Raw genomic sequence first — 57671 nt, 5'->3', positions numbered from 1 at the left:
CATGGCGCACCAGTAATAGCCTTCGGTGTCGACGGTCGCCCCGTCGACGCGCCCGACCATATCGTCGGTGCGAAAGAAGTCCCGGCGGTTCTCCGCCGCGCCAGTCTCGATGTCGTAATCATAGGCATAAACCACCAGAGACCGCGTGTCGGCGAAATACATGGTCTTGTTGTCGGGCGACCAGGCAAGCCCGTTCGACACGCTGATGCCCGAATCGATGCGATGCACCGACCAGTCCGCATCCAGCCGCCACAGCACACCGGCGCCGGCGCGGAACTCGCGATGCATGGTGCCGACGAAGTAGCGCCCGCGGCGGTCGCATTTGCCGTCATTGAAGATGATGCCCTGCTCGGGTTGCGGATTGACCACCGGCTCGACCCGCACCGGATCGAGAGAGACCCGGCAGAAGCCCGATTCCAGCCCGGCGACGATGCCGCCCTTATTGTCGAACACCAGCGAGCCGATCACTTCGGGCATTTCCCAGGACTCGACTTTCCCGGACTGTGGATCGAGACAGCGAATATGCGGGCCGAACGCGTCGACCCAGTAGAGTTTCTGCTGGGCGACGTTCCATATCACCCCTTCTCCCAGCACATCGCCGGTCTGCGCGGCACATTCGATCTTCATCGCCTTCTCCGTAAGCTTCAGGTCCTGGACTGCAGCCCCCGGCCGATCAGGATCACGGCCAGAGACGAAACAACGAGCGCGAGGCCGGGGAAAATCGCCGTCCAGCTCGCGTAAAGCACGTAATCCTTGCTCTCCTGCAGGCTCGCGCCCCAATCTGGCGTGGGCGGCTGCACGCCGAGGCCCAGGAAGCCGAGCGCCGCCTGGATCTGCAGGGCGAGCGGGAACAGGATGATATATTGCGTCAGCACCGCCGGCAGCACGTTTGGCAACAGATGCCGGAACAGGATCCGCCCCTCGCCGGCGCCAAGAACCTGCGCGGCCTCGACATAGGGCCTGGCGCTTTCCACCATCGCCGCCGAGCGGGCGGCGCGGAAAAACAGCGGCAGATAGACGATCGACAGCGCCAACATGAGATTGGCGACGTTGGAGCCGATGATGCCGGTGATCATCACGCCCAGGAAGATCGGCGGAAAGCTCAGGATCACCTCCACGAGCTGCCCCGAAAAGAGATCGCTCCAGCCGCGCAGATAGCCGGCGATCGTTCCCGCCACCCCTCCGAACAGGGCCGAGAGCGCCAGCGAGCCGGCAACGATGCCGAGCGTGACACGTGCACCGTGGACGACGCGGGCGTAAACGTCCCGGCCGACATGGTCGGTGCCGAACCAATGCTCGGCAGAGGGCGGCAGCAGGGCGCGGCCGACATCGATGGCGTTGGGCGGCTGCGGCGCGAACAGGCCAGGCAGCAGCGCCACCACCGCGATCGCCAACGCGAGCGCCATTCCCATGGTCAAGGCCGGACGCCGGGCAATCATCGAGGCGAATTGAGCGGTCATGAGCGCAGCCTCGGATCGATGGCGCGGTAGAGGATGTCGACGAGCAGGTTGATCGCGATGGCCGAGATCAGGACCATCACAAGCGCCCCCTGCACCACCGGGAAGTCGCGCGCGTAAAGCGCGTTGACCAGCAGCCGTCCGAGCCCCGGCAGCCCGAACAGCGATTCGATGACCACCACGCCGCCCAGGATCTGGATGAAGATCAGCCCCATGAAGGTGATGAGCGGGACCAGGATATTGCGCAGGACATGTTTGCCCAGAATGGTGCGGGCCGGCACACCGCGCGCCTTGAGCGCGCGCACGTAATCCTGCTGCAGCGCCTCGACGACGTGCTGGCGCACGAACTGCGCGTAGGCGGCGATCTGCAGAAAGGCGAGGCTGGCCATCGGCATGGCCAGAATGATCAGATTGTCGGTCAACGAACGCAGCGGCGAGACATAGATGGTGGGCGGCGACCAGTAGAAGAAGGTGGACACGCCAAACAACAACATCAATGCCAGCCAGAAGACCGGCGTGGCCAAGAAGAGCACATTGAAGGCCTGAATGATGGTGTCGACCGCGCTGCCGGCCCGATAGCCGGCGAGCAGGCCCAGCGGAACGCCAATCAAGGACGAAACGATCAATACCAGCAACGCCAGTTCGAACGACACCGTGAAGGCGTTGAACACCAACTCGGTGACCGGACTGCCCTGCCGCCAGGAGGAGCCGAAATCACCGGTGACGACCCGGCCGAGCCAGTCGAGATACTGGACGTAAACGGGCTGGTCGAGGCCGAAGAAGCGCCGCAGCGCCGCCTCGCCCTCGCTGCTGCCCATCTGCCCCATCATCATTTCGATGATGTCGCCGGGCGCCGCCCTGACCATGGCGAACACGACCATGCTCGCCAGCCATACGGTCAGGATCGCCGCCAGGCACCGAAAGACGATGAAACGCGTCATGGCCGCCTACTTGTCGACCCAGGTCTTGACCAAGCCGAAATGCCAGCCGATCGGGTGCATGGCGTGGTTCTTGACCGTGTCCGACACGACCACGATGTGGTCGGCGCCGAACATCATCACCGTCGGCACGCTTTCGGCGAGCAGTTTCTGGAACCGGTCGTAGATCGCCTTGCGATCCTCGTAGGCCAGGGCCTGCCGGCCCTCGTCGAGCAGCGTGCTCGCCTCGTCATTGGCCCAGTTGCGGAAATCGGCGCCCTCCGGCTTCTTGTGGAAATGCCGGTAGTAGAGAATGTTGGGGTCGGGCGGCGTACCCCAATCGTTGAGCGTGAAGCCCATCTGGCGCGCCCGGAAGTTCTGCAGCCACGTACCGAGATCGAGCCGCTGAATGGCCACGCGCACACCGCCCTTGGCGAGCTGTTCGACCAGCGTGAGGGCGGCCGGTTCCATCCAATCATAGCCGATGATGGTGCGCAGCTCGATGTCGATGCCGTCCGGATGTCCGGCCTCGGCCAGCAAGGCCTTGGCGCGGTCCACGTCGACCGTTTGGTTGGGCAATTCGCCAAGCGGCACGCCCCAGCGTTCCTGCAGACCCGGGACGGTGGTTCCCAGAACCTGGCCGTAGCCCGAGATCGCAGCCTGCATGACCGCTTGCTTGTCGATCAGAAGCGCGATCGCTTGGCGGACGCGCTCGTCCTTGAGCGGCCCGTATTCGCTGTCCAGATCGAGGCTCTTCTGGTTGAGAGAGCGCGACCGCTGCACGGTCAGGCCGCCAACGCCTTCGAGCTGTTCGGCGTCCTGCGGCCGCACGAGGACCGCCATGTCGACGCGCCCGTTGCGCACCGCGACCAGCATGCCGGCGCTGTTGGGGATGAAATTGACGACGATCTCGTCGAGATAGGGCAGGCCCGGCTGCCAGTAGTCCTGATTGCGCTCGAGCCGCATATAGCTGTTTTGCACGAATTCGACGAGGCGGAACGGGCCGGTGCCGACACTGGTGCTGTTGAGCTTGGCGCGCGCGTTCTCTCCTGCATACCAGTCGCGCGGAATGATCGAGCCGTTGCGGTGGGTGAGCGTGATCAGAAAGGCCGAGTTCGGCTGTTTGAGGGTCACTCTCACCGTCAGCGGATCGACCGCCTCGACCGTGTCGATATCGGCGAAATCGAGTGCTCCGATGGTGCCGTTTTCGGGATTGCGCATGTAGTCGAGGCTATACTTGACGTCCGCCGCCTCGAACGGCTGGCCGGTGTGGAACGTCACGCCCGAACGCAGCGTGAACGTGTAGACGCTGGCATCCTCGTTGATCTCCCAGCTTTCGGCCAGGAGCGGATGCGGATTGCCGTCGTGGTCGGCATAGACCAGCGTCTGATACATCAGCGGCGCGACGAAGTTTACCGCCTCGCCGGCCTGGTGGTAGATGTCGAAGGATGGCGGCTCGATCAGCGAACCCACGGTCAGCGAGCCGCCCTGCTTGGCCGCGGGGTCGGATGCCCCATAGACGAGATCGACGGCGGCGGCCCGAGCCGAAACGCCCGTCAGCGACATCCCCAACAGCGACAGGAGCGGGATTGCGGCCACCGATTTCAGCAGCCTGCGGCGGTTGGTATCGAAGGTCTCAGCCATAACATTCCTCCCTATTTCTGGCATGTTCGATGCAGCGGCGAATTGTTTCGTCCGCCCCGTATCGGGCCCGGAAGCCGATATCGGCGGCGATGCGTTCGGCCGCTACGAGTGGAAAGACGACCGGTGGCGCTTCGTCGCGTACCGTCAGGTCCAGTTCGGGCCGGGCCGCGCGGGCAAGGGCGGCGATGGCGCCGATGTCGGTCGTTCCGCCGTTGACGTGGTAGAGCGGCCGCAGCCCGGGCGGCGCGGCGGCGAGCGCCACGCAGGCCTCGGCAACGTCGCCGACGTGAACGATATCGAAGCGATGGCGTCCCCAGCCGATCGTCAGTGTCGCCGGCGCGGCCGGGCGGCAAGCCTCGAACAGCGCCTTCAGCGGATCGAGCAAGCCACCATAGGAATGGCCCGGCCCCAGCACGAGGGTCGGCCGGACGGCCACGACCTCCAGCCCCCAATGACGGTGCGCGAAGGTGCCGATCTCCTCGGCAAGGCTTTTTGTCAGCCCGTAGATCCCTGCCGGAAAACGGGGCGCCGCCTCGTCGACGAGGCCTGAGGCGTGGTCCGCCTGCTGGCCCAGCACGGTCGTCGAGCTCGCCCAGACCAGCCGGGAGACGCCGTGGGCCCGGCATGTTGCAACGAGGCTGCGAAACCCCTCGACGTTGACGGCGAAGGCGGCGTCGATGTCGCGCTCGGCCGACAGGCCGGGGCCGCTGCCCGCGCCGGCATGAGCGGCAAGCGAGATCACCCGCTCAGGCCGGACCGCCGCGAAGACGCGTTCCAGGGACGCCGGGTCGGCCAGCGATCCGGCATGAAAACCGGCAAGCGCGCTTTGACGCGACGGGGCCGCGCGGTCGAAACCGTGAACTTCCATACCGCCGCGCGCCGCGGCGATTATCACATGACGGCCAATGAACCCGTTGCAACCGATGACAAGCAGGCGCCGGGCGGTCATGTCCGGTCCTCCCTTTGTGCGTCGAAAGCCGGCAGATCGTCGCGGATACAGGCCGTCACCTGTCCAGGCGCGACCTCGCGGTGGCTCATGTCGGCGCTGCGGCAGGCCTCGATAGCGAACGGGCAGCGCGGATGAAACACGCAGCCCGACGGCGGCGACACCGGGTTCGGCAGCTCGCCCTTGAGCAATTGCCGCTTTCCGTGTGCCGCGCCGACATGTTTGGGCACGGCCTGCAGAAGCGCCCGCGTATAGGGGTGCGCGGGATCGCGGAACACCTGCCCGGTCGGGCCGGATTCCACGATCCGACCGAGATACAGCACCATCACCCGGTCCGAAATATCGCCGACAACACGCAGGTCGTGGCTGATGAACAGCATCGACAGCGCCTGCCGGGACTGCAGCGCCTTCAACAGATCGATGATCTCGGCCTGCACCGAAACGTCGAGGGCGGAGGTCGGCTCGTCGGCGACGATCACGGTCGGCTCGACCGCCAGGGCCCGGGCGATCGCCACGCGCTGGCGCTGACCGCCTGAGAGCGCGGCGGGAAAGCGGTCGGCGATTTCCGGGCGCAGACCGACCTGCTCGAGCGCCTGCGCGACGCGGTCACGCAGCGTGCGCGCCGAAGCGAGGCCGTGCAGGCGCATGCCCTCGGCGACAGCCGCGCCGATCCGGATGCGGGGATTGAGGCTGCCATAGGGGTCCTGGAAGACCATCTGCATCTTGCGCCTGAGCGGCCGCAACTGCCTGCGGTCGAGGTCGGTGATGCGCTCGCCTTCGAGCCAGATGTCGCCGGCGGTCGGCTCCACGACCCTGATCGCGGTGCGGCCGAGTGTCGACTTGCCCGAACCCGATTCCCCGACCAGGGCCAGAACCTCGCCGCCGGCAAGCGTGAAGCTGGCATCGGTGACGGCCCGCAAGCCGGCCGTGCGGCTGAACCCGCGGCGCTGCGCAAACACCTTGCTGACGCCTTCCAGGCGCAGCAACTCCCGCCCGTTCGCGCCGCTCATGACGCCTCCTCCCAGAAGAAGCAGCGCGACTGCCAGCCGGGCGCGGTTTCAACCAGCGGCACCTCGCGCTCGCACTCCGCCCGCGCGAGCGGACAACGGCTGCGGAAGCGGCAGCCGGAAAAACCTTCACCGATCCTTGGAACGACGCCGGGCTTGGCGCGTCTGAACGGGCTTTCGACCTCGCCGTCGCCGGCGAGCTGAGGCAGGCAGGCCAAAAGCGCGGCCGTGTAGGGATGGCGCGGCGCCCCCAGCACGTCGCGCGCCGCGCCGCTCTCCACGATCTGGCCCGCATACATGACCACCACCCGGTCGGCGATTTCGCCGACCACGCCGAGATCGTGCGTGACGATGACGATCGACAGGCCCTGCTGGCGCTGGATATCCTCCAAAAGCTGCAGGATCTGCGCCTCGATGGTGACGTCCAGCGCCGTCGTCGGCTCGTCGGCGATCAGCAGGCGCGGACGGCCCGCCAGGGCGATCGCGATCATCACCCGCTGGCGCATGCCGCCCGAAAGCTGGTGCGGATAGCTGTGGGCGCGGCTTTCCGGTGCCGCGATGCCGACCTGGGTCAGAAGCTCGACCGCGCGCGCCCAAGCCTGCGCCCGACCCGCATCCTCGTGCAGCCGCACCGTCTCGGCGATCTGGTCTCCGACCGTCAGCAAAGGGTTGAGGCTGGCGCTGGCATCCTGGAAGATCATGGCGATTTCGCTGCCGCGCAGCGCGTTCAAGCCGCGCTCGTCCAGGCCGCGCAGATCGCGGCTGGCACCATCGGCGCCCGTCCACAGCACCGCGCCCGAGGTCTTGATGTCGCGCCCGTCGAGCAGGCGCATCACAGACAACATGGTAACGGACTTGCCCGAGCCGGATTCACCGACGACGGCAAGTGTCTCGCCCTGGGCAACCTTGAAGGACACGCCGTCGACAGCCCGCGTCACTCCGCCGGCCTGACCGAAATCGACCCGCAGATCGACCACCTCGAGCATGGTGACCGGCGCGCCGCCCTCCGCTACATCTTCTTCCATCCGCCGAATGGCTGGCAATATGAGAGCCCCACACGAGATGCCGCGTTGATCGGACGCCTCCGGCACGCCATTGTCGCGCGAAGGGCCAGCTTGCTCCGAAGTCCGGCACCGCGGCAGCACCGACTTCCTGGCCGACCCTACAACAGCCATCCGGTGACCTCAAGCATATTTTCAACATACGGCATCTTGTTCCACATCTTGAAAATATACGCCAAGTCTGATTGTTTGACCGCGTATGGCGACCGGCATCACGCCCGCCTTGACGGAGGAACCATGGAACCTTCCATTCCCGACTTCCGGATCGCATCCGTCGAGGCCGTCGTCCTGCGCGCGCCGATTCCGGTCCCGGTCAGGACCTCGTTCGGAACGATGCGCGACCGGCCCGCCGTCTTCCTGCGCGTTCGCGATGACCACGGCCGCCGCGGCTATGGCGAGATATGGTGCAACTTCCCCACGGTGGCGGCCGAGCACCGCAAGCGCCTCGTCGAGGAAATTGTCGGGCCGGCTCTCATCGAGATGGGGCCGGACGGAAAGACCGCGCCGTTCGACAGGCTGATGGACAGGCTGCACGTGCTTGCCCTGCAAAGCGGCGAATGGGGTCCGCTGCGCCAGGTCGCGGCCGGACTCGACGCGGCGATCTATGACCTGGCGGCGCGGCGCGCCGGCCTGCCCCTGTTCCGCTACCTCAACCCCGCCGCGTCCGGCGATATCGCGGCCTATGCCAGCGGGATCGGGCCCGAGACGCCGGGCGCCACCGCGGAACACGCCCGCGAAGGCGGACACGCGGCCTTCAAGGTCAAGGTCGGCTTCGACCGCGACACCGATTTGACGTCGCTCACCGCGATCCGCGAGGCGATCGGCCCGCAGTCGAGGCTGATGGCCGACGCCAACCAGGGATGGACGCTCGAAGAGGCCGTCGCCAGGGTCGCGGACTATGCCGGCTTCGACTTGACATGGATCGAGGAGCCCCTGCGGGCCGACCGGCCGCTTCGGGAATGGTCCGACCTGGCCGCCCGCTCGCCGATTCCGATCGCGGCGGGAGAAAACCTCAACGCCCGCGCCGAATTCGACGCGATGATGCACGGCGGCGTGTTGGCGTTCATACAGCCCGACGTCGCCAAATGGGGCGGCGTGTCGGGGTGCTATGAGGTCGCGGCTGCGGCGACCGGCACTGGGACGGTCTACTGTCCGCATTTCCTGGGCGGCGGCATCGGCCTGGCCGCCTCCGCCCACCTGCTCGCCGCCCAGGGCGGCGACGGCATGCTGGAGATCGACGTGAACCCCAATCCCCTGCGCGACGAGCTGGCCGGCGCCGTGTTGCGCCCGCATGACGGGCGTCTGCGGCTATCCGACCTGCCGGGGATCGGGATTGCGCCCGACGCGCTGTTTTCCTAACCCTCCGGGCCGCCGATCCAGATCGTCTTGGTTTGCTGATATTGCGCGATCGCCTCGGTACCGTTGTCGCGCGCCAGCGAGCCGGACCGCTTGTAGCCACCGAAAGGCGTCTTGATGTCGCCTTCCGAGAACCGGTTGATCGACACGGTTCCGCACGGCAGCCGCCGGGCGAAATGCAGGGCGCGGTCGATGTCGCGCGTGAACACGGTGGCGTGCAGACCGTAGACGGAATCGGAAGCCATGCGCAGCGCCTCCTCCGGCTCCGAAAACGCGATCACGCCCAGCACCGGGCCAAAAATCTCCTCGGTGGCTATCGTCATGCCGTGGACGACGTCGTCGAACACGGTCGGCTTGACGAAATAACCGTCATGGCCCTCGAGCGCGCCACCACCGGCAACGACACGCGCGCCCTCGCCGATGCCCGCCTCGATGTAGCCCAGCACGCGACGCTGATGGTCCGCGCTCACCATCGCGCCCATCTCGGTCGCGGGGTCGAGCGGGTCGCCGACCGTGAGGGCCGCGACCCTGGCCAGCACCTTGTCGAGGAACTCGTCCTTGCGCGCGCGCGGCACGAACTGGCGCATATTGGCCGAGCAGTTCTGGCCGCCGTTCCATAGCGCCGCCGATACCGCGTTGGACACCAGCGCGTCGTCGATCGGGGCATCATCGAGCACGATGAAAGGACTTTTGCCGCCCATTTCCAGGCCGACCGGCTTGAGGTTGCTTTCGCTGGCATATTTCAGGAACAGGGCGCCGACCTCGGTCGAGCCGGTAAACGACACCACGTCGATATCCCGGTGCCGGCCGATGGCCTGGCCTGCGGTCTCGCCGAAACCCGGCACAACGTTGAGCACGCCGTCCGGCAGGCCGGCTTGCGCGGCAAGCTCGGCCAGGCGCAACACGGTCAGCGGCGTCTGCTCGGCCGGCTTGACGACGACGCTGCAGCCCGCGGCAAGTGCCGGCGCTAGTTTCCAGGCCGCCATCAAGAGCGGGAAATTCCACGGCAGGACCAGACCCGCGACGCCGACCGGCTCGTGCACGATCAGCGCCAGCGCGCTCTCGTCCGTCGGCGCAACCTTGCCGAAACTCTTGTCGATCAACTCGCCGTACCACTGAAAGAAATTCGGCACTTCGTGCCCGACCTCGTTGAGGCAGTCGGTGATGGTCTTGCCCGAATCGAGGCTTTCCATCACCGCGAGTTCCACGGCGTGTTCGCGCAAAAGCGCGGCCAGCCGCAAAAGCACGTCCTTGCGCGCCTCGGGCGCGGCGCGAGACCAGGCGCCGGCATCAAAGGCACGGCGCGCGGCGGCAACGGCGGCATCGACATCGTCTTCGTCGCAGGCCGCGACCTCGCCCAGGATGGCGGCCGTCGCCGGGTTGAGATTGGTAAACCGCGCGCCCGAGCGGGCCGCGACGAAGCGGCCGTTGATGAAGGCTTCTGACGGGAAGGCGAGACCGGCGGCGATGGCGCGGTAGTCGTTCGGCGTGGCGATATCCATTACAGGATGCTCCGTTGCTGCGCAGGGCCAGGGCAGCGCCTTTTCAAAAAGCACCGTCGCGACCCAGCCGTGGTCGAGCACGACCCTTGCCGGAAACCGGTCCGTTCCGGGATCATGCTCACAGGGAGGACGACCGGAATCAGTCGCCCGGTTCCGCCCCCGGCAAGGCGAAGGGGACGGGCGCGAGAAATCGCGTCAGGACGTTTCGGGTGATCGCGGCGATCTCATTGCCGGATCGCGGCTCTGCCAGCGCGCCGGCCCAGGCGACGGAGCCCGTCGACCAGACCGCGCCGCCAGCCTGGGTCTCGAAGAACACCATGTCGGCGCGCAGGATCGGGCTCATATCGCCGGTGACCGTCGGCCGGTTGACCAGCACTTCCTCGTTGGCGAGCACGTAGCTGTCGTCGAGCCGCTCCGAGGTGGCGACGACGAGCGCGTGCGCCGGCGTGCCCAAGGCGGTGTCGGCGCGGTCGATCTCGATGCCGGCCGCGCCGCCGCCGCTGAGCCCGAAATCGCCGATCAGCCCGTCCGCGACCGCCACCCCGTCGAACAGGAAGGCAAGGCGCGGGTCGGCAGCGTCGGCCGAAAGCCGGTAGGGATGGGAACGGTAGAACCCCTGCCCCGTATAGCCGGTGCCGGCGAGCTTCTGCGGCGGGCGGCCGTTGCGTCGCCACAGCCCGCCATAGGCGCCGTCGAAAGCGTGGTAGTATTCGCCGGGTTCGGAGGCCCAACTGCGGTTGCCGTCCTCAGCGCGCCGCAATTCGATCGTCTCGGGATGATCGGGATGGGTGGAGACGCGCCAGTAAAACCCGTTGCCGCCCAGATAGATCAGCCGGCCGCCGCCATCGAGAAATCCGCCCAGCGCGTCGTGGCTGGCGGTGGTGTGATATTCGGGATGCGACCCGGTGATCACGCAGCGATAAGGCCGCAACGCCGACGCCCCCTCGCGATCGAGATCGTCGTCGGTGACGATGTCGAAGGCAAACCCTTCCCGGTCGAGCCAGGACAAGATCAAAAGGTCGGCGCTAAAATTCCAAAGGCCGCTGCCGAGCCCGCCCTGCCAGGCGCGCTGGGTGTGGCGCAGGGTCAGGCAAGGCCGCCGGCGCGAGGCATAGGACACGCCGCTGCCGTCGGCATGGGTGTCGTAGAGCGACAACCCGTATTCGGGATGCGCGGCGAGCGCGCAATCGCCGGCGGTCAACACCAGCAGGCGACTGGCGAACATTTCCGGATTGGCGCCATGCAGCAGGCAGCGGTCATTGGCGTAGGCAAGCCATGTGAAGGTGGAGGCGAGGAAGGCGAGATCGGCCCCGGGCGCGTGCGGACGCACGAGGATCGGCAGCGCGTCGCGCCCGGCCTGGCCGCTGATCTCGATCAGATAGACCCCACTCGCCAAATCCTCCGGCAGGGCGAGTTCGGCCACGACCGGCCAGCCCGCGTCGGCGAGATCGTCGCTGTGGAAATGGATGGCGGCGTAGTCGCGCGGGGCGTGGCGGAAGCTTTGCTCCCCACCGGACCAGCGCGTGCCCTTGACCGCCCGCGTGGGTAGGTTGACGAGGCGGCCGTGCAGCGATCGCGGACCGACATCCTCGGCGCGCGCGCTGTCGATAGCGCGGCTGAAATCCCAGGCGGCGACGAGGCCTGGATCGCGCGCTTCCCCGCCGTCGGCAAACGCATCGAGGCGTTGCAGCGCCGCTTGCGTGTCCACCGCTCCGGCCCACAAAACCGGCGCCTCGAGCCGGCCATCGAAACGGATCGCGGACAGGCTGGACGACGGCGCGCCGGAGGCGAGCCGCAGAACGGCCTCTCCCGACCCGGTGCGTACGGGAACCGGAAGGCGGAAAGTTCTGTCCCTGCCATCGTCGCGAACGGTGAGCACGAGATCGCCGCCAGGACCGTCCCGGCTCAAAACCATTGCAACCCATGCGCCGGCACGCAGCCGGAACGGCGCCTCGGCACGACGCGGTTCTGTCGCCGGCGCCTCGGCCATCAACATGGGCCGACCCTCAGCGTCGATCAGCGCCGTCATCACGCATTCGCCGAGCGCCAGCGACGCCAGACAGGAACCGCCCGGCGAGAAGACCGTCGGCATGGCCAGAAGAGCAAGCGTGAAACCGTCGGCGAGCAGACCGGCGTCGAGCCGGGCCTCGAACCACGAGCCGATCAAGGTGCGTTGCGGTGCGACCATGCAACTCAGAGCCGGATGATCGACCGGGTCGGCGTCGAGTTCGAGCTCCTCGCCATGGGGGCGCAGAGCGCGAAACCGGTGCAGCCGTATATCGGCCTTCCCGACCTCATCGCTTGACAGGTGTAGCGCTACCGTCTCGCCGGGACGGTATTGCCAGCGCGGCGTGTAGCCGACGATGCCGAAATCAGGTGCCAGCCTCATGACGCGGCACCGCTTTCCAACATCGCGCAGCGCAGGCGGAAGACATGGCGCTCGGCATCTTCAAGCGTGTCGAACACCTCGTCGAGCAGTTCGACCGGCTGGCCACGGCCGCGCAGTCGCGCCAGCCGCCATTGCCTGAACGGAACCACCTCGACCAGAACGTGCTTGCCCTCCGCCGGCAGGCTGCGCAGCTTGAGCAAGAGCCGCTGCAGAGCGGGACCGTGGTCGCCGTACGGCGCGGCCAAAAACTCCTCCAAGAGATCCCGTGGCACAGCCTGCCCGCCATCGAACGTCGTCACGCATTTTTCCTTTCGTATTGGATCAGTGATCGAAGCGGGCGCGGTGCACCCGCTCGAAATGCTCGTGATAATGATGCGGTTCGATCGCCACGTCGATCAGCGCCGGCACGCCCTCGGCATTCGCCTTCAGCGCTTCGGCCACCGCGGCGTCGATCTGGTCGGCACGCTCGACCTTGATGCCGAGGCAGGACTGCGCCCTGGCGATCTGCGCGAAGTCGCTGTTGACCTCGAAGCCGGTGGCCACGAAGGGCTTTTGTCCGAGAAGCTGGTTGTATTGGACCCAGCCGAAGGCGTGGTTGTTGAGCACCACCCAGGTGATGCCGCATTTGAGCTCGGCCGCCGTCGCCAGTTCGGCCAGCGACATCTGCATGGCGCCGTCGCCGGCGAAGCAGACGATCTTCTTGTCCGGCTTGGCGAGCTTGGCGCCGATCGCACCGATGATGCCCATGCTCATCGCCGTCTGCTCGCCCATCGGTACGCAGTCGTCGACGTCGAGAACGCGATAATGCGGCCAATAATAACACCACAGATCGGCGCCGCCGTTCTCCTTCATCAGGATCGTGTCGCGGCCGAAGATGCGATTGACAGCGTCGAGCACGCGCGGCACGCGGATCGGCGTGGAATTGTCGGTGTTGGCGGCCTCGAGCTTGGGTCGATAGTCCTCGCGCAGCGCCTCGACGGCCTCGCGGCGCGCGGCGCGCTCGTCGGCATCGATGTCCGGCAACGCGGCCAAGATGTCGCGCAGCGACAGCCGGGCATCGCCGACCAGCGCGATGTCGGGACGCATGTTCATGCCGATCGTCTCGGGATCGATGTCGATCTGGACGAAACGCGCGTCGGACGGCCAGAACTGCCAACTATTGGTGGAAAACGCTTCCAGGCGCGAGCCGACCGACACGATCAGATCGGCTTCGTCCCACCAGCGCTTGCCGGCTTCGGTGAAGTAGAGGCCCGTCTGGCCAAGCGCATAAGGGCCGTCTTCGGGATAGATGCCGCGCCCGCCTGGTGTAGTCAGGACAGGCATGCCGACACGGTCGGCCAGTTCCGCGACCGCGTCGGCGGCACCGGAAAACACCGCGCCCGACCCGCAGACGAGAAGCGGACGCTCTGCCTCGGCGATGGCGGCGGCGGCGGCCGAAACGGCGTCGGCGTCGGGCCTGGACAAATGCCGGCGCATGCCGGGACGATAGGCGGCCATCTCTGCGGCGACGTCGGCCAGATCCGAGGGCACCTCGATGAAGACCGCGCCCGGGCGGCCGTTCATGGCGACGGCGAAGGCGCGCTCCATGATCCACGGGATCTTGCTTACATCGGTCACCCTGACGGCCCATTTCGTTACCGGACGCATCAGCGACACGGCGTCCAGTTCCTGGAAAGCGCCCATGCCGTCATGGTTTTCGACCACGCCGTTGACGATGGCGATCACCGGCAGCGATCCGGAAGTCGCCTCGAGCATGCCGGTCACCAGCGTGGTGATGCCGGGTCCGGGATTGGAAAAGACGATGCCCGGCCGCCTTTTCAGCCGCGCATAGGCATAGGCGCAGGAAACCGCCGATTTTTCGTCGCGCACCAGCACGAACTTGATCGGGGTGCGTTCGGTCAGGTCGTAGACGAGGTGCTTGGGATTGCCCGGCAGCCCGAACACATAGTCGGTGCCCTCGGCATCGAGGGCTTCGGCAACCGCCTGCCAGACAGTCTTCTTTTCCATGTCTTATCCTCGTTCAGTTTGCGGTCGGACCCGCTTCCGGTGCGGCGAACGCGCCACGTCCCGGAATGGAGTCGATCAGGAGCTTGGTGTAATCTTGGGTGGGCCTGAACAACACGTCGGCCGAGGGGCCCATTTCCACGATCCGGCCGCGCTGCATGACGGCGACGTGGTCGCAGACCTGGGCGGCGACCCGCAGATCGTGGGTGATGAACAACATGCCCAGGCTGAGCCGGCGCTGCAGGTCGGCGAGAAGGTCGAGCACCCGCGCCTGGATCGACACGTCCAGCGCGGAAACGGGTTCGTCGGCGACGATCACGTCCGGCTCCAGCGCGAGCGCCCGGGCAATGCCGATGCGCTGTCTTTGACCGCCGGAAAAGGCGTTCGGATAGCGCAGGGCCGAAGCCGGATCGAGCGCGACCAGTTCAAGCAACTCGGCGACACGCCGCCGCGCATCGGCGCGCGACATGCCGTGGGCAAGCAATCCCTGGGCAACGATCTCGAAGACGGTGCGGCGCGGATTGAGCGAGGCGAACGGGTCCTGGAAGACCATCTGCACGCGGCGGCGCAGCGGCGCCAGGTCGCGGCTGCCGAGATCGAGCAGATTGCGCTCCACGCCGGCGAGGCGCACATCGCCGGCATCGGCGGTCAGAAGCCGCACGATGATACGCGCCAGGGTCGATTTTCCGGACCCCGATTCGCCGACGATGCCAAGCGTTTGACCGCGCGCCAGGCTGAAGCCTGCGTCGCGCACCGCCTCCACCGTGCGGCGCGGACCGAACAAGCCGGTGCGGCTGGAATAGGTCTTGGTCACGCCTTTGGCCGACAGGAGCGGCTCGCCGCCGGTCTTGTCGACGGCCGGGCGCTTTGCCAGCTTGGGAACCGCCGCAAGCAGGGTGCGGGTATAGTCGTGGCTGGGATTGCCCAACACCTCGGCCACCGTCCCACGTTCCACGATCCTGCCGTGCTGCATGACGGCGACCTCGTCGCCGATCTCGGCCACGACGCCGAAATCATGGGTGATCAGCACGATGCCCATGCCGCGCTCGGCCTGGGCGCGCTTGAGCAGGGCCAGGATCTGTTTCTGCGTGGTGACGTCGAGCGCCGTGGTCGGTTCGTCGGCGATCAGCAGTTCCGGATCGAGGGCGAGCGCCATGGCGATCATGACGCGCTGGCGCTGGCCGCCCGAAAGGCTGAACGGGAAGGCCTGGCGCAGCAATTCGGGCTCGGGAAGCCCCATGGCGTCCAGCAGTTTGACGACACGCTCGTCATAGGGACCGGGCACGCCGTGGAAGCGAAACACCTCCTCGATCTGGCGGCCGACACGCATCACCGGGTTGAGCGCGGCCATCGGCTCCTGGAAGATCATGCCGATGCGGCGACCGCGGATAGCGCGGTGTTTTTCGGCGGCAAGCCCGATCAGGTTTTCGCCGTCGAAGCGGATCGTTCCGGAAGAGACCAGCGGCTTGGGCACCAGTCCCATGATGGCGTGCGCCGTCATCGACTTGCCGGAGCCGGATTCGCCGACAACGCACAGGATGCGGCCGGGGGCGATGTCGAGATCGATGCCGTCGACGGCCTTGAGCCGGTCGCCGCCCTCGGGCAGGCGCACGGTCAGGTTCTCGATCGCGACGAGCGGTTCGGCGACAACACGGGGGTTCATGTCTGGATCCTGACCCGACCCTTGAGATGCGGATTGAGCGCGTCGTTGAGCCCCTCGCCGACGAGATTGATGGCAAGCACGGTGACCGCGATCGCCAGCCCGGGAAACACCGACAGCCACCAGGCCTGGCGGAACACGGTGCGCGCGGCGCCGATCATGTAGCCCCACGAGATGCGGTTGGGATCGCCCAACCCAAGGAAGCTCAGGGCGGATTCGGTGAGGATGGCGGTGGCGATCATCAAGGACCCCATGACGATCAACGGCGAGACCGCGTTGGGCAGCACCTCGGACACGATGATGCGGAAGCGCGACACGCCCGACAGAACGGCCGCCTCGACGAATTCGCGCCGGCGCAGGCCCATGAATTCCGAACGCGCCAGGCGGGCGATCGGCGGCCAGGTGACGACGGCGATCGCGGTGACGATCGAGGCCAGCCCCGGCGTCATGATGGCGACGAGCAGGATCGCGAAGATGAAACTCGGAATGGTCTGGAAGAATTCCGTGATGCGTACCAGAAGGTCGTCGATCCAGCCGCCGAAGAAGCCGGCGATCGCCCCGACGGAAACCCCGATCGCCGCCGCGATGACGGTCGATATCAGCCCGATCATCAAGGAGATGCGCGCGCCGTGTACGATGCCGGCCAGCACGTCGCGACCGAGCATGTCGGTGCCGAAGGCGAACTCGCCGCCGGGCGGCAGCAGCGGCCGGCCACGGGTCGACATCGGGTCTATGGGAACGATCAGCGGCGCGGTGATGGCCATGACGACGATCAGCGCCAGTGCGATCGCGCCGACGACCGCGCCGCGGTTTTCGGCGAAACGCTTCAGGAACTCCATCAGGCCCGCCCCGCTATGCGCGGATCGGCGATCCGCAGAACGATATCCGTCACCATGTTGAAGAACACCACCATCAGCGCCGAGATCAAAAAGACGCCGAGCAGCAGGTTGTAGTCGCGCTGGAACAACGCATCGAAGGCCAGCCGGCCGATACCCGGCCAGGCGAACACAGTCTCGACCACGATCGCGCCGCCGACGAGATGGCCCGCCTGCAGGCCGGCGAAGGTGATGATGGGAATGAGCGCGGTGCGCAGAATGTGGGCGGTGGCGACGCGCCATTCCGGCAGGCCCTTGGCCCGCGCGGTCTTGACGTAGTCGAGGGTGGCGGTTTCCAGCATCGAGGCCCTGGTGAGACGGACATAGACGGCGATGTAAAACAGGCCGAGCGTGACGGCCGGCAGGATCAGATGCCGGATGACGTCGAGCGTGCCGGCTAGGGCACCCTTGACCGGGATCATGCTTTGCATGCCGAAGGGCGGCAGCCAGCCGAGCTGGACCGAAAACACCAGGATCAACAGCAGGCCGACCCAGAAGATCGGGGTGGCGTAGAAGACCAGCGCCACCACCATCAAAAGACTGTCGAACACCGATCGTGGGCGCATCGCCGCGATCGCGCCGAGCAGCGGGCCGACGATCAGCGCGAAGACATAGGCCGTGCCGGTGAGAAGCAGCGTGGCGGGAAGACGTTCGAAAATCATGTCGGCGACCGGTCGTCCGGTGCGGAAGCTTTGGCCGAGATCGAGGGTCAGCACGTTTTTGACGTAGGTTGCGAGCTGCACGGCCAGCGGCTGGTCGAGACCGAAATCGCGACGGACCTGATCGAGAAATTGCTGGTCTGCGGCTCCCGCCTCACCCGCCATGACCACGGCGGGATCGCCGGGAGCAAGACGGATGAGGAAGAAGTTGAGAATGGTGATGGCGAGCACCACGGCGAGCGCCTTCACCACCCATTGCAGGACGAAGCCCAGTTGCGGCATCTCTGCCTATTCCTCGAAATAGGCTTCGGCGAAATTGTCGTTCGGACCGAGCCCGTTGCGCACCACATTCTTCAGCTTGGCGCTGTGAATGGTCGGCCATTGCAACTCCACCAGCCAGGCCAGCGCGACTTCGTCGGCCACGATCTTCTGGACCTGATGATACAGCTCGCGCCGCTTGTCCTCGTTGGGCTCGCTGGCCGCCTCGGCGAACAAGCGGTCCACCTCGGGGTTGGTGTAGCCGGAGGTGTTGGTGAACAGGACACCCTTGCGCTGGTTTTCAGTGATGTAGCTTCGCGCCACGCCCAGGGCAGGGTCCGACAGGGTCGTGAGATAGGTGGTCGACATGTCGACGTCCCAATTGGAGATGCGGCTGCCCCAGCCGGCCACGTCGGACGTCTCGATCGTCACCTCGACGCCGACCTCGCCGAGCGCCTGGCGAATATATTGCGACAGCCGGTCCCACAGCTCGCCATAGGGCAGGCCGAGCAGGCCGATCTTGGCGCGCACGCCGTCGGCGTCGGCTTCCAGTCCCATCTCGTCGAGAAGCGCCTTGGCCTTTTCCGGATCGTATTCATAGGTGGGTACATCGTCCGTGTAGAACGGCGAAGAGGAATGGATCGGCCCCGTGGGAATGGCGGCCAGGCCGAAGAAGATGCTGTCGCGGATGAATTCGCGGTTGAGCGCGTGCATGACCGCCTTGCGGAACCGCACGTCGTTGAACGGCTCGCGCCGCAGGTTCATTTCCAGCCAGGAGATCGGCGCGCCCCATTCCCAGCCCTTCGTGGTCATCTCCAGGTGGGGCATGGCGGCAAGCCGCGCGACATCGACGAGTTCGATATCGTTCTGGGTCGCGAGATGGACCTGATCCGTTTCCAGCGCCAGGGCGCGCGAGGCGCTGTCGGGGATGAAGCGGTAGTAGATCTCGTCGAGATAGGGACGGCCGTCCAGCCAGTAGGCGTCGTTGCGCACCAGGTGGATATATTCGCCGCTCGCCCATTCCGAGAACTTGAACGGCCCGGTGCCGATCGGCGCCCGGTTGGCCGGATTCTCGCGAATGTCGGAGCCGTTATAGACATGCTCGGGAACGATCGGCGCGCCGATCACGTCGAAGCTGCGGATTAGCGGTCCGTAGGGCTCTTCGAGCGTCAGCACCACGGTGTGGTCGTCCGGCGCGGTCACTTTCGTGCGCGCGAAGGTCGGGCGCGAGCGCGGATGAACTTCGGGAATGAACTTCGTCAGCGAATAGACCACGTCCTCAGCGTTGAAATCCTCGCCATCGTGCCATTTCACGCCCTGGCGCAGCTTGAACGTATAGGTCAGCCCGTCTTCGCTGACCTCCCAGCTCTCGGCCAGCATGGGCTGCGGCGACAGCGCGAAATCGTAGGTGAGCAGCCCTTCGAAAATCTTGCTCGACGGCAGCAGCGTCGGCGCGTTGAGGTGGATGCCGATGACGATGCCCGGCGGTTCCGGCCAGAGCGTCGAGTTCAGCGTTCCTCCTTGTTGCGGCTCGGCGCGCGCAGCACCTGCCCCGGCAAGGGCCAGCGCAAACACGACCGCCATCAGGCGGCCTATCAATCCCATTGTGGTTCTTCTTCGCATGACGTTCTCCCTCACTCACGCATTGCAGTGACTATCGAGCAACAAGTGTCCTTGAGAAAGAGCCATTGCCGGCTATTGTCATGGGGCCACTCCGGGAAAATGAAAGGGAGCAGTCCGATGGACGCCGACGAGGAGAAATCGGGAGGCATTTTCCGGGCGATCGAAAGCGACCCGTCCATTCCCCTGCAGCGCCGGGTTTACGAGCGTTTCGCAACGGCGATCCTCGACGGCCAGTTGCGTCCGGGCGACAGGCTGCCCTCGACGCGCGAACTGGCAAAGACGCTTGGCGTTGCCCGCAACACCGCGACCTGGGCATTCGAACAACTCGCCGTCGAGGGCTTCATCGAGACGCGTCACGGCTCGGGCACCTTCGTCTCCTCGCAACTGCCCGACGCCGGCAGCGGCGGCCGGCTGCGCGTGCCGCAGGACGAGGAGACCGCCGCCGCGCGGCTGGCACGGCGCGCGGAACGGTTTTCCGTTGTCGCGCGGTCGCTGCGCATCCCGCAAAAACCGGTTCCCTTCAGGATCAACATGCCGGCCGTCGACGCCTTTCCGGTGGCGCTGTGGCGCCGGCTGATGAAGTCGCTCCTGTCGGAAAGCGGCGTTGGCGCCGGCTACCTTCTGGGCGAAACCGAGCCGGCCGGGTACGGACCGCTGCGCGAGGCGATCGCACGCTACCTGATGATCAGCCGCGGCGTCACCTGCACGCCCGAGCAGGTGGTGATCGTGGCCGGCGCGCAACAGGGGCTCGATCTCGCCGCACGCCTGCTGCTCGACCCCGGCGACAAGGTGTGGTGCGAGGATCCGGGCTTTCCCGGCTCCGTTGCCGCGCTGCTGGCCGCCGGGGCGACGATCGGCGCCGTGCCGGTCGACGCCGACGGCATCGACGTGGAGACCGGCATGCGGCTTCATCCCGACGCCCGCCTAGCGGTCGTGTGCCCGTCCTCGCAATTCCCGCTCGGCGCCACCTTGTCTCTGGCGCGCCGGCTGGCGTTGATCGAATGGGCCCGCCGGCACGATGGCTGGATCATCGAGGACGACTACGACAGCGAATTCCGCTATCGCGGTCGCCCGGTGCGGTCGCTCCAGGGACTCGATGGCGGCGTGCGGGTCGTCTATATCGGAACGTTTTCCAAGGTGCTGTTTCCCGGATTGCGGCTCGCCTATCTCGTCGTGCCGAAACCCTATGTCGACCTGTTCGTCAACGCCCGTATCGTCGCCGGCCGGCAGTCGCCGACCTTCGAACAGGTGCTGGTCGAGAAATTCATGACCGAAGGCCATCTCGCGCGCCATATCGCGCGCATGCGCCGGCTCTACGCCGAGCGACGGACGGTGCTGATGGAGACCTTCCGCCAGGCCATTCCCGATCATCTGCGGTTACGACCGTCCGACACGGGGCTGCAAATGCTCGGCTGGCTGCCGGACGGCTGGGACGATGCCGAAATCGCAAGACGTTCGGCGGCAGCCGGCCTTGAAATGACGCCTCTGTCGCGACTGACCGTGGACCGCACGCTGCCGCCGGCGCTGCTTCTCGGCTTCGGCAATTTCACCGCCGTGGAGATGAAAAACGCGGCGGCGCGGCTGGCCGCGATCATGGAGGACTACCGCAACGAGCGGCCGGCCGCCGGCTGAAGCGCCCAACGGCCCTGCCGATCCGCTACTGCGCGGATGATGCGGGGATCTCGACCGTCCCGCCGCTGCGAAAGGCGGCCTCGGCGGCCAGACAGATCTCGACGGCGAGTCTGGCCTCGACGGGCGAAAAGACCGATCGGCCCTCGCGAAAGCCGGCAAAGGCGCGGCGCAGATTTTCCTCCAGTTCGAAGACCTCGCCCGACTGCGGGATCGCCACCTCTTCCGGCTCGCCGCCCCGCCGCTGCACCTTCAAAAGGAAATCGGGATGTTCGGTGCGGTCCATCGCGCCCGACCACCAGGTGCGGGCCGCGCCCGCCTCGCCGGCGACCTCCAGCAGCGTGTGATGCTCGAAGCCGGACAGGCACTGGCTGAGCAGGGCCATCGACCCGTCCTCCCATTCCAGCGTGGTGGCGAAATTGCGCACCAACCCGCTTTCGCCGCCATTGCCGATCGCCCGCACCCGGGCCGGCTTGCCGTTTTCAGCCGCGTACCACATCACCAGATCGAAGAAATGAACCAGCTCCTCCAGAACCCAGGAGCCGACCTTCTCGGGATCGTAGCGCCAGCCGCCGGAACCCTGGCGGAATTTGTGTCTGAACAGCGACAAATGCTGATAGCGCACCTTGCCGAGATCGCCCGAAGCGACGATGTCGCGCATGGCGCCCCATTGGCGCGACACCCGCAATTCGTGATTGACGGCCACCAGGCCGCCGCTGCGCGCGCTGGCGGCGATGATCTCGTCGCACTGGTCGAGCGTCAGGCCGAGCGGCTTTTCCAGGAACACGTTGGCGCCGGCGTCGAGCGCGGCGGTGGCGAAACGGCTGTGAACATGGTTGGGCACGGTGATGTCGACAACGTCGAACCCGCCGGCCGAAAGCATGGCGTCGTAGTCGGTGTAGCGTGGCACGTCAGGCAGCTTGTCGGCGGCCGCCCTGGCCGAATTCTCGCCATGGCAATAAAGGGCGACGATCTCGGCATCGGCGATCGCCGACAGCGCCTTGGCATGCATCTGCCCCCATGCTCCGAAACCGGCAAGGGCGACGCGCGTGACATTTGTGGTCATGGACTGGCCTTTCGTTTTGCGTGTGTGGCAAGGCTTTGCGGGTAAGCCGGCAGCGACAAGGGCGACCGCCGGGCCGCCGCGCGACCGTGTCAGTGATCGTGCAACACTCCATCTCGATAATACGGCGTCTCCCACAAGCGCGGGACGGGCTCGCAGAATTGACCGGCGCGCAGCAGGCCGCGTGGGCGAAAGAGCATCGCCCCCTCGCGCTCCACGCCGGCCACGTCGACGAAGGGATAGCGCGCCTCGACCGTCTCGAGCAGGCTGATGTCGGCCGGCGCGCCGACCGAGAGATGACCGAGATCCGGGCGCCGCATGGCTTTCGCCGGCGCGTCGGTCGCCATGGCGATCACATCCGACAGGCCGACGCCGCAGGTCGCCAGCTTGCTCATCGTGTGCAGGAGATCGAAGGCCGGGCCGTCCACGCACAACATATGCACGTCGCTGGAGACGATATCGGGCGCGAAATCGTGCATGATCGCCGCCTCGGCGCTGGAAAAGCCGAAGGCGCCCATGCCGTGGCCGATATCGAACAGCACACCGCGCCGCCGGGCCTCCAGCAGCGCCGGCAAGAGACGGCCGGCATCGTCGACCGGCGCGTTGGGCGCCGGTCGGAAGCAATGGGTAAGGATGTCCCCCGGCCGCAACCGGGCCAGGATCTCGTCATAGCCGGGCGGCGGCTTGCCGACATGGGTCATCACCGGCAGGCCGGTCTGCCGCGCCGCCTCGAGAGCCCGCTCCAGCGCCTCGAGGCCGATCCGGCCCGACGTGCCGGCGCCGAGGCGCACCTTGATGCCGACGACGACGTCGCGATTTTCACCAACAACCGCCACGCAGCGCTCGACTGAAAGCAGTTCGGAAAGGCTCGCCTCGCCGAACATCAAGCCTCTGTCGAACGCGAAGATGCCGGGAAAGGAAATGTTGAGGAACGCCAGGATGCGCGAGCGCGAAGGCGTGATGACGAAGTCCCTGAGCCCGGCGAAATTGCCGGCGCCGGCGCTGCCGGCATCGACCATGCAGGTCACGGCCGACCGCTCGGCGACCGGATCGGGCGCGACCCCGTAGGAGGTGGCCCGGTGGTAGATATGGGTGTGCAGGTCGATCAGTCCCGGCGTCACGAGGAGGCCGCGCAGATCGCGAACCGCGCGCGCGGACCCCGGATCGAGGCTGGCTGCGACCGCCGCGACCCTGCCATCGGAGATCGCGATGTCGCGCACCCCGTCTATGCCGTTGCGCGGATCGACCAGCCTTGCGCCGGTCAGAAGCAGATCGTGCGGCGGTGCCTCGCTCACCATTGCAGCGGCGTGCCGTCATAGGACAAGAACTGGCCGGTTTCGTGATTGCCGAGCCGACCGATCACGCCGCGCATGGAGGTCACGCTGACGTCGACCGACAACGCGCCGCCTCCGCCGCCGCCGGCCGTGTCGACCCAGCCCGGATGAATGAGCAGCATGGTGATGCCGCGGGCGAACAGGTCGACCGCAAGACTGCGGGTCAAGGCGTTGAGGCCGGCCTTGCTGGCCCGGTAGCCGTAATGCCCGCCCGACAGGTTGAGGCCGATCGACCCCATCCGGCTGGTGATGACGGCCACGCGGCGCTGCGTGCTGGCCGCGACATTGTCGACGAAGGTTTCGACAAGCCGCAACGGCCCGATCGTGTTGACCTCGTACATCCGACGCACATAGTCGAAATCGAGGCTGCCGAGACGGCCCGTATCAAGCCCCACGCCGGCATTGGAGATCAAAAGATCGACCGGTTCGTCGCCGAGTTCGCGCTTCAGAGCGGCGAACTGGGCCGGATCGGTCACGTCGAGCGCGTGGTTGCGGATCGACGGCTCAGCGCCAATGGCGTTGGCCGGATCGCGATGGGTGGCGATCACCGCCCAGCCATCGCGCGCATATTGGCGGGCAAACTCGCGCCCGAGCCCGGTGTCGCAGCCGGTAATCAAGACCGTCGGCATGTCCGTCCTCCCGTCGGGCCGCTTCGGCCCGCTTGCTTTTCGTTTCGCGCTCCGGTCACGCCGACCCCGCCTCGAAACGCCAGCGCATGATGTGACGCGCGTCCCCACCCGGGGCGAGGAAAACCATCGAGGGTTTTTCCACCAGTTCGCCGGCAAAACCGCTCGGATCGCCGTGACCGGTCCAGGCTTCGATGCACAGGAACCGGGCCGGCGGGCGGGCCCACAGCGCGAAATGGGCAAACCCCTCCGTCTCGACCGCGATCGCCGCACCGCCGGGCGAGACGAAACGCAGGCCTCGGCTGCGGGCGTCGAGAAAACACAAAGCCTCGCGCGCCATCAGATCGCCGGCCAGCGGCAGGTCGCGCCCCTCGAGCGGGAGCGCGCGGCGCGCCTCGGTAAACAGCCCGTCCGGGTCGATCACCGGCACCGAGGCCTGCTCAGCGCTCTCGAACAGGATGCGATAGTCTTCGGGTTCGCCGTCGGCGAAGGGCCAGCGAAAGCCGGGATGCAGGCCGAGCGCATAGGGCAGCGGGCCCGAACCCGGGTTGGTCAGCGTAAAGACGGCCTCGACCGCCCGTTCGCCGAGGCGATAGAACACCTCCAGGCAGAACGCGAACGGATAGGCGGCGCGGGTCTCGTCATTGTCGCGCAACCTTAGCCGAAGCGTCGTTTCGGTGCGTTCGACCGGCACGAAATCCTGGCCGGCCGCAAAACCGTGCGTGGGCATGGGATAGCGGCGGCCATCGACCCTGATCATGCCGTCCTTGACCCGGCCGACGACCGGAAACAGCAGCGGGCTCGACCGCGGCCATTGCGGCCCTGCGGACCACACGAGCTCAGCCGGGCCCACACGCCATGCAACGACCTCCGCGCCACAACGGCGTATGCGCAGGCGGCTCGTCCCGCTCCGCAGAACCGCCTCTTCGCTCACCGTCTCACCCGGACAGTCAGGCCGCCAACTGCAGCCAGCAGGACGCGACGCGGCAGTTCAAGCCCCGGCGCGCGCATTCCTTGCTTTGCGGACATGCCACCTTCCTGCTGTCTCGACCGACGCCCGCCTGAACTCCGATAAGGTCGCGGACCGGACAGTCCAGCAGATACCCGATGATGCGGCCTGCGGACAGAGCCGGTTTCGAGCGAAACGACAGGTCCAATCTCAACATTCTTGCCACCGGACACAGGCCTCGACGACACGTCGGTGGGCAAACGCCGAGACCGCCACGAACCTGGATTTGCGCACCACCGGCAAACGGACCACAATAAGACAAGGCTTGGGCCGGCGGCCTAAGACGGCTCCGTTCAACAGGGAGCGAGTGCGAACGAGCAATGGCTTGCACGTTCGCCGACGCAGAGTCGGCTTTGGCTTGCTCCCGCCGGCCGGCTGGCCTAATCGACTGGACCGGCTCCAGTCAGGCCGCCGGTTATGTTGGTGAATTCGTGGTATCACAGATATCGGGAGCAAAACGATAGAGACACGCCAGCTCTCCTATTTCCTCGTCGCGTGCCAGCACAAGAACCATGCCGAGGCCGCCGCGCATGCCGGGATTTCCGCCTCGGCGCTGAGCGAAAACCTGCGGCTGCTCGAGGAGGAGCTGGGCATCAAGCTGTTCCAGCGCGGGCCGCTCGGGCACTATCCGAGCGAGGCTGCGCGCTGGCTCTACCAGCGCGTCGAGGTGGCGCTGCAACGGATCGAAACCCTCGAGGCGGGAGCGGACCGGGTCCGCGACGTGCGCTTCAAGCGCCTGGAAATCACCACGCCGCTGCAATTCATGCTCGGGCGTCTCTCGCGCGCCGCGAGCCAAGCCGTGCGGGATCTGGGAAAAACACACCCTCAAGCGCTCGCCCGGGTTCAATTCCGAACCAACTGGCTGGCCGAGGACGGCGACCTGGCTTTGCCCATTCCCGGCCGCTCGGCCCCGGTCGAACGCGTGACGCTGGAATATGTGGACGAGGCGGATCCGGACGATCTGCTGTTTCAGGACGACTGGATCGCGATCACCAATTTCGATCGCAGCCTGGAACAGGGCCGCGTGATCGATTTCGACACTTTGCGAAACCTGCGCCTTTTGCTGCCGCCATTGCTGCCGGCGCAGACGCGGCATGCGCGCGCCTATTGCGCCCGTCACAACCTGCCCGAACCGGTAATCGTGGAGGAGGACGTGGGGACCTTTCCCACGCTTTCGCGCGATGCCCGCCCATTCGCGCTGCTTGCGCCGCGCAGTCTTGTCGCCGGGGGACTGTCGCGCCTGCAACTCGACCATGTCAGCCTGCCGCGTGAACTCGTCAGCCCGGTCGCGGCCAGCGTTCACGACGGCAGCGAACTTGGTCAGGCCTATGTCGAGCACCTGAAGCGCATCCTCAAGGAGCCCGACCGCCCGGTCGTCTACGACCCGCACATCACGCTGCGGCAAATGCGCTACTTCCTGGTTCTCTTCGACCAGATGAACATGACCGCCGCCGCACGCAAGCTGAACGTCGTCCAGCCGGCGCTGTCCAATCAGTTGCGCAAACTCGAGGCAATGATCGGCCGACCGCTGTTCGAGCGCCAGCGCACCGGCCTGAAGCCGACTCCGCAGGCCGAAGCCCTCGCGCCGCTGATCGAGGAAGCCGTCGAGCTTTGCAGCAACGTGACGGTGGAGGCGCGCCGCCAGGCCTCGCAACAGGGCCGCAGGCTGACCGTCGGCGTGGTTCCGCTTCTCAACCATCGCGGCACGCTGGTGAAAGCCATCGCCGGTGCGCTCGAGGACTGGACCACGGCGTATCCCGACGTCAAGCTGCACGTGGTCGAGGCGGCGGCGACGGTGCTGCACCGCTGGGTCGAGAACGGCCAGATCAGCCTCGGCCTGGTCGAGGCGCACGTGTCGCGCTCGGTTCAGCTCGATCTGAACAGCCAGGACCGGCTGGTGGTCGTCTCGAAATCCGGCCGCGCCATGCTCGCGCCCGGAGATGTGCCGCTTGCGCGGCTTGCGGACCTGCCCCTGGTGCTGCCGAGCGACACGTTCGGCCTTCGGCAACTGATCAACAGGGCCGCCGAGGAAGCCCGCGTTTCCATCGTGCCGCGCATCGAGGTCAATTCACTCGCCGTGGTGCTGGCGCTGGTGCGCCGCATGCCGCTGGTGACGGTTATGCCGGAAACGACGGTCCAGCCGTTCGTGGCCGAAGGCGCCTTCCAGATCAACACCATCGTCGAGCCGGCGATCCACCGCCGGCTGTCGATCATCTTTTCGACGTCGCGCAGCCTGACGGAGATCGAGCGCGCCCTGGTGGACACGCTCAGGCGCCACCTGGCATAGGCGGCGCCCCAGGCTAGCGCATCGAACGGTAACGGGAAAAATGCCGTTCCGGCGCGCCAAACACCAGTTCGTTGACCAGGATGCGCTTGACGTAGCGGCCGACCGCGTGCTCGTCGGTCATGGCGATGGCGCCGTGAATCTGGATCGCCTCCTCGCCGATCAGCCGGCCCGACCACACGGACTGGATCCAGGCCGCGACCGCCAGCGCTCCGGCCTCGTTCCGATCCGGGGCAGCCGCCGCCGAGGCGACCAGGGAACGAACCTCGTCGAGCTTGATCCACATGTCGACCAGCCGGAACTGCAGGCTCTGGAACGAACCGATCGGCCGGCCGAACTGCTTGCGCAACTTCGCATAGTCGAGCGTCTGCTCGTAAAGCACCTGCATGGCGCCGAGATTGTCGGCAGCCGCGGCAAGCAGCGCCTCGGTCTCCACTTCGCGCAGCAGCGCTTCGGCCTCGCCGTCCTCGTCCAGGCGGTCGACCGCCGCCACCGCGACATCGTCGAAACCGACACGTCCCGCCTTGCGCCCGTCCGGCAGGGGCTGGACCGTGATCGTCACGCCTGGCGCGTCGGCCCGCACCAGAAACAGGCCAGTCTCCTCGGTCGCGCCGATCCGCGCCACAGCCAGCACCGCGTCGGCCTCGTCGACGGACAGGACATGATCGCACGCGCCGACCAGGCGCCAGCCGGCGCCGGCCGGGTGCGCCGCAAGCGTCGGGGCGGCGCCGACCGCAAAGGCCGCCGCAACGCGCTGCTCGCCTTCCATCACCGCCGCAAGCGCGTGCGAACCGCGCGGGCAGCGCGCCAGCACGCCGCCGGCCATGACGGCGAACGGCAGATAAGGGGTTGCCAGCAGCCCGCGACCATGGCCCTGCATGACCGCCGAAACACCGGCCGTGCCGAGCCCGAGCCCGCCGACCTCTTCGGGATAGGGCAGGTAGAGCCAGCCGAGCTCGGCCAGTTCCTTCCAACCGTTTTCTATCTGAGCCTTGCCGTCCGACCGGTTTGCGACGTAGCGCGCCACCGTATCGGTAAGCATGTGGAGTTCATCATCAAGATTGGTGCTCATCGCCGCTCACCCGAGTTCCAGAATCTGCTTGGCAAGGATCATGCGCTGAACCTCGTTCGATCCGCCCCAGATCGTCAGCTTGCGCTGGTTGAGATAGGTCGCGATCGCGCCCATCGCCGACGGATTGTCGGACGGTTCCAACGCATCCAGGAAGGCCTCGGAATGGACGAGGCAGTTCTCGGCGTGCAGGTCGACCCTGAGCCTCGACAGCGCCTGGGCGATCTCGGTGCCGCGAATCTTGAGCTTCGAGGCTTCCGGACCGGGATTTTCGCCGCCGACGCTGCGTGCCAGGAGGTGCAGCTCCATGTGCTCCAGCGCCAGAAGCTCGATTTCCAGGCGGGTCAGCCGCTCGGCCATGCGCGCGTCATCGGCCTTGCCGAGTGCCTCGGCGTCGGCCCGGATCTCGGAAAGGACACGCCGCGAGCGCGCCGCACCCGACATCGAAAACCGCTCGAATTCCAATAGGAACTTGGCATAGGTCCAGCCCTGGCCCTCCTCGCCGATGCGGTTTTCGACCGGCACCAAAACATCGTTGAAGAAGACCTCGTTGAACTCCTCGTCGCCGTCGATCGTCTTGATCGGGCGCACGGTGATGCCGGGCGAACGCATGTCGATCAACAAGAAGGAGATGCCGCGCTGCGGCTTCACCTCGAGATCGGTCTTGACCAGGCAGAACATCCAGTCGGCCCAGTTCGCCCAGGTGGTCCAGATCTTCTGGCCGTTGACGCGATAGTGGTCGCCCTCGCGCACCGCCGTGGTCTTCAGCGCGGCGAGATCGGAGCCTGCCCCCGGTTCGGAATAACCCTGACACCAGAAGTCCTTGTTTTCGCGGATACCGGGCAGGAAACGCGCCTTCTGCTCGTCATTGCCGAAGGTGAAGATGACCGGACCGGCCATCGCAATACCAAACTGGCACGGATGCGGACATGACAGGGCGCCATATTCGCGCTCGAACAGATAGCGCTGGGTCTGGGTCAGGCCCGGTCCGCCGGCGGAGGCGGGCCAGCCGACCGCGTACCAGTTGCGGGCCGCCAGAACGTCCTGCCAGGACGTGTAGTCGTCCCTGGTCAGTCGTTGATTGTAGCGCACCTTGCGCGCCAGTTCGGCAGGCAGGTTGTCGCTTAGATAGGCGCGGACCTCGGCGCTGAAGGCCTTGTCCTCTTCGGAAAAAATCATCGTCATGGTCTGGTTCCGCTGTCAGGTGTCAGATGACGCCGGCTGTCCGCAGCCGCGCGATCTCGCCCGCGTCCATGTCGAGCATGTCTTGCAGGATCGTGCCGCCATGCTCGCCCAACTCCGGCGCCGGACGCGCCTCGCCCCGGTCGAGCCCGGCGACATGGACGGGCTGTTCGGGCAGTCTGAGTGTGCCGAGCCTGTTGTGGTCGACCGTCGTCATCAGCCGGCGATGATGCGCATGGGCGCTATCGGCCGCCTCAGCGACGTTCCACACCACCGATGCGGGAATGCCGGCCTCGGCCAGGCGTTCGACCGCGGCTTCCGGCGCCAGCGCCCGCGACCAGGACTCGATTTCGACGCGCAGCGCGTCGCGATTGACGCGGCGCTCGCGGTCGGAGGCATAACGCGGATCGTCGGCCAGTTCCGGCCGGCCGATGGTGGCGGCGAAACGGGCAAACAGCGAATTGTTGGCGATCGCGATGATGATGGTGCCGCCCTTGGCCGCGAAGGCGCCGAAAGGAGCCGATAGCGGATGCTGGTTGCCCTGCCGGGTCGGCGGCACGTCGGTCACCTGAAGCTGCGCCAGCGCGGTCGGAAGCAGGGAAAACAGCGAATCGAACATGGCGATGTCGAGCGTGGCCCCCTCGCCGGTCGTCGCGCGCCTATAAAGCGCCGCAGCGATCGCGAAGGCGGCGTAAAGGCCCGACACCGTGTCGCCGACCGAATCGCCAACCATCATCGGCTCGCCGTCGGGCTCGCCGGTGATACTCATCAGGCCCGACAGCGCTTGGGCGACGACGTCGTAGCTCGGCGCGCGAGCCAGCGGCCCGTCCTGACCGAAACCGGAGATCGAGCAGTAGATCAGATCGGCGCGCTCGCCACGCAGCGTCTCGGCGTCGATGCCGAGCTTGCGGGCGACGCCGGGGCGGAAATTCTCCACCACCACATCGCTCTTGGCCGCCAGGCGGCGCGCGATCACCCGGCCTTCCTCGCTCTTCAGGTCGAGCCGGATGCTGCGTTTGTTGCGGTTGATCAGCTCGAAACTGACGCTGATGCCCTGGGAAAAGGCGCCCATGGAGCGCTGGTCGTCGCCGGTGGGCGGCTCGACCTTGATGATCTCGGCGCCGAGATCGGCCAGCATGGCGGTGCAGAACGGGCCTGCCAGAACCCGGCTGAAGTCGAGCACGGTCACCCCGGCGAAGGGCTTGGACGAAGACATTTTCATCTCCAGTTCTAAAGCGCGCGCCCTAGCGCAGCAGATCGGGCAGCCAGGTTGCGAGCTGCGGGAACAAAACAACGAGCAGAAGCGCGATCACGTTGGCGATCAGGAACGGCGTGATGCCGCGGAAAATCGTTCCCAACGGAATGTCCTGGCGCAGCCCCTTGATGACGAACACATTGATGCCGACGGGCGGCGTGATCATGCCGATCTCGATGACCATGACATTGACGATGCCCCACCAGACCAGATCGTATCCGAGCCCGCTGATGATCGGCACCACGAAGGGAAGCGTCAGCACCATGCCGGCAAGCGCGTCGAAAACGCAGCCCAACAGCACGTACATGGCGATGATCAGGAAGATGATCACCAGCGGCGGCACGTCGAGGCTCTGCACCCAGGTCGCGACTTCGCTGGGCATATGCGACAAGGTGAGGAAATAGCCGAAAATATTGGCGCCGATCACGATCATATAAAGCATGGCGATCGAACCGGCCGACCCGAACAGCGTCTCGGCGAAGGTGGCGCGCGTCAGGGATTTTCTCGCCAGCGCAAAGATCAGCGTGAGCACCAGACCGACCGCAGCACCCTCGTTGACGGTGAAGAAGCCGGAATAGATGCCACCCATCACCACGACGATGATACCGAGCGGCGCCCAGGCGCGCCCCGTCTCTCGCATCCGGCCACCCCAAGCGATGCGCTCGCCGGCGCCGGCCAATTGCGGCGAGATCAGCAATTGCACGCGGATGGCGAGGACGAACAGGGCGACCGACAGGATGCCGGGAATGATCGCGGCAAGAAACAGATCGATGACGAACTGCTCGACTTGGACGGCATAGATCACCATGATGATCGACGGTGGGATCAGCGACCCGAGTGTCCCGCCGGCCGCCAGCGTGCCCGTGCACAGCGACAGCGCGTAGTTGCGCTTTTCCATCTCCGGCAGGGCAATCTTGGCCATGGTGGCGGCGGTCGCGATCGACGACCCCGCGATGGCGCCGAAACCGGCGCAGCCCAGAATGGTCGCCATCGACAACCCACCCCGATAATGGCCGATCCAGGTGTTGGCGACGCGGTAGATGTCGGCTGAGATGCCGGCCGCACCGGCGAAGCCGCCCATCAACAGGAAGAACATCACGACCGCGAAATCCTGGTTCGTGAGCATGTTGACGGTTTCGGTGCCGAACAGGGAAACCATGCCCGACAGATTGCCGGTCAACATCACGTAACCCGCAGCCCCCACCGCCGCCATGGCGATGCCGACGGGCACATGCAACAGGATCGCGGCAATCAGGCAGGCGAGCCCGACGAGGCCGACTTCAATCGGTGCCATCGGGCCCCTCCTTTTTCTCGACGCGTTCGGAGACCGCCGATGCGTCCGTCAGCCCGGCTGGATCCTGCGCGGTGGAGCGGATGTCGCCGGCCGCGGCGACGACCAGGGAAAACTGGACGGGAACACATAGAATGAACAAGGCCGTCGTCAGTACCCATACCGGCCAGACGGGGATGTAGATCAGCCAGGTGGTCTGGCCGGATGTGTAGACGTCGATCGTGTAGACGCAAAGCTGCCAGGCGATCAGCACGAAGACGGCGAGCATGACGACATGGCCGAGGAAATCGAGCACCGCCCCCAGGCGCCAATGCGCCATGCCGGCGAAACGCACCGCGACATGCTGGTTGGTGGCCAGCGAGGCCGGGAAACAGGCGGCGGCGGCGATCACGATGATCAGGTCCGAGATGTCGCTGAAGCCGGTGACCGGCATACCGAACAGTTCCCGCCCGGCAATGTCGACCATGGTCATGATCGACAGGACGACGAGGGCGGCAAGCCCGATCGTGGCCGTGAACTGGGCAAGTCTGCGAATATTTGCCAGCAATGTCATGGGGGAGCTCTCGGCTTGCCGCGCGCTGACGCGCAGCGGGGCCCGGCGGCCGCGGCCAAGCCGCAACCGCCGGTCCGGTTTTTACTTGTCGGCGCGCACGGCGTCGCGAGCGGACAGCATCTCCTGATACAGGTTCACGCCGTCCTTGTCGGCATCCCAACGCTCCTTGAGGCCGGCAAAGGCATCCTTGAGCGTATCGATGTCCTCGGCGGAGAACTCGACCATATTATGCTCGGCGTCGGCCTCCAGGCGCGCTGCGGACTCCTCGTTCTGCTTGTCCAGGTTTTCGGCCAGGACATCGGAGAACCACATGCCGCGATATTTGTCGAAGGCGGCCTTGGCTTTGGGCGGCAGGCTCTCATAAGTGTCCTTGCGCATCGGGAACATCACCGCGACATTGCCCAGCGGGGCATTGATGACGTGGTAGCCGGCCGCGTCGGCAATGCGGAAGTTGAACATGTTGCCGATATCCATCAGCGTGCCGTCGACCACGTTGCGCGAGATGTTCTCCGCGATCTGGGTGGCCGGCATGCCGCCGACGGGAACGCCGCCCATCGCCTGCACGACCGCGCCCTGGACCGGGCCGCCGGCGCGCAGCTTGAGGCCGGAAATATCCTCGACCGTGGCGAGTTCCTTTTTGCTGTGCAGATAATAAGGCCCGACCTCGGCGATACCGACGAGCTCGAGCTCGTCAAAACCGGTAAACAGGCCCTTTTCGTAGAGCGCATAGGCGGTCAGGCTGGCCTCGCGCGTGTTTTCGAACACGAAGGGCAGCTCGAACATTTCCAGTTCCGGGAAACGGCCAGGCGTGTAGGAGGCGACAACTTCGGCAATGTCGACGACGCCGTCCTCGACCAGCTTGAGCTGGGTGGTCGGGCTGGCGCCCAGCGTGCCGCCGGGATAGTGCTCGATCTTGAGCGTGCCTTCGGCGGCTTTCTCGACCGCCTCGATGAACGCGGGGATCGAAATCGAATTGGTCTTCGTGCCGGGCGGGAAGGCGCTGGCGAATTTCAGCACCACAGGCGACTCGGCCAGAGCCGGCTGCACGAACGCGCTGCCCAGAAGCATGGCAGCCATGGTCAGTTTTTTGATCGTTGTCATCGTCTCTCCCTTTCGAGCTCGCGCCTGGCGACCAGGAACACGGCTATGTTCGTATGACGGCGAAAATTATCGTGTGTGCGGGCACCCGCGCTGAAATAGGTTTTGCGAAACTGGACAATCACGAAAGACGAAGCTCGAGCGGTTTGCGGCCTAGCTTTTCCAACGTTTGACGATTCCAGCATCGATATCGACCAGGTCGAGTACCCGGCCGACCGTGTGATCGACCATTTCCTCGACCGTGTCGGGACGGGGATAGAAGGCGGGCACCGGCGGCATGACGATCGCGCCCATTTCCGTTACCGAGACCATGTTGCGGCAATGGCCCAGATGCAACGGGGTCTCGCGAAACAGAAGCACCAGCCGCCGCCGTTCCTTCAGGCTCACATCGGCAGCGCGCGAGACCAGCGTGCCGCAGGCCCCGGACGCGATCTCGCCCAATGTCTTGGCCGAGCACGGCGCGATGAACATGCCGTCGACGCGAAACGAACCGCTGGATATGGAGGCGGCGACGTCGTCGTTGGAGTGCACGTGATCGGCCAGCGCGTGGATATGGGCCTGCTTCAAATCGGTTTCGTGGGCCAGCGCGACGACGGCAGAGCGCGACATCACCAGATGTGTCTCGCAGCCGAGCGCGCGCAAGACCTCAAGCAGCCGGATGCCATAGACATGGCCCGAGGCTCCGGTGATCGCGACAATGAAGCGTTTGGTCATATGCCCTCGCAAGGCGTCGGACGACCCCGGTCCTAGTAGGACACGAGGTCGCGGCGCACCTTTTCATAAATCTCTTCGGGCGGACGCACGAATTCCGAGCGGCCGCCCGGCTCGCCGTCGCCCGGACGGGTGGTGGCGATCATGCCGATCTTGGTGACCACCAGATCCTCGTGCACCGGATCGCAGCGGTCCGCCTTGACGCCCGGCAGCACGACCAAATCCTCATGCGCCCGGAACCGGGCCGCCAGCGACCATTCGACCTGGCGCCAGTCTTCGGGATCGACGTCGTCGTCGACGACGATGACCAATTTCAAGAGGTTGACCGAGCCCATCGCCAGCATCACCGCGCGCTTGCCCTCGCCGAGGCGCGGCTTGTGCATGGTGATGACGGCGTGCAGGCGGCCCATGCCGCCTTCGGTGACGAAGACGCGGCGGACGGCCGGAATGGCGCGCTTGAGATCGCGCGTCAGCGTCGCGCCGATCGACACCGCACCGATCAGGCAGTGCTCGCGCGCATAGCCGGGCAGGATTGCCTGATAGATCGCATCCTTGCGGTGCGTCACGCAGCTCGCCTCGACGCCAATTCCGGGGCCGTAATAAACATAGAAGCCGGGGAATTCGGAAACCGCACCTTCCTCGATCAGGTCGTCGGGCTTGAGCCGGCCCTCGATGACGATTTCCGCATGGGCCGGCACCTCGAGATCGACCGTCTTGCACTTGACGAGTTCGATCGGCGCGCCGAGCAGCGCACCGGCATTGTCGAATTCGTCATCGCCGAGTTCGAGATAGAGCTGCGAGCCGAGCAGGACGGCGGCATGATTGCCGATCGCAACGGCGATCTCTAGATCGCGTCCGAGATGGCGGGCCTTTTCGGCCATTTGCGCGAGATGGTGGTTCTTGGCAATGCCCGCCATCATGCGCACCCCGCCTTCGAGCCGGAAGCGCGCGATGGAGACGTTGCGGCGGCCGGTTTCGGGGTCCTTGGCCACGATCACCCCGGCGGTGATATAGGGCGCGCCCTCCTTCTCGAACCAATGCGGCACCGGCATGAGTTCGCCGATGTCGAAGGGCGCCTGGTGGACGACCTCCTGCACCGGCCCGTCTTCGACCACGACCGGCTTGACCGGCTGGCGCAGCGCCGCCAAGCAATGCGCGTCGAGGTCGGCTTCGGCGATATTCAGCGCGCGGGCGAAACGGGCGCGGCGATTATAGAGATTGCCGACCACCGGCATGGCGTGAGCCTGCACGCTCTCGAAAAGCTGTGCGTCGCCGTCGTCGCGCAAGGACAGGACCGAGGCCAGCTCGAAGCGCGGATCGACCGGACGGGCGATCCGGTGCAGATCGCCGCTCTCTTCAAGCACGGCCAGGAAGCCGCGCATGCTCTGGTCGATGCTCATGCCCCGGCTCCGCCCTTGCCGGTCGTGTCGAGCCGGAAATGCCGGATCTCCTTGCGCTCGATCTCGTCGAAGGACTCCTCGTAGCCCGCATCGGCATAACGCATGACGCCCGTGGTGGTGTCGTTGGTCAGGGTCATCTCCAGCCTTTCGTCCGCTTCGGCCGAGCCGTCGGCGACCAGGGTCACGCCCGAGCTTGTCATATAGCCCGAATAGCCGCCACCGCCGGAATGGATCGCGACCAGATCGGCCTGCGAAGCGCAGTTGACGAGCGCGTTGAGCAGCGGCCAGTCGGCGATCGCATCGGAGCCGTCGCGCATGTTCTCGGTCATGATGTTGGGATGCGCCATGGCGCCGGCGTCGAGATGGTCGCGGGTGAACGCGACCGGCCCAGCCAGCACGCCCTCGCGCACCATGCGGTTGACCGCAAGGCCGAGCTTGGTGCGCGCGCCGTGGCCGAGCCAGGCGATGCGCGCCGGCATGCCCTCGACCGGCACGTGCTTGCGCGCCAGCTTGATCCAGCGGGTGACGCCGGCATCGTCCTTGAATTCGTCCAGCAGCCAGTCGTCGATCTTGCGAATGTCGTCGGGATCGTTCGACAGGGCGATCCAGCGGAACGGTCCGATGGCGCGGGCAAACAGCGGCCGCAGGAAGGCCTCGGTGAAGATCGGGATGTCGAACGCGTTGTCGACGCCGCCTTCCTTGGCCTGGGTGCGGATCAGATTGCCGTTGTCGAACACCACCGCACCGGCCTTCTGGAAGGCCAGCATCGCGCCGACATGGCGCACGATCGAGCGAGTCGATGCGGCCATCAATTCGTCGGGCGCCTCGCGGCGCATGCGACGCACCGTCTCCAGATCGTAATCCGCCGGTACATAACCGTAGATCAGGTCGTGGGCGGAGGTCTGGTCGGTGACGACGTCGGGCACAATGCCGCGCTGGCGGATCTGCTCGAAGACGTCGGCGGCGTTGGCGCACAGGCCGACCGACAGGGGTTCCTTGTTGGCACGGGCTTCTTCGATCAGCGCCAGCGCCTCGTCGAGCGTTTCGGCCCGCTTGTCGAGATACCCGACCTCGATGCGCTTTTCGATGCGTTTGGGATCGATCTCCACGCACAGGATCGCGGCCTTGGCCATCACACCGGCGAGCGGCTGCGCGCCGCCCATGCCGCCGAGCCCAGCGGTGAGCACGAAACGTCCGGCGAGATCGTCGCCGAAATTCTGCTCGGCGATACGCATGAAGATCTCGTAAGTGCCCTGAATGACACCCTGCGAGCCGATATATTGCCAGTCTCCGGCCGTCAGCCCGCCCCAGCAGATCAGGTTCTCGTCCTGCCAGCGATAGAAATTCTCCGCCTTCGCCCACTGACCGACCATGTTGCAATTGGCCATCAGCACGACGGGGGCCTTGGGGTGGGTGCGGACCACGCCGATCGGCTTGCCAGACTGGACGATCAGCGTCTCGCCATCCTCCATCGTCTTCAGCGTCTCGACGATCCTGTCGTGCGAGGGCCAGTCGCGCGCGGCACGGCCGAGCGCGGCATAGACGATCAGATTGTCGGGGTCCTCGCCAACGGCAAGCACGTTTTCCAAAAGGCGCAGCAGCCCTTCCTGGCGCCAGCCCTTGCAACGCAGCGTCGCGCCGCTCGTCACGGTAAAGTCTCGATGCATGACGGTCTCCCTAGCCGAGCGCGTAGTCTGTGAGATTGATGCCGAGCGTCGCCTCGACGGACGGATAGACCGCCGGGTCGGTGACGCTGGAGGACAGCGGGATCACCGTCTTGGGCACACGCAGCACCAGAAGCTCCATGCCCTCGACGACCTCGCCGACGCTCATCGGCACGCCGTCCGTATTCAACGTGGTGATGACGTCGGGATAGCCGGCGATGCGCTTTGCCTCGCCATCGTCGACGGCCATGTATTCGTTCATGACGTGCAGCACGCAGGCGCCCTTGCCGCTGCCGACCTGGATCGTGCCGACATCGAAGGCCTCGTTGGTGTAGACGACGTCCTTGGCAACGACCTTGCCCTGGCCGATGATCTCGCCCTTGGTCTGCTTGCAGATGGCGTCGATCACCGCCGTGCCGCCACGCGGCTCGGCCGCGATGATCGCCTCGCCCAGCGCCAGCGCCATGGAAATGCCGCCAAGCGCGGCGTGCTCGCGCACATAGGCCGCCGGCACCGGGTTGCGGCACGAGGCGATGAAACCGCCCGACATGTCGGAGGCGGTGCGCAGGATCGGCGACACCTTGGCGGTCGCGCCGCGCACCACGAGTTCGATATAGGCGTTCTTGGACCGGTTGCCGCCCACCGCCGACTGGATCATCGGCTCGGGCGAATTGGCCAGACCGATCGAGCCCATGTCGCCGGTCGGATGGGCGCGGATATCGCCGACGGCGTCGATCACCTTGGTGCCGAGGATCGCCGAGGGCAGCCAGGCGTTGAGCGTGCTCGACTTGCCGTTCTGGCCGATGATGAGACCATAGATCGGCGCACCGAGCTCTTCTTCAACCAGCCGGACCGCCTTGACGTAATCGACACCCAGCATCTGCCATTCCGTCGTGCCGGCCGGCGCGCCGATCGCGGCGGCGGTGGCAATCCAAGCCTCGTCGGGGACATCGTCCATCGATACCAGTTCCGGCTCGCCGGCATTGACGGCGGCCGTTCCCAGCATACGTCCGTGGTCGGCCCAGCCGCCGCCGCCGGCGGCATAGACCGCGCCGCCCTTGACGGCGGCCTCGATATCGTGGGCCCTCAGAATTCGTGTCATCTGGCGTCGCTCCCTTCGGATTCGGTCTTGTTGTGTCTTTCGTCCAGACGCAGCACCGCGTCGTGAATGACCGCCGCGCCGGCGGCGATCGCATCCGGTTCGGCCCATTCCTCCGGCGCGTGGCTGCGCCCGTCGCGGCACGGGACGAACACCATGGCGCTCGGCGCGATATGCGACATGAAGGCCGCGTCGTGGCCGGCGCCCGACGCCATCGGCAGGGACGAATAGCCGAGTGCGTCGGCACTTTGCGACAAGAGCGCCTGCAGCGCGGTGTCGCAGGGGGCCGGATCGGTGTCAGACAAAAGCGCGAAGCGGGCGCGCTCGACGCGGCACTCGGCGGCGATCTCACCGCTGCGCGCATCGAGCGCGGCCAGGAAACGCTCGGTGACGGCATGGTCCTCGGCGCGGATGTCGACGACGAGACGCGCCTTGCCTGGCACGACATTGGCCGCGTTCGGAAACTGCTCGAATACGCCGGTGGTGGCAACAAAATGACCGTTGCCGCCGGCGGCGGCCTCGCGTGCCGTCGAGGCGACGAAGGCCGATGTGATCGCCGCGGCCAGTCCGGCATCGCGGCGCAGGTCCATCGGTGTGGTGCCGGCATGGTCGGCACGGCCGTCGAACACGATCTCGACGCGGGCGATGCCGGCGATCGCGGTGACGATGCCCAGGTCGATGCCCTGCTGCTCCAGCACGATGCCCTGCTCGATATGCAGCTCGAAAAAGCCGACAATGTCGTCGCGCCGCGCGGCGGCGAGCCGGGCCGGATCGCCGCCGACGCGGCCGATCGCCTGATCGAGGCGCTCGCCAGTCGGGTCGCGGTAACCGAGTTGCTCGTCCGTCAGCCGGCCGGTCAGGGCGCGACTGCCGACGCAGGACAGGCCGAATTCGCTCGGCTCCTCGGCCAGGAAGTCGACGATCTCGATCGCGCAATCGAGCTGCCGGCCGGCCTCGCGCAACGAGCGGGCGATCTCGAGCGCCACGATCACGCCGGCCACGCCGTCGAAGCGGCCGCCGGCCGGGACCGTGTCGGAATGCGAGCCGATCATGATCGTGCCGGCATCGGCGCGCGCGCCTTCCATACGACCGATCAAGTTACCGCCAGTGTCGATGCGCACCGACAGGCCGGCCGCGGCGAAGCGCTTGGCCAGCCAGTCGCGCCCTTCGAGGAACAGCGGCGAGAAGGAACGCCGGGTATAGGGCTTGTCCGGCTCGGTGATGGTGCCGAGCGCCATCAGATCGGCCCACAGGCGGCCGCCGTCGACCGGCAGGTTCGTGCGTCGCGCCGTCATTGCCCGCCATTCTCCGCAAGCGCCCGCGCCGGCGTGACGAAACGGCCCGCGCCCGGCTCGGCCAGAACACGCGTACCGTCGAAAACCATTTCGCCGCGCTGGAAGGTAGCGACCGGCCTGTAGTCGAGCGCCATGCCCTGATAGGGGCTCCAGCCGACGACGTTGTGGCCGCTGGCGGCGGCGTCGTAGCGTCGCGGATCGCGCGCCATGACGACGATGTCGGCGTCGCGGCCGGGCTCGAGCGCACCCTTGCGGTGGCCGATGCGGAACAGCCGCGCCGGATTGGCGGCCAAGAGCCGCGCCGCCCAGACCGGGCTCAAACCGCGCTTCGTCAGGCCGTCGAGAAGCAGCGTGTAAAGCACCTCCAGGCCCGGCACACCGGAGGCGTTGTCGAGCATGACCGGATCGCTCTTGCGGTCCTCCGACCAGCTCACATGGTCGGTCGACACCACGGTGACGTGGCCGGCCGCCAGGTGGCGCCACAACGCCTCGACCTCGGCCCGCGCGCGAACCGGCGGGTTGATCTTGGCCTTGCCGCCAAGCCGGGCGACATCCTCTTCCTCGTCAAGCACGAGATAATGGATACAGGCCTCGATGGTGGCATCGTGGCCACGCGCGCGATGGTCCTGGCACAGTTCGTAGCCGCGGCCGATCGAACAGTGGACGATATGCGCCGCACAGCCCGTCGCCGCGCCGATCTCGTAGACCTCGGCGGTCGCAAGCGCCTCGGCCAGCGCCGGGCGTGCCAGGCCGTGCGCACGATGGTCGGTGATGCCGGCGGCCCGAACCGCCGCCTCGGCGGCGCGCACCACCTCGTCGTTCTCGTTGTGGGCGCCGGCGGCCAGCCCGTGCCGGGCGATCTCGGCAAAGCAGGCCTGCAGCATGTGGGGCGGAATGCGCGGAAAACGCTGCGGATGGGTGCCGAAGGTGGAGAACTTGAAGGCGGCTGCGCCGGCCTCGACCATCTCGGCGATGTGGCGAGGGCCGTCCTCGGGATGCACCGTGCCGTAGAGCGCGAAGTCGACACGCGCCTGCTCACCCGCCTCGCGCGCCTTGGTCGCCAGCCGCTCGCCGGTGCAGATCAGGACGCCGTCGTCATAAGGCATGTCGACGATCGTCGTCACCCCGCCGGCCGCTGCCGCGCGCGTCGACCAGACGAAGTCCTCCTGGCCGCGCTGCGAGCGCGAATGGACCTGGGCGTCGATGGCGCCCGGCATGACGTAGGCGTCGCCGAAGTCTTGGCGCTCGCGCGACGCCGGCGGCGTGCCCTCGCCGACGCGCTCCACCAGTCCGCCGCGGATCGCGACATAGCCGTTTTCGCGGACGCGCTGCGCATCCACCACTTGTCCGGTGATAATCAGATCGTAGTCGCTCATGGATCCTCCTAAGCCGAGGAAGGATCAAAAAACTTTGCCCATCGCGACAATCGTTTTCGCCGAAGCGCGCGATATGGGATTGCGAACTCGGCCGGCCGGCGGGCGGCCAAGGACCGCGCCGTCCCCATAGCCGGCACACTCGAGACGGCCGACACGGGCGATTGTCGCTCGTTACGATTCAGGTCCGTCTCTTGCGGGTCGCGCCATGTGAGCCGGGCCATCGAGGGCGGAAGGCGCCTTGACCGGCCCGGCATCACAAAGGGCGAAGGCTAAGCGACTGCCTTCATCCCATCCGCTCGGACGCATGGGAGCCGGGCGAAGCGGGGAAGACGACGGTGCGGTCGCCGTTGAGAAAGACGCGGCGGTGGATGTGGGCGTGGATGGCGCGTGCCAGCACCTGGCTTTCGACGTCGCGGCCGAGCGAGACGTAGTCCTCCGGCGACTGGGCGTGGGTGACGCGCACGGTGTCCTGCTCGATGATCGGCCCCTCGTCGAGGTCGGCGGTGACGTAGTGCGAGGTCGCGCCGATCAGCTTGACGCCGCGCTCATAGGCCTGGCGGTAGGGGTTGGCGCCCTTGAAGGAGGGCAGAAAAGAGTGGTGGATGTTGATGATGCGCCCCGACATCGCCTGGCACATGGCGTCCGACAGCACCTGCATGTAGCGCGCTAGCACGATCAGCTCGGCGCCGGTCTCCTCGACGATGCGCATCTGCGCGGCCTCGGCCTCGGGCTTGTTGTCCTTGCCGACCCGGATGCAGTGGAACGGAATGTCGTGGTTCACCACCAGCTTCTGGTAGTCCATGTGGTTGGAGATCACCGCGACGATGTCGATCGGCAGCGCGCCGATGCGCCAGCGGTAGAGCAGGTCGTTGAGGCAGTGGCCGAAGCGCGAGACCATGACCACCACCTTGGTCCTGGCCGCCTCGTCGTGGAAGCCGGCCTGCATGGCAAAGCGTTCGGCCAGCGGCGCGAAGCCCTCGCGCAGCGACGCCAGATCGCGCCCCTCCTCAGACACGAAGCTGACGCGCATGAAAAAGCGGCCGCCGGAAAGATCGTCGAACTGCGCGCTGTCGGTGATGTTGCAGCCGTTGTCGGCCAGATAGCCCGAAATCGCCGCAACAATCCCGCGCCGCGTCGCGCACGTTACGGTCAGGCAGTAATTTCCCATATCGGACGTCCTCGATGGAAGCGGCCCCGCGCTGCCGGGAGCAAGGGGGCCTGTGGGGTGGCGAAGAGAGTCAGGCCGCGTTCGCGTGAAGCCGCCGCGCCGCCGTCGCCAGCGCGTGCCACAGCGAGCCGGCCGACGAGCGGGCGCCGAGAACGGCGACGTGGCCGGCGGCGCGGCGGACGAGATAGCAGCTCATGTGGTGCAGCGCGGTGCGCGTCGCACGGCCCGGCGCGAAGCCGGCGGGGTCGACGTTGGCGAGCTTTTCCAGCAGCGCCTCGAGCGGCTGCGGACCGGCCTGCGAGACGATCTCGAAGGCGACCCAGCCGTCGGTCTGCTCGGTGACGGAGCAGCCCGGCGCGGCCTGGCCGAGCGTCGCGGCGAAATCCGTCGCAGCACGGCCCTCGGCCTCGACCAGCCACTGGTCCGGCGCAACCCACAGGGCGGCGACGCCCTGCCCGGCCGCCCAGCCGCCCGGCCCCGGCAGGGCGAGGCCGAAGGGCGCCGGCCGACCGGCACCGCGGCGCAGCGCCAGCGAGGCGAAGGCGACGGCATCGTTCTCGCAGAGCGTCAGGGCGCCGGCCGAAAACCGGCGCGGTGTCGCGTCTCCGAGCGCCGTCACGGGGATGAGATCAGTCACGCAGCCGCCCTCCTTCGGGATCGACGAAGCATGCGGGCACGACGCGCAGGCGCGCGCTGCCGCCCTCGAGCGGATTGGCGGCGACGACCACCTCGCCCATGCGCGCGTCACCGCGCTCCAGGAAACCGAGCCCGATCGCCGCACCGACATGCGGCGAATGACAGGACGAGGTGATCCAGCCCTCGCTGCCCGCAAGCGTCCGCGCCGCGCCCTCGGCGAACAGATGCGCGCCGCCGACCACAGCGCCGCCGTCCTCCACGGGCCGCAACCCGACCAAACGCCCGGCGTCGCCGGCCAGGCCCTCGCGGCGCGACATCACCGCGCCGATCGCATCCTTCTTCTGCGACACCATGCGGCCGAGACCGAGCATCGCCGCCGTCGTCTGGCCGTTCAGCTCGGCGCCGGCCGCATGCCCCTTCTCGATGCGCAGCACGCTGAGCGCCTCGGTGCCGTAGGGCGTGACGCCGAGATCGGCGCCGCGCGCCATCAGCCGCTCCATCAGCGCCTGGCCGTAGCGGGCCGGGACGGCGATCTCGTAGGCCAACTCGCCGGAAAAGGAGATACGGAACAGCCGCGCACGCAGCCCTCCGCAAACGGTGAGCGCGCTGCAGGCCATGAACGGGAAGGCGGCATTGTCGAGATCGAAGCCGTCGACGATGCGTGCGAGCAGCGTACGCGCCTTCGGCCCGGCGACGGCGATCTGCGCCCAGGCGTCGGTGGTGGAGACGATCTGGACGTCGAGCTCGGGCCACAGGCACTGCCGGGCGAACTCCATGTTGCGGTAGACGAGCCCCGCATTGGCCGTCGTCGTGGTGACGACGTAGTGGTCATCGGCGAAGCGCGCAGCGGTGCCGTCGTCATAGGCGAAGCCGTCCTCGCGCAGCATCAAACCGTAGCGCACGCGCCCGACCTTGAGCGTCGACAGGGTGTTGCAGTAGAGCCGGTCGAGGAAAGCGGCGGCGTCCGCTCCCTGGACGTCGATCTTGCCGAGCGTCGTCACGTCGCACAGGCCGACGGCGCTGCGCACGGCGGCTGCCTCGCGGTCGACGGCCTGACGCCAGTGCGTCTCGCCGGGGCGCGGGAAATACTGCGCCCGCATCCACTGACCGACCTCGACGAACACCGCGCCCTGCGCCTCGGCCCAGCGGTGCGTCGGCGGCAGGCGGCGCGGCCGGAAATACGGCCCCGTGTCGCCGCCGCCCAGAACCGACAGGGAGACCGGCGTGTAGGGCGGGCGGAAGACCGTCGTTCCGGTCTCGCCGATGGTGCGGCCGGTCAACTCGGCCATCACGGCGAGGCCGGTTACATTGGCCGTCTTGCCCTGATCGGTTCCCATGCCGAGCGTCGTGTAGCGCTTCAGGTGCTCGACGGGGCGCATGTTCTCGGCATGCGCCAGTGCGATGTCCTTGACCGTCACTTCGTTCTGGAAATCGACCCAGGCGCGTTTGCGGCCCGGTACGTGGAAGACCGGCGCGATGCGCCAGGGCGCGGCTTCGGCCTCGGGCAGCGCGCAGGGCGCAGCGTCGATGCCGATCTCGCCGAGCGCGCGGGTCGCCGCCGCGGCGCCGGAACTGAGTGCGGCGGCGGTCGAGAACGCGCCGGCCGCCGCACCGGCCGGAACGAGCCCAGCCGGGCCGTGCGCGTCGGGCAGGAAGGTCTGCAGCGTTTCGTCCCAGAGCGGCCGGCCGCGATGGTGCGAGGCGAGATGCAGATTGGGGTTCCAGCCGCCCGAGACGCCGAGCGCGCCGCAAGCGATGCGCTCGGCACCACGGTCGGAGCGGACCTCGATCGCCGACAGACCGAGGCGGCCGCGCGTACCGGTCACCGCGCCGCCGGCAATCACGCGGTAGTCGCCGCGCGCCGTCGCCTCGGCGCGCGCGTCGATCACCGCCGCCACCTGCACGCCCCTGGCCAAGAGGTCGACCGCCGTGCGGTGGCCGTCGTCGTTGTTGGTGTAGACGGCAATCGTGTCGACCGGGCACGCCGCCCAGCGGTTGGCGTAGGCGCGCATCGCGCCGGCCAGCATGATGCCGGGCCGGTCGTTGTCGGCGAAGGCGATCGGCCGTTCGGTGGCGCCGGCGGCCAGCACGGCGCGCCGCGCGGTGATGCGCCACAGCGTCTGGCGCACCCCCTCGCCCGGATCGCGACGGTGGTCGGCGACGCGCTCGACCGCACCGTAGACGCCGTGGTCGAAGACGCCGAAAACGGTGGTGCGGCGCATCACGCGCAGGTTCGGCAGGTCGGCGAAGGCGGCCTCGAGCGCCGTCACCCAGTCGACCGCCGGCGCACCGTCGAGCGTGCCGGTTTCGGCCAGAAGCCGCCCGCCGAGACGAAAATCCTCCTCCGCCAGGATGACCCGGGCGCCGGCGCGCGCCGCCGTCAGCGCCGCGGCGAGACCGCTCGGGCCGGCGCCGACGACGAGCAGGTCGCAATGCAGGAAGCCCTTGTCGTAGGCGTCGGGATCGGCCTGCATCGACAGCCGGCCGAGGCCGGCGGCGCGGCGGATGAGCGGTTCGTAGAGCCGTTCCCAGAAGGCTTTCGGCCACATGAAGGTCTTGTAGTAGAAGCCGGCGGTGAAGAACGGCGCCAGGAGGTCGTTGACCGCCAGCGCGTCGAAGGAAAGCGCCGGCCAGCGGTTCTGGCTGTGCGCCTCGAGCCCCTCGTGCAGCTCGACCGTGGTGGCACGGCTGTTGGGCTCGCGGCGCGCGCCGGAACCGAGCTCGACCAGCGCGTTGGGCTCCTCCGAGCCGGCAGCGAACACGCCGCGCGGACGATGGTACTTGAAGGACCGGCCCATCAGCCGCACGCCGGCGGCCAGCAGCGCCGAAGCGAGCGTGTCGCCGGGATGGCCCTGGTAGCGGGTGCCGTCGAAGGTGAAGGTCACCGTCTGGGTGCGGTCGATGAGCCCGCCGGCCAGCCGCGTCACGGCGCCCTCCCCACGCGCGCCAGGGCGACGTCGCGCGCCAGCTCGGCGCCGAGCACGGCATGGGTGACGGTGTCGCGCGTGACCACCAGCCAGGAGCGGTCGCCATGCTCGTGGAACCACAGCTCGCGATGCACGCCGGCCGGATTGTCGCGCAGGAAGACGTAGTCGCAGAACGCGGCCTCGGCATCGGCGGCGGCCGGGTCCGGCCGCTCGATCAGCCGGGCGTCGCCCAGGCAGACGAACTCCTGCGCGTCGCGCGGACCGAGAAGGGGGTGGGGAATCAGCATCGATGGCCTCAGTGGAGGTTGGGCTGGGCGCCGGCGCCGCGCTCGTCGATCACATAGCCGCGCGCGAACCGGTCGAGGCGGTAGGCGCGCGCGGTCTCGTGCGGCTCGCCGGTGGCGAGCAGGTGGGCGAAGGCGTAGCCGCTGGCCGGGGTCGCCTTGAAGCCGCCGTAGCACCAGCCGCCGTTGAGATAGAGACCGTCGACGGGGGTGCGGTCGATGATCGGCGAACCGTCCATCGACATGTCGACGACGCCGCCCCACATGCGCAGGAGCCGCGCCCGGCCGATCACCGGCATCAGCGCCATGCCGCCTTCCGCCACATCCTCGACCACCGGCAGGCCGCCGCGCTGGGCGTAGGAGTTGTAGCCGTCGATGTCGCCGCCGAAGACGAGGCCGCCCTTGTCGGACTGGCTGATGTAGAAATGCCCGGCGCCGAAGGTGATGACGCCGGGGATCGTCGGCTTCAGGCCCTCGGTGACGAAGGCTTGCAGGACATGGCTTTCAATCGGCAGCCGCAGGCCGGCCTGCGCCATGACCCGGCTTGACGAGCCGGCCACCGCGACGCCGACCGTGCCGGCGGCGATGGAGCCGCGCGTCGTCTCGACGCCGCGCAGCCGGCCGTTGTCGATGCGGAAACCGGTCACCTCGCAGTTCTGGATCAGGTCGACGCCGAGCCGGGCGGCGGCGCGCGCATAGCCCCAGGCCACGCCGTCATGGCGCGCGGTGCCGGCGCGCGGCTGCATCAGCCCGCCGCGGATCGGGAAGCGCGCGTTGTCGTGGTTGAGAAAGGGCGCCATCCGGCGCACCTCGTCGGCGTCGAGCAGCCGCGCACCGGCGCCGGCCAGCATCATCGCGTTGCCGCGACGGCGGAAGGCGTCACGCTGCGCATCTGTATGGAACAGGTTGATGATGCCGCGCTGCGAGACCATCGCGTTGAAATTCAGATCCTGCTCGAGCCCTTCCCACAGCTTCATGGAGAACTCGTAGAACGGCTCGTTGCCCGCGAGCAGGTAGTTGGAGCGGATGATCGTGGTGTTGCGGGCGACGTTGCCGGAGCCGAGCCAGCCCTTCTCCAGAACCGCGATGCGCGCGGCGCCGAAGCGGCTGGCCAGATAGTAGGCCGTCGCCAGGCCGTGACCACCGCCGCCGACGATCACGTAGTCGTAGGCCGGCTGGGGCTCGGGGTCGCGCCACAGCGGCCGCCAACCGGTATGCCCCTTGAGCGCTTCGGCAACGATGCGGAAGCCTGAGAACCTCATGCGCGAACTCCTTCGAGGGGTCCAACATTGCACAGCAGGTCAACGCTATTGTTCCTATTCTTGACTTTTTCGTATACTTTCCGGACATTGGGTTTCCACGCAATGCGACACGGTTAGACGCTTGCCCGACGGCAACACACGGCGATACGGTTTCCTGCTGGTCGACGGCTACGCCCTGATGTCGGCCGCCTCGGCGGTCGAGCCGCTGCGGGCGGCCAATCTGCTCAGCGAGCGGCCGCTCTACGACATGCGCTTCGTCTCGGCCGCGGGCGGCTGGACGCGCAGCAGCGCGCTCTCGGGCGCCTTCGAGACCGAGCCGGTCGCCGACTGCGGCACCGACTTCGACATCCTGTTCGTGGTCGCCGGCGGCGATCCGCTGGCCTTCCGCGACGACAGGCTCTTCGCCTGGCTGCGCCGGCTGGCGCGCTCGGGCGTGCCGCTCGGCGGCATTTCCGGCGGCGCGGCCATCCTGGCGGCAGCCGGCGTGATGACGGCGCGCCGCTTCACGCTGCACTGGCAGCACATCGACGCGCTGCGCGCGATGCACCCCGAGGCGCTCGTCGAGCGGCGGCTGTTCGTCATCGACCGCGACCGCTTCACCTGCGCCGGCGGCATGGCGCCGCTCGACATGGCGCACGCGCTGATCGCCAAGGAGCACGGCGTGGCGCTGGCGCGCGCGGTCAGTGACTGGTTCATCCACACCGGCATCCGCCAGGCCGAGGCGCCGCAGCAGCTCGACGCGGTGCAGAAATACGGCCTGCACCATCCCGCGCTGATCGCCACGGTCGAGCTGATGGCAAGCCACATCGCCGACCCGCTGAAGCTGGAGGATCTGGCCGCCCTCAGCGGCATCGGCGCGCGCCAGCTCGAGCGCCTGGCGCATGCCGAGCTCGGCCGCAGCGTCATGCAGTTCTATCGCACGCTGCGGCTCGACAAGGCCGACGAACTCCTGCGGCAGTCAAACCTGCCGCTGGACGAGGTGGCGCTGGCGACCGGCTTTGTCGGCCGCAGCCATTTCTCGCGTGCCTTCCAGGCCCGCTTCGGCGTCAGCCCCGCGCGGCGGCGCAAGCGCCAGCGGCTGGATTGCGCGAAGGAAGAGGCACAGCCTGAGCCGACCTAGCCGGTCCTGCAGGCCGTCTACGACGCGGCGTCCGCCAGTCGCGCGACCTGCTCGTGCAGCGCGGGATTGACAGACACCGTGCCCTGCGCGTCGGCGGCGGTGCGTGCGGCCGCCTTGCGCGCGCCGGGAACATGCGCGCCCGGCTGCGTTTCGATGGCTTCGACGAGCTGGCCGACCTTTTCGGCGAACGCACCGGACGACGCGGCGTCGGCGTCGAGCGCGATGAAGAACTGCCCGGTGCGCGGCGGACCGCCGTCGGGACCGGAAAACGGGCTGGCGTCGCGGCTCAGGACGGCGCCGCTCGCCGCCGCCGCGAACAGCTCGACGATCAGGCCGAGGCCGAAGCCCTTGTGGCCGCCGGACGGCGCCATGCTGCCCTTCAGCGCGGCGGCCGCGTCGCGCGTCGGCTTGCCGTCGGGATCGAGCGCCCAGCCGAGCGGAATCTCCCTGCCCTCGCGGGCGTGCTTGAGCACCTCGCTTTTGGCGATGACGCTGGCGCTCTGGTCGATCGACACGGCGACGCCACCGGCCATGTCGGGCACCGACACGGCGATCGGGTTGGTGCCGACGACCGGCCGGTTGCCGCCATGCGGCGCGATCGAGGCCGGCGCGTTGGTGAAGCCGATCGCCAGCAGGTTGTCGCGGGCGAGCCGGTCGACGTGATGGCCGAGCAGGCCGCAATTGTAGGAGTTGCGTACCGCCAGCGCGGCAATGCCGGTTTCGCGCGCCAACGGCACGAGTTGGCGGAAACCGGCATCGATCGCCGGATGGGCGAAGCCTGAGTCCGCATCCGCCGTCAGCAGCGCGGGCTTCGGCCGGTCGACGGTCGGCCGCGCGGCGGCGTTGATCTTGCCGACGCGCAGATGCTCGCAATAGACCGGCACGTAGAGCAGGCCGTGCGAGGGCATGCCCGACCACTCGGCCGCCGCGGTCGCCTCGGCGACCTGTGCTGCGGCCTCGCGCTCCGCGCCGCTCGCCATCAGCGCGCGCTGCGCCAGGTCGACGATCTGCGCACGGGTCAATTTCACTTCTGTCACCACAGGCTTCCTCATTCAGGCTGGCCGGGATGAAGAAAAGATCGAGGCTCTTCAAGCTCCGATGCCGCGCTTCTCCTCCGGCGAGGTTTCAAACGTCACGGCGCTTCCGATCAAATGCCGCACCTCGCACACATGACCAAAACGGCAACGCCGCGTTCGGCCGTGAGCGGATAAGGCTGCCAAACAAACCGCTAGGAGGACGGCGCAGCGTACCGGTGGAACACCGACTTCGAGGTTAGGAACGCCCTGACGCCTTCACAACCGCCTTCGCGACCATATCCACTGTCTTTGACGCCGCCGAACGGACTTTCAGGCATCGACCCGACGAACTGGTTGATCGCCAGGCCACCACTCTCGATACGTTCGGCCAGCATGCCGGCGCGCGTTGCGGAGTTCGTAAAGGCATAGGCCGCCAAGCCGTAGGGAACGGCGTTTGCAAGCGCGACCGCCTTGTCGAGATCGTCGAACCGGACGATCGGAGCGACCGGGCCGAACGGCTCGTCGCGCATCACCTCGGCCTCAACATCGACGTCGGTCAGTACGGTCGGCTCGAAGAAGTTGCCCCGATTGCCGATGCGGTGGCCGCCGGTCCGCACCGTCGCGGCGCGCCCCTGCGCATCGGCGATCATCCGCTCCATCGCCTCGCAGCGGTCGGGATTGGTCAGCGGCCCCATCGTGGTCGCGGCGTCCATGCCGTCGCCCACGCGCAGCGAACGGGTCGCCTCGACGAAGGATTCCACGAACGGCTCGTAGACGTCGTCATGCACGATGAAGCGCGACGGCGCCGTGCAGATCTGGCCGGCGTTGCGAAACTTGGTGCCGGCGGCCAGCCGGCCGACCGCGGCCGCGTCGACATCGTCGCAAATGATCACCGGCGCATGGCCGCCAAGCTCCATCAGCGACGGCTTCATCTGCGCGCCGGCCTGCGCGGCGAGCAGCTTGCCGACCCCGACCGAGCCGGTCAGGGTAATCATGCGCACGGCCGGCGCGCCGATCAGGAACTCCGAGATCGCCGCCGGCTCGCCGAACACCAGACCGACGACGCCGCGCGGAATGCCGGCGTCGGCCAGACACCTGACCAGCGCGGTTCCCGTGGCCGGGGTCTTCTCCGCCGTCTTGAGGATCACCGAACAGCCTGCGGCGAGCGCGCTGCCGATCTTGCGCACCGACGACGACAAAGGGAAGTTCCAAGGCGCGAACCCGGCCACGACGCCGATCGGCTCATAGACCACCGTGACGCGCGAGCCGGCGTCGCTCGGCACGACCTGACCGTAGATGTGACGGCCCGCGACCGCGTCCCAATCGAGAAGCCGCGCTGCACCCAGCACCTCGCCGCGGGCCTCGGCCAGCGGCTTGCCCTGCTCGAGCGTGACGATCCGGGCGATCTCCTCGATGCGGTCGCGCAACAGGCCGGCCGCGCGCGCCAGCACCGCGCAGCGTTCGGCCGGCATGAGGGCGCGCCAGTCCCTGAGGCCCGCCTCGGCGGCGTCGACGGCGCGCTCGAGATCGGCCGGTCCGGCATGCGGAAAGCTGCCCAGAACCTCGCCGTTGGCCGGGTTCTTCACCGCCCCTGAACTCGCGCGGCTGTCGATCCACTCCCCCGCAATGAACATCGCCGGCGTGTCGTACATCCTGTGCTCCATAGCATCGTCTCTCTGTCACGCTTGTGCTGCCGGACCGGCGAAGCACCGGGGCTTCGCCGGTCCGGCCCATGCGAGGATCGCTCGCAAAAAATGCTTGCGGCCCCGCTTGCGCGGGCGACCGCAAGCCAGTGGGAGGTTGGTCTCGTTGCCGCCTAGGGCCGCTCTGCCTGTTGCGGAAGCGCAGATCGGCTCCGGCACGTTGTCTTGCCGCGTTCGCGCGGGGCGAACCGATCGCCACTGCGCCCGGAAACGCTCTGGTGCCGGCGCTCAGGGGGCTGCGCGCGTGCCGCCTGCACCGCGCCGCCGGCGGCCGCCGACCGTCCGGTCATGCCTCGAGCCAGACATCGTGAAGGTCGATCTGGAAGCTCGGATGCATGCCGTAGCCTTTGACGCCGGGATGATGATGGCAATAAACGCGCGGGAAGAAGGGCTGAATCATGATGCCCGACTCCTGGATGATCCTCTCCAGGTCCTCCATGATGACGCTGCGTTTTTCGTGGTCGAAGATCGTCAGCGCCTCGGCCAGCTTCTCGTCGAACTCGGCGTTGGAGAACTCGGTCTCATTCCAGGGCTGCCCGGAGCGGTAGGCGAGCGCGTATTGCTGCACACCGAACGGGCGCGTGTACCACTGCGAGATCGAGTAGGGGTACTTGTTCCAGTTCGGCGTGAAGACCGAACGCGGATAAACCGTGCGCTTGACCTTGAAGCCGGCCTCGCGGAGCTGCGCGGCCACCACGTCGCCGGTCTTCTTGTGGCCATCGTCGTCGGCCGTCACCAGCTCGTGCTCAAAGTCCTGCTGGCCGGCCTCCGCCATGAGCTTCGCGGCGGCCTCGATGTCCCTCACCTTTTTCGGCAGGCTCGCATAGTCGGGATTGATCGGGCTGACGTGATGGTCCTCGCCGATCGTGCCGCGCCCGCTGATGCCGAGCTGCAGGACGGTATTGTTGTCGACCGCGATCTGCATCGCGCGCCGCACCCGGACGTCGTCATACGGCGCCTGGCTCATCCGCAAGCGCACCAGATAGGCCGAAGCCGTATCGGCCTCCGAGGTCACCAGCCCGATGCTCTCGAGGATGCCAATATAGTCGACGGCCGTCTCGTAGTTGGCGTGGATCTCGCCGGATTCAAAGGCGCTGATGAGCGCGCTGGCGTCGGCGCCGTAGTCGATGAACTCGATGCCGTCGAGATGCGCCTCACCGCCCCACCACTTGCCGTCGCGCCGGCGCGTGTAGACCGCCTTCGACTGCACGTCGTAAGAGACCAACTCAAATGGGCCGGTGCCGATCGGATTGGCGATCAGATCGGCCGCGCCGCGCCCGACGCTCGGATGCACGATGAGCGCCGGATAGTCGGAGAAGGACGAGATCAGCGTGATGTCGGACGACGACAGATTCAACCTGATCGTGAAGTCGTCGACCTTCTCGATGGCGCCGTCGCGGATCTGGTCCGTCGCCGGATCGAGCAGCGTGCCGAAGCGGCTGGACAGCGAATTGCCCTCGAACGACTTGTCGGCCCATCGCTCGATGTTTAAGATCACGTCGTCGGCGGTGAAGGGGTCGCCGTTGTTCCACGTCACGCCGCGGCGCACGTGCAGGATATACTGGCTGGCGTCCTCGTTGACCTCCCAGCTTTCCAGAAGCACTGGCTCAAAGGTGTAGTCGCGCGTGTATCGCACCAGCGGCTCCAGGAAGGTGCGCGTGGCATTGGAGTAGGCGGCGATCTGGTAGGATCGGGGGTCCTTCTGGCCGTGCACCTGCATCGCCACCTTGAGCACGCCGCCCTTGCGCGGCGTCTGCGCCCGGGCCGGTTTCGGCAAGGCGACACCGAGCATGCTGTAGGCGAGCGCGGTCGAGGCGCCCATGGTGCTGGCGAGCGCCAGGAACTCCCTACGGTCGACGGGATTGCTGCCGACCTTCCTCGCGAGCCGCTCGACCTTCGCGGGCACCCTGTCTGCAGCGCTGCGGAAAAACCTCATGTCGTACTCCTCCCATTGAGACCTTGCGAATGCCCGCCGGCGACCCGCGGCCGCGGGCGGCTATCCGGCGCGCCGGACACGCCGGCCGTACGGCGGCGATGACCGGCCGCTGCGCCAGTGCGTCACGACCTCAGCCAGTGTGACAGCTCCCTCATTTCGCTATGTAAACGCTATCAATTAGCATGTCAACGTTTTCATATGCATAAGGCCATCATCAAGACCGGTTCAGACGAGGCGCTCCAGAACGCCGCGACGCCTCTTCGGCCTCCTCCCGCTGGGGAAACACCGGCGCCATTTCGGCGAGCAGCGCGGCGGGCAGAAAACAACGGATCCCATGTCCCTCGCCGAGCTCGCGAAGCGGCGGAAACTCGCTTTCGCAGTGGCCGCCGTCGACATGGGCCTTGTAGCGGCAGCGCGTCTGGAAGGGGCAGCCGGACGGCGGGTTCATCGGCGACGGCGTGTCGCCTTCCAGGACGATCCGGCCGCCGCGCGCGTCGTCTTCCAGAAGTGGAATCGCCGACAGCAGCGCCTCGGTGTAGGGGTGATAGGGCGGCGCGAAAATCTGCGCCGTGGCGCCCTCCTCCATGATGCTGCCGAGATACATGACGACCACGCGGTCGGCCAGGTATCGCACGACCGACAGGTCGTGGCTGATGAAGATCATCGCCGTGCCGTTGTCGCGCTGGGCAGACAGCAGGAGCTCGATGATGGCGGCCTGCACCGACACGTCGAGCGCCGATGTCGGCTCGTCGGCGACGACCAGCCGTGTGTTGCCGGCAAAGGCCCGGGCGATGCCGACGCGCTGCTTCTGGCCGCCGGAGAGCTGGCCCGGCATGCGCGCGGCGAAGGCCCGCGGAAGCTTGACCATGTCGAGCAGCTCGAGCATCCGCGCGCGGCGCTCGGCCGCCGCGAGCTCGGGGCAGAACCGCTCCAGCGTACGCTGGATCTGGTCGCCCACGCTGTAGCTCGGATTCAACGTGTCGAACGGATTCTGGAACACCATCTGGACGGCCGAGACCGTCGCCTGGGTGCGCTGCTGCACCGGCCTGGCCTCGATCCTCTCGCCCTGCAGGGTGACCGCCCCGTCCGTGGCGACCTCCAGGCCGAGCAGCACCCTTGCGATCGTCGACTTGCCGCAACCCGACTCGCCAACGATCGCCAGCGTCTCGCACTCGCGCACCTCAAAGCTGGCGCTTTCCAGCGCCCGCACCGGAACGAACTCGCCGAAACCGGCGATGCCGCCGGCCTGCGCGCCGTAATACTTCTTCAGCTCCGCGACCTGCGCCACCGGCGCGCCCGGCTCGGCGCGCGCACGCGCGGCGTGCGGCTCGCGACCGGCGCCCCAGTCGATCGCCTCGAGGCGCGCGCAGCGGCTGAAATGCGCCGCGCGGCCGGCGACCGACTGCATCGCAATGTCGGCGGTACGACAAACGCTGTCCTGCGCATGCTCGCAGCGCGGCGCGAAGCTGCAGCCGACGCTGTCCTGCGTGACCGGCTGCAACTGGCCCGAGATACCGACCAGGGGGCGCGTCTCCTTGTCGGAAGTCGCCAGCGGGATCGAACGCACGAGGCCGCGCGTATAGGGGTGTCGGATGTTGCGGAAGACATCGTCGACGCAACCCGTCTCGACCGGTTCGCCCGCATACATCACCGTGACGCGATCGCAGGTCTCCTTGATAAGCCCCAGATTGTGCGAGATGAACAGCGTCGCCGTGCCGAGCTGGCTGCGCAGATCGTTAATCAGGCTGACGATGCCCGCCTCGACCGTCACGTCGAGAGCAGTGGTCGGCTCGTCGAGTATCAGCAGCGCGGGATTGGACAAAAGCGCCATCGCAATGACGACGCGCTGCTGCTGGCCGCCCGAAAGCTGGTGCGGATAGCGCCGCATCATGCGCGCAGCGTCGGGAAGGCGCACCGCCTCAAGCATCGCCAGCGAGCGCTCCGCAGCCTCCGCCTTGCCGACGCTCTCGTGCGTCAGCAGCACCTCGACCAGTTGCCGGCCGATCTTCAGCGTCGGGTTCAGGCTGGCCATCGGCTCCTGGTAGACCATGGCGACGTCCTTGCCGCGGGTCTGGCGAAGCTGTTCGCCGGACAGCGCCGCCATGTCGCGGCCGTGCAGGCGAACCGCGCCCCCGGTGACCACGGCGGCGCCGGGCAGGTCGCGCATGATCGCCAGCGCCACGGTGGACTTTCCGCAACCGGATTCGCCGACCAGCCCCATGGCCTCGCCGCGCCGGATGCGGCAGCCGAAGTCCCGGACGGCGCACAGCTGTCCGTGCGCAGAGCGAAACGACACCGAAAGACCTTCGACATCCAGAACCGGCGCGCCGTCGCGGCCGGCGGCGGACGTAGCCAATGCGTCGAGCATCGTGTTCTCCTAGTCCCGGAAAGCTTGTTCGCGCAGCGCGTCGGCGAGCAGGTTGAGGCCGAGCACGAGCGACATCAGCGCAATGACGGGCGGCAGGGCCGGATGCGCGTAGACGCGCAGCAACGCCCCCGAATCCTTGATCGCCGTCCCCCAGTCAGGGCTCTCCGACGCCAGACCGAGGCCCAGATAGCCCAGCGTGCCGAGCAGGATGGTCGTGTAGCCGATGCGCAGGCAGATATCGGTGACGAGCAGCCCCCGCGCATTGGGCAGCATCTCCCACAACATGATGTACCAGGCCCCCTCGCCGCGAGTCTGGGCGGCGGCAATGTAGTCCTTCGTCTTTATCTCCAGCGTGAAGCCGCGCACGATCCTGAAGACGCTCGGGCTCACGGCGAACACGACGGCGACGAAGATGTTCAGGTGGTTCTTGCTGATGTGGACGATGCCGAGCGGGTCGGCGTCGAACACCAGGCCGGCATAAATCCAGCCGCCGACCAGCAACGTGGCGAGCAGCTGCAGCGTCACCAGGCCGGGCCGCAGGCTGTAGCGCGTGTAGAACAGAAGGCACACGAAGATGATCGGGAACAGGAACAGGATGCCGGAGAACACGCGCGGCAGGCTGGTCTCCTGCACGCCCGGGGTCACCAGGATGTAGAACAAAAGAATGACCGGGAACGACAGCACCATGTTGGCCAGGAACGACAGCACCGTGTCCATGAAGCCGCCGAAATAGGCCGCGGGAAGGCCCAGCGTGATGCCGACCATCATCGCGAAGATCGTCGCCACGGGCGCGATCAGGAGCACCACCTGGCTGCCGTAGATCATCCGACTGAAGACGTCGCGACCCAGAATGTCGCCGCCGAAGACGAAGATTTCGCCCGTCTCCGGGTCGATCGCGCCGGGGCTGGCGAGCTTCATGGCGAGCAATTGCTCGCCGGCCGTGAACGGCGCGACGACATCGGCGAACAGGGCCGCGAACAGCCAGAACAGGCAAATCGACAGCCCGATGCGCCCGACATTGCCGCTGACGAGGGCGCCGTAGGCGCCCAGCCGGCCGCGAAACGCCGCCGTCAGCGACAGGACGCCGAACAGAGCCAGCCATACCGGCCACAGCCGCAGCGCGAGATAGCCGAGACTTTCGATCAAGCTTGCGTGTTCCAACGCCATCGCGCCACCTATTGCGTGCGGATACGGGGGTTCAGCAGGATGTAGCCGATGTCCGATATGATCTGCGTCGAGAGGACGACGAAGACGGAGACCAGCGAGCAGGCGAGCAGCAAGTCGATGTCGTTGGAATCGGCCGCCTGGATCATCGTGAAGCCGAAACCCTGGTAGCGGAACATCAGCTCGACGATGATGACGCCGTTCAGCATCCACGGGAACTGGAGCATGATGATCGTGAACGGCGTTATCATGCCGTTGCGAAGTGCATGCCTGAATATGATCGTCGGGTATTTGAGGCCCTTCAGGCGCGCCGTCCTGATGTAGTTCTGCTGCATCACCTCGGCCATGGAGACGCGCGTCATCCTGGCGATGTAGCCCGCGCCGTGGATAGCGATGGTGATGACCGGCAGCGCGATGTTGTTGAAGGTCACGCCCTGCGTCGTCGCGGTGGCGGCCGAGCCGTTCAACAGGCCGAGCCAGGAGGCGAAGACGATCGTCAGCAGGACGCCGGCGACATATTCGGGCATCGAGGTCGTCAGCACCATGCCGGTGGTCAGGGCGCGATCGGTGCGTGTTCCCTCGCGGATGCCGGCCAGTACGCCGGCCGCCAGCGCCGCGGGCACCATCACCACGAAGGCCCAGAACATGAGGATGCCGGTGGCCCGCAAGGCGCCGGAAATCTTGTCGGCGACCGGCGCGTCGAACTTCGTCGAGCAGCCGAAATTTCCCTGCAGAACGCCGTCGAAACTGGCCACCGCTGGCTCTTCGCAGAAGGAGAACCGCTGCACCGC

At 67.1% G+C, this 57671-nt stretch carries 46 protein-coding genes (2 of these 46 cut by a window edge); 4 read left to right on the top strand and 42 right to left on the bottom strand.

Going from position 1 to position 57671, the window contains the following annotated elements; genetic code table 11:
- The 7 genes in view from EP380_RS02405 to EP380_RS02375 are tightly spaced (at most 17 nt apart) and all read right to left on the bottom strand, a layout consistent with a single transcriptional unit that may run on beyond the window.
- Positions 1 to 627: the 5' portion of an SMP-30/gluconolactonase/LRE family protein gene (locus EP380_RS02405; protein ID WP_127596214.1), read on the bottom strand. It extends 243 nt beyond the left edge of the window; only the first 627 of its 870 coding nucleotides appear in the window; its start codon is at positions 625 to 627; its stop codon lies beyond the left edge, outside the window.
- A 17-nt stretch (positions 628 to 644) separates the two neighbouring features.
- Complete coding sequence (locus EP380_RS02400) at positions 645 to 1460, bottom strand: ABC transporter permease (protein WP_127596212.1); 816 nt, start codon at positions 1458 to 1460, stop codon at positions 645 to 647.
- Positions 1457 to 2398: an ABC transporter permease gene (locus tag EP380_RS02395; protein WP_127596209.1), complete on the bottom strand. Its 942-nt coding sequence runs from the start codon at positions 2396 to 2398 to the stop codon at positions 1457 to 1459. Before EP380_RS02395 ends, EP380_RS02400 begins: the two co-directional genes overlap by 4 nt.
- 6 nt (positions 2399 to 2404) lie before the next feature.
- Positions 2405 to 4018, bottom strand: a complete 1614-nt coding sequence (locus EP380_RS02390; protein WP_164749723.1) for an ABC transporter substrate-binding protein — start codon at positions 4016 to 4018, stop codon at positions 2405 to 2407.
- Positions 4011 to 4967, bottom strand: a complete 957-nt coding sequence (locus EP380_RS02385) for an NAD-dependent epimerase/dehydratase family protein (protein WP_127596202.1) — start codon at positions 4965 to 4967, stop codon at positions 4011 to 4013. Before EP380_RS02385 ends, EP380_RS02390 begins: the two co-directional genes overlap by 8 nt.
- Positions 4964 to 5974: an ABC transporter ATP-binding protein gene (locus EP380_RS02380; protein WP_127596199.1), complete on the bottom strand. Its 1011-nt coding sequence runs from the start codon at positions 5972 to 5974 to the stop codon at positions 4964 to 4966. The genes EP380_RS02385 and EP380_RS02380 overlap by 4 nt, the downstream gene beginning before the upstream one ends.
- Positions 5971 to 6996 (bottom strand): ABC transporter ATP-binding protein, encoded by a 1026-nt coding sequence (locus tag EP380_RS02375; RefSeq protein WP_106571354.1) that lies wholly within the window; start codon positions 6994 to 6996, stop codon positions 5971 to 5973. Before EP380_RS02375 ends, EP380_RS02380 begins: the two co-directional genes overlap by 4 nt.
- A 273-nt stretch (positions 6997 to 7269) precedes the next feature.
- On the opposite strand from EP380_RS02375, the gene EP380_RS02370 reads away from it, so the two are divergent.
- Positions 7270 to 8391 (top strand): mandelate racemase/muconate lactonizing enzyme family protein, encoded by a 1122-nt coding sequence (locus tag EP380_RS02370; protein WP_127596196.1) that lies wholly within the window; start codon positions 7270 to 7272, stop codon positions 8389 to 8391.
- Here the strand turns inward: EP380_RS02370 and EP380_RS02365 are convergent.
- From EP380_RS02365 to EP380_RS02330, 8 genes are all read right to left on the bottom strand, one after another.
- Positions 8388 to 9890 (bottom strand): aldehyde dehydrogenase family protein, encoded by a 1503-nt coding sequence (locus EP380_RS02365; protein WP_127596192.1) that lies wholly within the window; start codon positions 9888 to 9890, stop codon positions 8388 to 8390. The two genes, EP380_RS02370 and EP380_RS02365, sit on opposite strands and share 4 nt — an antisense overlap.
- 139 nt (positions 9891 to 10029) lie before the next feature.
- Complete coding sequence (locus EP380_RS02360; RefSeq protein WP_127596189.1) at positions 10030 to 12279, bottom strand: N,N-dimethylformamidase beta subunit family domain-containing protein; 2250 nt, start codon at positions 12277 to 12279, stop codon at positions 10030 to 10032.
- A complete protein-coding gene (locus tag EP380_RS02355; protein WP_106571357.1) occupies positions 12276 to 12578 on the bottom strand; it encodes a N,N-dimethylformamidase alpha subunit family protein in 303 nt (100 codons plus the stop codon). The genes EP380_RS02360 and EP380_RS02355 overlap by 4 nt, the downstream gene beginning before the upstream one ends.
- Before the next feature lie 22 nt (positions 12579 to 12600).
- Complete coding sequence (locus tag EP380_RS02350) at positions 12601 to 14286, bottom strand: thiamine pyrophosphate-binding protein (RefSeq protein ID WP_127596185.1); 1686 nt, start codon at positions 14284 to 14286, stop codon at positions 12601 to 12603.
- Positions 14287 to 14299: 13 nt separating this feature from the next.
- On the bottom strand, positions 14300 to 15946 hold the full coding sequence (locus EP380_RS02345; protein WP_127596182.1) for an ABC transporter ATP-binding protein: 1647 nt from the start codon (positions 15944 to 15946) through the stop codon (positions 14300 to 14302).
- Positions 15943 to 16785 carry an ABC transporter permease gene (locus EP380_RS02340; protein ID WP_420845830.1) on the bottom strand — a complete coding sequence of 281 codons (843 nt, stop codon included), beginning with the start codon at positions 16783 to 16785 and terminating at the stop codon, positions 15943 to 15945. The genes EP380_RS02345 and EP380_RS02340 overlap by 4 nt, the downstream gene beginning before the upstream one ends.
- On the bottom strand, positions 16782 to 17759 hold the full coding sequence (locus tag EP380_RS02335; RefSeq protein WP_127596176.1) for an ABC transporter permease: 978 nt from the start codon (positions 17757 to 17759) through the stop codon (positions 16782 to 16784). Before EP380_RS02335 ends, EP380_RS02340 begins: the two co-directional genes overlap by 4 nt.
- Positions 17760 to 17765: 6 nt before the next feature.
- On the bottom strand, positions 17766 to 19340 hold the full coding sequence (locus EP380_RS02330; protein WP_127596776.1) for an ABC transporter substrate-binding protein: 1575 nt from the start codon (positions 19338 to 19340) through the stop codon (positions 17766 to 17768).
- A 135-nt stretch (positions 19341 to 19475) separates the two neighbouring features.
- Here EP380_RS02330 and pdxR point away from each other — a divergent pair, with 135 nt between their 5' ends.
- The gene (gene pdxR, locus EP380_RS02325; RefSeq protein ID WP_164749722.1) at positions 19476 to 20990 is read left to right on the top strand and encodes a MocR-like pyridoxine biosynthesis transcription factor PdxR; all 1515 of its coding nucleotides are present in this window, start codon (positions 19476 to 19478) and stop codon (positions 20988 to 20990) included.
- Between the two features lie 25 nt (positions 20991 to 21015).
- Here the strand turns inward: pdxR and EP380_RS02320 are convergent, their stop codons facing one another.
- The 4 genes from EP380_RS02320 to EP380_RS02305 all read right to left on the bottom strand — a co-directional run bounded on the left by EP380_RS02320 (position 21016) and on the right by EP380_RS02305 (position 24944).
- Positions 21016 to 22053 (bottom strand): Gfo/Idh/MocA family protein, encoded by a 1038-nt coding sequence (locus EP380_RS02320; RefSeq protein ID WP_127596170.1) that lies wholly within the window; start codon positions 22051 to 22053, stop codon positions 21016 to 21018.
- 89 nt (positions 22054 to 22142) lie between these two features.
- Positions 22143 to 23348 (bottom strand): amidohydrolase/deacetylase family metallohydrolase, encoded by a 1206-nt coding sequence (locus EP380_RS02315; protein ID WP_127596167.1) that lies wholly within the window; start codon positions 23346 to 23348, stop codon positions 22143 to 22145.
- Positions 23342 to 24013 carry an SDR family oxidoreductase gene (locus EP380_RS02310; protein WP_127596164.1) on the bottom strand — a complete coding sequence of 224 codons (672 nt, stop codon included), beginning with the start codon at positions 24011 to 24013 and terminating at the stop codon, positions 23342 to 23344. Before EP380_RS02310 ends, EP380_RS02315 begins: the two co-directional genes overlap by 7 nt.
- Before the next feature lie 55 nt (positions 24014 to 24068).
- Positions 24069 to 24944: an aldose 1-epimerase family protein gene (locus EP380_RS02305; protein ID WP_127596160.1), complete on the bottom strand. Its 876-nt coding sequence runs from the start codon at positions 24942 to 24944 to the stop codon at positions 24069 to 24071.
- A 502-nt stretch (positions 24945 to 25446) separates the two neighbouring features.
- Between EP380_RS02305 and EP380_RS02295 the strand changes: the two genes are divergently transcribed.
- Positions 25447 to 27306 carry a LysR family transcriptional regulator gene (locus EP380_RS02295; protein WP_420845829.1) on the top strand — a complete coding sequence of 620 codons (1860 nt, stop codon included), beginning with the start codon at positions 25447 to 25449 and terminating at the stop codon, positions 27304 to 27306.
- Between the two features lie 13 nt (positions 27307 to 27319).
- On the opposite strand, the gene EP380_RS02290 is transcribed toward EP380_RS02295, so the two are convergent.
- From EP380_RS02290 to EP380_RS02210, 17 genes are all read right to left on the bottom strand, one after another.
- The gene (locus tag EP380_RS02290; protein WP_127596153.1) at positions 27320 to 28375 is read right to left on the bottom strand and encodes an acyl-CoA dehydrogenase family protein; all 1056 of its coding nucleotides are present in this window, start codon (positions 28373 to 28375) and stop codon (positions 27320 to 27322) included.
- A gap of 6 nt (positions 28376 to 28381) precedes the next feature.
- Complete coding sequence (locus tag EP380_RS02285) at positions 28382 to 29557, bottom strand: acyl-CoA dehydrogenase family protein (RefSeq protein ID WP_127596149.1); 1176 nt, start codon at positions 29555 to 29557, stop codon at positions 28382 to 28384.
- A 22-nt stretch (positions 29558 to 29579) separates the two neighbouring features.
- Entirely contained in the window at positions 29580 to 30770 is a 1191-nt protein-coding gene (locus tag EP380_RS02280; RefSeq protein WP_127596147.1) for a CaiB/BaiF CoA transferase family protein, read from the bottom strand.
- A gap of 28 nt (positions 30771 to 30798) precedes the next feature.
- On the bottom strand, positions 30799 to 32103 hold the full coding sequence (locus EP380_RS02275) for a TRAP transporter large permease (RefSeq protein WP_106571372.1): 1305 nt from the start codon (positions 32101 to 32103) through the stop codon (positions 30799 to 30801).
- Complete coding sequence (locus EP380_RS02270) at positions 32090 to 32653, bottom strand: TRAP transporter small permease (protein ID WP_127596144.1); 564 nt, start codon at positions 32651 to 32653, stop codon at positions 32090 to 32092. The genes EP380_RS02275 and EP380_RS02270 overlap by 14 nt, the downstream gene beginning before the upstream one ends.
- Before the next feature lie 81 nt (positions 32654 to 32734).
- Positions 32735 to 33754, bottom strand: a complete 1020-nt coding sequence (locus EP380_RS02265) for a TRAP transporter substrate-binding protein (protein WP_106571374.1) — start codon at positions 33752 to 33754, stop codon at positions 32735 to 32737.
- A gap of 150 nt (positions 33755 to 33904) precedes the next feature.
- On the bottom strand, positions 33905 to 34465 hold the full coding sequence (locus EP380_RS02260) for a UbiX family flavin prenyltransferase (protein WP_106571375.1): 561 nt from the start codon (positions 34463 to 34465) through the stop codon (positions 33905 to 33907).
- Positions 34466 to 34497: 32 nt separating this feature from the next.
- Positions 34498 to 35862 (bottom strand): UbiD family decarboxylase, encoded by a 1365-nt coding sequence (locus EP380_RS02255; RefSeq protein ID WP_127596141.1) that lies wholly within the window; start codon positions 35860 to 35862, stop codon positions 34498 to 34500.
- Complete coding sequence (locus EP380_RS02250) at positions 35859 to 37529, bottom strand: urocanate hydratase (protein WP_106571377.1); 1671 nt, start codon at positions 37527 to 37529, stop codon at positions 35859 to 35861. The genes EP380_RS02255 and EP380_RS02250 overlap by 4 nt, the downstream gene beginning before the upstream one ends.
- Before the next feature lie 10 nt (positions 37530 to 37539).
- Positions 37540 to 38628 (bottom strand): DUF917 domain-containing protein, encoded by a 1089-nt coding sequence (locus EP380_RS02245; protein ID WP_106571378.1) that lies wholly within the window; start codon positions 38626 to 38628, stop codon positions 37540 to 37542.
- Positions 38625 to 39920 carry a Zn-dependent hydrolase gene (locus tag EP380_RS02240; RefSeq protein WP_127596138.1) on the bottom strand — a complete coding sequence of 432 codons (1296 nt, stop codon included), beginning with the start codon at positions 39918 to 39920 and terminating at the stop codon, positions 38625 to 38627. The genes EP380_RS02245 and EP380_RS02240 overlap by 4 nt, the downstream gene beginning before the upstream one ends.
- On the bottom strand, positions 39917 to 41296 hold the full coding sequence (locus tag EP380_RS02235; RefSeq protein WP_127596134.1) for a dihydroorotase: 1380 nt from the start codon (positions 41294 to 41296) through the stop codon (positions 39917 to 39919). Before EP380_RS02235 ends, EP380_RS02240 begins: the two co-directional genes overlap by 4 nt.
- 283 nt (positions 41297 to 41579) lie before the next feature.
- A complete protein-coding gene (gene purU, locus EP380_RS02230) occupies positions 41580 to 42464 on the bottom strand; it encodes a formyltetrahydrofolate deformylase (RefSeq protein WP_127596132.1) in 885 nt (294 codons plus the stop codon).
- A 70-nt stretch (positions 42465 to 42534) separates the two neighbouring features.
- The gene (locus EP380_RS02225) at positions 42535 to 43101 is read right to left on the bottom strand and encodes a sarcosine oxidase subunit gamma (RefSeq protein ID WP_127596129.1); all 567 of its coding nucleotides are present in this window, start codon (positions 43099 to 43101) and stop codon (positions 42535 to 42537) included.
- Positions 43094 to 46027, bottom strand: a complete 2934-nt coding sequence (locus EP380_RS02220) for a sarcosine oxidase subunit alpha family protein (protein ID WP_127596126.1) — start codon at positions 46025 to 46027, stop codon at positions 43094 to 43096. The genes EP380_RS02225 and EP380_RS02220 overlap by 8 nt, the downstream gene beginning before the upstream one ends.
- Positions 46024 to 46314: a sarcosine oxidase subunit delta gene (locus EP380_RS02215; RefSeq protein WP_127596123.1), complete on the bottom strand. Its 291-nt coding sequence runs from the start codon at positions 46312 to 46314 to the stop codon at positions 46024 to 46026. Before EP380_RS02215 ends, EP380_RS02220 begins: the two co-directional genes overlap by 4 nt.
- 8 nt (positions 46315 to 46322) lie before the next feature.
- Entirely contained in the window at positions 46323 to 47573 is a 1251-nt protein-coding gene (locus EP380_RS02210) for a sarcosine oxidase subunit beta family protein (protein ID WP_127596120.1), read from the bottom strand.
- A gap of 121 nt (positions 47574 to 47694) precedes the next feature.
- On the opposite strand from EP380_RS02210, the gene EP380_RS02205 reads away from it, so the two are divergent.
- Positions 47695 to 48693 (top strand): GlxA family transcriptional regulator, encoded by a 999-nt coding sequence (locus tag EP380_RS02205; protein ID WP_238719679.1) that lies wholly within the window; start codon positions 47695 to 47697, stop codon positions 48691 to 48693.
- A gap of 17 nt (positions 48694 to 48710) precedes the next feature.
- Here the strand turns inward: EP380_RS02205 and EP380_RS02200 are convergent, their stop codons facing one another.
- The 6 genes from EP380_RS02200 to EP380_RS02175 form a co-directional block, all read right to left on the bottom strand.
- Positions 48711 to 49730, bottom strand: a complete 1020-nt coding sequence (locus tag EP380_RS02200) for an Ldh family oxidoreductase (RefSeq protein ID WP_127596117.1) — start codon at positions 49728 to 49730, stop codon at positions 48711 to 48713.
- 191 nt (positions 49731 to 49921) lie between these two features.
- A complete protein-coding gene (locus EP380_RS02195) occupies positions 49922 to 51373 on the bottom strand; it encodes an NAD-dependent succinate-semialdehyde dehydrogenase (protein ID WP_238719678.1) in 1452 nt (483 codons plus the stop codon).
- A 325-nt stretch (positions 51374 to 51698) separates the two neighbouring features.
- Positions 51699 to 53348, bottom strand: a complete 1650-nt coding sequence (locus EP380_RS02190) for an ABC transporter substrate-binding protein (RefSeq protein ID WP_127596113.1) — start codon at positions 53346 to 53348, stop codon at positions 51699 to 51701.
- Positions 53349 to 53562: 214 nt separating this feature from the next.
- Positions 53563 to 55716 (bottom strand): ABC transporter ATP-binding protein, encoded by a 2154-nt coding sequence (locus EP380_RS02185; RefSeq protein WP_127596110.1) that lies wholly within the window; start codon positions 55714 to 55716, stop codon positions 53563 to 53565.
- Positions 55717 to 55725: 9 nt separating this feature from the next.
- Positions 55726 to 56862 carry an ABC transporter permease gene (locus EP380_RS02180; RefSeq protein WP_420845827.1) on the bottom strand — a complete coding sequence of 379 codons (1137 nt, stop codon included), beginning with the start codon at positions 56860 to 56862 and terminating at the stop codon, positions 55726 to 55728.
- A gap of 29 nt (positions 56863 to 56891) precedes the next feature.
- Positions 56892 to 57671: the 3' portion of an ABC transporter permease gene (locus tag EP380_RS02175; RefSeq protein WP_127596770.1), read on the bottom strand. The gene runs 222 nt beyond the window's last position; only the last 780 of its 1002 coding nucleotides appear in the window; its start codon lies beyond the right edge, outside the window — the gene reads right to left on this strand; it ends in the stop codon at positions 56892 to 56894.

Origin of the sequence: Nitratireductor alexandrii (assembly GCF_004000215.1) — a bacterium.
Taxonomy (GTDB): Bacteria; Pseudomonadota; Alphaproteobacteria; order Rhizobiales; family Rhizobiaceae; genus Mangrovimarina; species Mangrovimarina alexandrii.
This window is presented reverse-complemented; position numbering and strand designations above follow the sequence as displayed.

Coding starts and splice junctions, on each gene's coding strand:
- EP380_RS02400 (WP_127596212.1), bottom strand. CDS start 1,460: ATGACCGCTCAATTCGCCTCGATGATTGCCCGGCGTCCGGCCTTGACC.
- EP380_RS02395 (WP_127596209.1), bottom strand. CDS start 2,398: ATGACGCGTTTCATCGTCTTTCGGTGCCTGGCGGCGATCCTGACCGTA.
- EP380_RS02390 (WP_164749723.1), bottom strand. CDS start 4,018: ATGGCTGAGACCTTCGATACCAACCGCCGCAGGCTGCTGAAATCGGTG.
- EP380_RS02385 (WP_127596202.1), bottom strand. CDS start 4,967: ATGACCGCCCGGCGCCTGCTTGTCATCGGTTGCAACGGGTTCATTGGC.
- EP380_RS02380 (WP_127596199.1), bottom strand. CDS start 5,974: ATGAGCGGCGCGAACGGGCGGGAGTTGCTGCGCCTGGAAGGCGTCAGC.
- EP380_RS02375 (WP_106571354.1), bottom strand. CDS start 6,996: ATGGAAGAAGATGTAGCGGAGGGCGGCGCGCCGGTCACCATGCTCGAG.
- EP380_RS02370 (WP_127596196.1), top strand. CDS start 7,270: ATGGAACCTTCCATTCCCGACTTCCGGATCGCATCCGTCGAGGCCGTC.
- EP380_RS02365 (WP_127596192.1), bottom strand. CDS start 9,890: ATGGATATCGCCACGCCGAACGACTACCGCGCCATCGCCGCCGGTCTC.
- EP380_RS02360 (WP_127596189.1), bottom strand. CDS start 12,279: ATGAGGCTGGCACCTGATTTCGGCATCGTCGGCTACACGCCGCGCTGG.
- EP380_RS02350 (WP_127596185.1), bottom strand. CDS start 14,286: ATGGAAAAGAAGACTGTCTGGCAGGCGGTTGCCGAAGCCCTCGATGCC.
- EP380_RS02345 (WP_127596182.1), bottom strand. CDS start 15,946: ATGAACCCCCGTGTTGTCGCCGAACCGCTCGTCGCGATCGAGAACCTG.
- EP380_RS02335 (WP_127596176.1), bottom strand. CDS start 17,759: ATGCCGCAACTGGGCTTCGTCCTGCAATGGGTGGTGAAGGCGCTCGCC.
- EP380_RS02330 (WP_127596776.1), bottom strand. CDS start 19,340: ATGGGATTGATAGGCCGCCTGATGGCGGTCGTGTTTGCGCTGGCCCTT.
- pdxR (WP_164749722.1), top strand. CDS start 19,476: ATGGACGCCGACGAGGAGAAATCGGGAGGCATTTTCCGGGCGATCGAA.
- EP380_RS02320 (WP_127596170.1), bottom strand. CDS start 22,053: ATGACCACAAATGTCACGCGCGTCGCCCTTGCCGGTTTCGGAGCATGG.
- EP380_RS02315 (WP_127596167.1), bottom strand. CDS start 23,348: ATGGTGAGCGAGGCACCGCCGCACGATCTGCTTCTGACCGGCGCAAGG.
- EP380_RS02310 (WP_127596164.1), bottom strand. CDS start 24,013: ATGCCGACGGTCTTGATTACCGGCTGCGACACCGGGCTCGGGCGCGAG.
- EP380_RS02290 (WP_127596153.1), bottom strand. CDS start 28,375: ATGAGCACCAATCTTGATGATGAACTCCACATGCTTACCGATACGGTG.
- EP380_RS02285 (WP_127596149.1), bottom strand. CDS start 29,557: ATGACGATGATTTTTTCCGAAGAGGACAAGGCCTTCAGCGCCGAGGTC.
- EP380_RS02280 (WP_127596147.1), bottom strand. CDS start 30,770: ATGTCTTCGTCCAAGCCCTTCGCCGGGGTGACCGTGCTCGACTTCAGC.
- EP380_RS02275 (WP_106571372.1), bottom strand. CDS start 32,103: ATGGCACCGATTGAAGTCGGCCTCGTCGGGCTCGCCTGCCTGATTGCC.
- EP380_RS02270 (WP_127596144.1), bottom strand. CDS start 32,653: ATGACATTGCTGGCAAATATTCGCAGACTTGCCCAGTTCACGGCCACG.
- EP380_RS02265 (WP_106571374.1), bottom strand. CDS start 33,754: ATGACAACGATCAAAAAACTGACCATGGCTGCCATGCTTCTGGGCAGC.
- EP380_RS02260 (WP_106571375.1), bottom strand. CDS start 34,465: ATGACCAAACGCTTCATTGTCGCGATCACCGGAGCCTCGGGCCATGTC.
- EP380_RS02255 (WP_127596141.1), bottom strand. CDS start 35,862: ATGAGCATCGACCAGAGCATGCGCGGCTTCCTGGCCGTGCTTGAAGAG.
- EP380_RS02250 (WP_106571377.1), bottom strand. CDS start 37,529: ATGCATCGAGACTTTACCGTGACGAGCGGCGCGACGCTGCGTTGCAAG.
- EP380_RS02245 (WP_106571378.1), bottom strand. CDS start 38,628: ATGACACGAATTCTGAGGGCCCACGATATCGAGGCCGCCGTCAAGGGC.
- EP380_RS02240 (WP_127596138.1), bottom strand. CDS start 39,920: ATGACGGCGCGACGCACGAACCTGCCGGTCGACGGCGGCCGCCTGTGG.
- EP380_RS02235 (WP_127596134.1), bottom strand. CDS start 41,296: ATGAGCGACTACGATCTGATTATCACCGGACAAGTGGTGGATGCGCAG.
- purU (WP_127596132.1), bottom strand. CDS start 42,464: ATGGGAAATTACTGCCTGACCGTAACGTGCGCGACGCGGCGCGGGATT.
- EP380_RS02215 (WP_127596123.1), bottom strand. CDS start 46,314: ATGCTGATTCCCCACCCCCTTCTCGGTCCGCGCGACGCGCAGGAGTTC.
- EP380_RS02210 (WP_127596120.1), bottom strand. CDS start 47,573: ATGAGGTTCTCAGGCTTCCGCATCGTTGCCGAAGCGCTCAAGGGGCAT.
- EP380_RS02195 (WP_238719678.1), bottom strand. CDS start 51,373: ATGGAGCACAGGATGTACGACACGCCGGCGATGTTCATTGCGGGGGAG.
- EP380_RS02190 (WP_127596113.1), bottom strand. CDS start 53,348: ATGAGGTTTTTCCGCAGCGCTGCAGACAGGGTGCCCGCGAAGGTCGAG.
- EP380_RS02185 (WP_127596110.1), bottom strand. CDS start 55,716: ATGCTCGACGCATTGGCTACGTCCGCCGCCGGCCGCGACGGCGCGCCG.